General features: G+C 47.5%; 54 protein-coding genes and 2 pseudogenes. 14 read left to right on the forward strand and 42 right to left on the reverse strand.

Translation table 11 applies throughout. The features are described from left to right. Window positions 1–246 precede the first annotated feature (246 nt). The 8 genes from ACIFQN_RS02670 to ACIFQN_RS02705 form a co-directional block, all read right to left on the reverse strand. On the reverse strand, window positions 247–1,032 hold the full coding sequence (locus tag ACIFQN_RS02670; protein ID WP_429831483.1) for a 3-hydroxybutyrate dehydrogenase: 786 nt from the start codon (window positions 1,030–1,032) through the stop codon (window positions 247–249). A 46-nt stretch (window positions 1,033–1,078) separates the two neighbouring features. Continuing rightward, window positions 1,079–2,464: a GntP family permease gene (locus ACIFQN_RS02675; RefSeq protein WP_429831484.1), complete on the reverse strand. Its 1,386-nt coding sequence runs from the start codon at window positions 2,462–2,464 to the stop codon at window positions 1,079–1,081. Window positions 2,465–2,802: 338 nt separating this feature from the next. Then, window positions 2,803–4,179, reverse strand: coding sequence for a sigma-54 interaction domain-containing protein (locus tag ACIFQN_RS02680; RefSeq protein ID WP_429831485.1), 1,377 nt, complete (start codon window positions 4,177–4,179; stop codon window positions 2,803–2,805). Between the two features lie 81 nt (window positions 4,180–4,260). Next, complete coding sequence (locus ACIFQN_RS02685) at window positions 4,261–4,641, reverse strand: MmcQ/YjbR family DNA-binding protein (protein WP_429831486.1); 381 nt, start codon at window positions 4,639–4,641, stop codon at window positions 4,261–4,263. A 36-nt stretch (window positions 4,642–4,677) separates the two neighbouring features. Beyond that, window positions 4,678–5,904, reverse strand: coding sequence for an MFS transporter (locus tag ACIFQN_RS02690; RefSeq protein ID WP_429831487.1), 1,227 nt, complete (start codon window positions 5,902–5,904; stop codon window positions 4,678–4,680). Window positions 5,905–6,316: 412 nt separating this feature from the next. Then, window positions 6,317–6,835: a DinB family protein gene (locus tag ACIFQN_RS02695; protein WP_429831488.1), complete on the reverse strand. Its 519-nt coding sequence runs from the start codon at window positions 6,833–6,835 to the stop codon at window positions 6,317–6,319. Window positions 6,836–6,909: 74 nt separating this feature from the next. Then, a complete protein-coding gene (locus ACIFQN_RS02700; RefSeq protein WP_429831489.1) occupies window positions 6,910–7,875 on the reverse strand; it encodes a helix-turn-helix transcriptional regulator in 966 nt (321 codons plus the stop codon). Between the two features lie 89 nt (window positions 7,876–7,964). Next, window positions 7,965–8,624 carry a polysaccharide deacetylase family protein gene (locus tag ACIFQN_RS02705; protein ID WP_429831491.1) on the reverse strand — a complete coding sequence of 220 codons (660 nt, stop codon included), beginning with the start codon at window positions 8,622–8,624 and terminating at the stop codon, window positions 7,965–7,967. A 297-nt stretch (window positions 8,625–8,921) separates the two neighbouring features. Here ACIFQN_RS02705 and ACIFQN_RS02710 point away from each other — a divergent pair, with 297 nt between their 5' ends. After that, window positions 8,922–10,925, forward strand: coding sequence for a dipeptide ABC transporter ATP-binding protein (locus ACIFQN_RS02710; RefSeq protein WP_429831493.1), 2,004 nt, complete (start codon window positions 8,922–8,924; stop codon window positions 10,923–10,925). 68 nt (window positions 10,926–10,993) lie between these two features. Here the strand turns inward: ACIFQN_RS02710 and ACIFQN_RS02715 are convergent, their stop codons facing one another. Both ACIFQN_RS02715 and ACIFQN_RS02720 read right to left on the reverse strand, forming a co-directional pair. Beyond that, the gene (locus ACIFQN_RS02715; RefSeq protein ID WP_429831494.1) at window positions 10,994–13,225 is read right to left on the reverse strand and encodes a heavy metal translocating P-type ATPase; all 2,232 of its coding nucleotides are present in this window, start codon (window positions 13,223–13,225) and stop codon (window positions 10,994–10,996) included. A 422-nt stretch (window positions 13,226–13,647) separates the two neighbouring features. Next, a complete protein-coding gene (locus ACIFQN_RS02720; protein ID WP_429831495.1) occupies window positions 13,648–13,935 on the reverse strand; it encodes a hypothetical protein in 288 nt (95 codons plus the stop codon). A gap of 171 nt (window positions 13,936–14,106) precedes the next feature. Here ACIFQN_RS02720 and ACIFQN_RS02725 point away from each other — a divergent pair, with 171 nt between their 5' ends. Further along, window positions 14,107–14,487: an ArsR/SmtB family transcription factor gene (locus ACIFQN_RS02725; RefSeq protein ID WP_429831496.1), complete on the forward strand. Its 381-nt coding sequence runs from the start codon at window positions 14,107–14,109 to the stop codon at window positions 14,485–14,487. Window positions 14,488–14,504: 17 nt separating this feature from the next. Here the strand turns inward: ACIFQN_RS02725 and ACIFQN_RS02730 are convergent, their stop codons facing one another. Beyond that, window positions 14,505–16,688 carry a heavy metal translocating P-type ATPase gene (locus ACIFQN_RS02730; RefSeq protein ID WP_429831497.1) on the reverse strand — a complete coding sequence of 728 codons (2,184 nt, stop codon included), beginning with the start codon at window positions 16,686–16,688 and terminating at the stop codon, window positions 14,505–14,507. Between the two features lie 151 nt (window positions 16,689–16,839). Here ACIFQN_RS02730 and ACIFQN_RS02735 point away from each other — a divergent pair, with 151 nt between their 5' ends. Continuing rightward, on the forward strand, window positions 16,840–17,313 hold the full coding sequence (locus ACIFQN_RS02735) for a FixH family protein (protein ID WP_429831498.1): 474 nt from the start codon (window positions 16,840–16,842) through the stop codon (window positions 17,311–17,313). 5 nt (window positions 17,314–17,318) lie between these two features. On the opposite strand, the gene ACIFQN_RS02740 is transcribed toward ACIFQN_RS02735, so the two are convergent. From ACIFQN_RS02740 to ACIFQN_RS02765, 6 genes are all read right to left on the reverse strand, one after another. Next, entirely contained in the window at window positions 17,319–18,005 is a 687-nt protein-coding gene (locus ACIFQN_RS02740; protein ID WP_429831499.1) for a sulfite exporter TauE/SafE family protein, read from the reverse strand. 114 nt (window positions 18,006–18,119) lie between these two features. Beyond that, on the reverse strand, window positions 18,120–19,508 hold the full coding sequence (locus ACIFQN_RS02745; protein ID WP_429831500.1) for a sensor histidine kinase: 1,389 nt from the start codon (window positions 19,506–19,508) through the stop codon (window positions 18,120–18,122). After that, window positions 19,505–20,185 carry a response regulator transcription factor gene (locus tag ACIFQN_RS02750; RefSeq protein WP_429831501.1) on the reverse strand — a complete coding sequence of 227 codons (681 nt, stop codon included), beginning with the start codon at window positions 20,183–20,185 and terminating at the stop codon, window positions 19,505–19,507. Before ACIFQN_RS02750 ends, ACIFQN_RS02745 begins: the two co-directional genes overlap by 4 nt. 322 nt (window positions 20,186–20,507) lie before the next feature. Next, entirely contained in the window at window positions 20,508–21,119 is a 612-nt protein-coding gene (locus ACIFQN_RS02755) for an alpha/beta hydrolase (RefSeq protein ID WP_429831502.1), read from the reverse strand. After that, the gene (locus ACIFQN_RS02760) at window positions 21,116–22,066 is read right to left on the reverse strand and encodes a ring-cleaving dioxygenase (protein WP_429831503.1); all 951 of its coding nucleotides are present in this window, start codon (window positions 22,064–22,066) and stop codon (window positions 21,116–21,118) included. The genes ACIFQN_RS02755 and ACIFQN_RS02760 overlap by 4 nt, the downstream gene beginning before the upstream one ends. A 49-nt stretch (window positions 22,067–22,115) precedes the next feature. Then, on the reverse strand, window positions 22,116–22,727 hold the full coding sequence (locus ACIFQN_RS02765; RefSeq protein WP_429831555.1) for a nitroreductase family protein: 612 nt from the start codon (window positions 22,725–22,727) through the stop codon (window positions 22,116–22,118). A 340-nt stretch (window positions 22,728–23,067) separates the two neighbouring features. On the opposite strand from ACIFQN_RS02765, the gene ACIFQN_RS02770 reads away from it, so the two are divergent. The 5 genes from ACIFQN_RS02770 to ACIFQN_RS02790 are packed head-to-tail and all read left to right on the forward strand — an operon-like array spanning window position 23,068 to window position 28,399. Continuing rightward, window positions 23,068–24,201: an aminotransferase class V-fold PLP-dependent enzyme gene (locus tag ACIFQN_RS02770; protein WP_429831504.1), complete on the forward strand. Its 1,134-nt coding sequence runs from the start codon at window positions 23,068–23,070 to the stop codon at window positions 24,199–24,201. Window positions 24,202–24,244: 43 nt separating this feature from the next. Beyond that, the gene (locus ACIFQN_RS02775; RefSeq protein WP_429831505.1) at window positions 24,245–25,486 is read left to right on the forward strand and encodes an amidohydrolase family protein; all 1,242 of its coding nucleotides are present in this window, start codon (window positions 24,245–24,247) and stop codon (window positions 25,484–25,486) included. Between the two features lie 36 nt (window positions 25,487–25,522). Next, window positions 25,523–25,735 carry a DUF3311 domain-containing protein gene (locus tag ACIFQN_RS02780; protein ID WP_429831507.1) on the forward strand — a complete coding sequence of 71 codons (213 nt, stop codon included), beginning with the start codon at window positions 25,523–25,525 and terminating at the stop codon, window positions 25,733–25,735. Next, a complete protein-coding gene (locus ACIFQN_RS02785) occupies window positions 25,732–27,213 on the forward strand; it encodes a sodium:solute symporter family protein (protein ID WP_429831509.1) in 1,482 nt (493 codons plus the stop codon). The genes ACIFQN_RS02780 and ACIFQN_RS02785 overlap by 4 nt, the downstream gene beginning before the upstream one ends. Before the next feature lies 1 nt (window position 27,214). Then, window positions 27,215–28,399, forward strand: a complete 1,185-nt coding sequence (locus ACIFQN_RS02790) for an amidohydrolase family protein (RefSeq protein ID WP_429831510.1) — start codon at window positions 27,215–27,217, stop codon at window positions 28,397–28,399. Between the two features lie 76 nt (window positions 28,400–28,475). On the opposite strand, the gene ACIFQN_RS02795 is transcribed toward ACIFQN_RS02790, so the two are convergent. The 9 genes from ACIFQN_RS02795 to ACIFQN_RS02835 are packed head-to-tail and all read right to left on the reverse strand — an operon-like array spanning window position 28,476 to window position 34,597. Further along, entirely contained in the window at window positions 28,476–28,979 is a 504-nt protein-coding gene (locus ACIFQN_RS02795; protein ID WP_429831556.1) for a DinB family protein, read from the reverse strand. 53 nt (window positions 28,980–29,032) lie between these two features. Next, window positions 29,033–30,118, reverse strand: a complete 1,086-nt coding sequence (locus ACIFQN_RS02800) for a saccharopine dehydrogenase family protein (RefSeq protein WP_429831511.1) — start codon at window positions 30,116–30,118, stop codon at window positions 29,033–29,035. 24 nt (window positions 30,119–30,142) lie between these two features. Beyond that, window positions 30,143–31,546 (reverse strand): MFS transporter, encoded by a 1,404-nt coding sequence (locus ACIFQN_RS02805; RefSeq protein WP_429831512.1) that lies wholly within the window; start codon window positions 31,544–31,546, stop codon window positions 30,143–30,145. Between the two features lie 12 nt (window positions 31,547–31,558). After that, window positions 31,559–32,272: a class I SAM-dependent methyltransferase gene (locus tag ACIFQN_RS02810; RefSeq protein WP_429831513.1), complete on the reverse strand. Its 714-nt coding sequence runs from the start codon at window positions 32,270–32,272 to the stop codon at window positions 31,559–31,561. After that, a complete protein-coding gene (locus ACIFQN_RS02815; protein ID WP_429831514.1) occupies window positions 32,269–33,462 on the reverse strand; it encodes an ATP-binding cassette domain-containing protein in 1,194 nt (397 codons plus the stop codon). Before ACIFQN_RS02815 ends, ACIFQN_RS02810 begins: the two co-directional genes overlap by 4 nt. A gap of 12 nt (window positions 33,463–33,474) precedes the next feature. After that, window positions 33,475–33,627 carry a hypothetical protein gene (locus tag ACIFQN_RS02820; RefSeq protein WP_429831515.1) on the reverse strand — a complete coding sequence of 51 codons (153 nt, stop codon included), beginning with the start codon at window positions 33,625–33,627 and terminating at the stop codon, window positions 33,475–33,477. Beyond that, window positions 33,602–33,733: a hypothetical protein gene (locus tag ACIFQN_RS02825; RefSeq protein WP_429831516.1), complete on the reverse strand. Its 132-nt coding sequence runs from the start codon at window positions 33,731–33,733 to the stop codon at window positions 33,602–33,604. The genes ACIFQN_RS02820 and ACIFQN_RS02825 overlap by 26 nt, the downstream gene beginning before the upstream one ends. Window positions 33,734–33,750: 17 nt before the next feature. Continuing rightward, the gene (locus ACIFQN_RS02830) at window positions 33,751–34,062 is read right to left on the reverse strand and encodes a hypothetical protein (RefSeq protein WP_429831517.1); all 312 of its coding nucleotides are present in this window, start codon (window positions 34,060–34,062) and stop codon (window positions 33,751–33,753) included. Beyond that, on the reverse strand, window positions 34,013–34,597 hold the full coding sequence (locus ACIFQN_RS02835) for a hypothetical protein (protein ID WP_429831518.1): 585 nt from the start codon (window positions 34,595–34,597) through the stop codon (window positions 34,013–34,015). The genes ACIFQN_RS02830 and ACIFQN_RS02835 overlap by 50 nt, the downstream gene beginning before the upstream one ends. 142 nt (window positions 34,598–34,739) lie before the next feature. Here ACIFQN_RS02835 and ACIFQN_RS02840 point away from each other — a divergent pair, with 142 nt between their 5' ends. Together ACIFQN_RS02840 and ACIFQN_RS02845 are read left to right on the forward strand one after the other, a co-directional pair. Next, on the forward strand, window positions 34,740–35,825 hold the full coding sequence (locus ACIFQN_RS02840; protein WP_429831519.1) for a LuxR C-terminal-related transcriptional regulator: 1,086 nt from the start codon (window positions 34,740–34,742) through the stop codon (window positions 35,823–35,825). Between the two features lie 146 nt (window positions 35,826–35,971). After that, a complete protein-coding gene (locus tag ACIFQN_RS02845; protein ID WP_429831520.1) occupies window positions 35,972–36,259 on the forward strand; it encodes an SDR family NAD(P)-dependent oxidoreductase in 288 nt (95 codons plus the stop codon). Window positions 36,260–36,547: 288 nt separating this feature from the next. On the opposite strand, the gene ACIFQN_RS02850 is transcribed toward ACIFQN_RS02845, so the two are convergent. The 3 genes from ACIFQN_RS02850 to ACIFQN_RS02860 all read right to left on the reverse strand — a co-directional run bounded on the left by ACIFQN_RS02850 (window position 36,548) and on the right by ACIFQN_RS02860 (window position 39,617). After that, entirely contained in the window at window positions 36,548–36,931 is a 384-nt protein-coding gene (locus ACIFQN_RS02850) for a VOC family protein (protein ID WP_429831521.1), read from the reverse strand. Window positions 36,932–37,093: 162 nt separating this feature from the next. Next, window positions 37,094–38,314, reverse strand: a complete 1,221-nt coding sequence (locus tag ACIFQN_RS02855; protein WP_429831522.1) for an amidohydrolase family protein — start codon at window positions 38,312–38,314, stop codon at window positions 37,094–37,096. Window positions 38,315–38,393: 79 nt separating this feature from the next. Further along, window positions 38,394–39,617, reverse strand: a complete 1,224-nt coding sequence (locus ACIFQN_RS02860) for an amidohydrolase (protein ID WP_429831523.1) — start codon at window positions 39,615–39,617, stop codon at window positions 38,394–38,396. Between the two features lie 296 nt (window positions 39,618–39,913). Between ACIFQN_RS02860 and ACIFQN_RS02865 the strand changes: the two genes are divergently transcribed. Further along, the gene (locus ACIFQN_RS02865; RefSeq protein WP_429831524.1) at window positions 39,914–40,687 is read left to right on the forward strand and encodes a DeoR/GlpR family DNA-binding transcription regulator; all 774 of its coding nucleotides are present in this window, start codon (window positions 39,914–39,916) and stop codon (window positions 40,685–40,687) included. Between the two features lie 78 nt (window positions 40,688–40,765). Here ACIFQN_RS02865 and ACIFQN_RS02870 read toward each other — a convergent pair. From ACIFQN_RS02870 to ACIFQN_RS02910, 9 genes and pseudogenes are all read right to left on the reverse strand, one after another. Further along, window positions 40,766–40,912 (reverse strand): annotated as a pseudogene (locus tag ACIFQN_RS02870) (TetR/AcrR family transcriptional regulator); the annotation flags it as partial. A 257-nt stretch (window positions 40,913–41,169) separates the two neighbouring features. Beyond that, window positions 41,170–42,396, reverse strand: a complete 1,227-nt coding sequence (locus ACIFQN_RS02875; RefSeq protein WP_429831525.1) for an ATP-binding protein — start codon at window positions 42,394–42,396, stop codon at window positions 41,170–41,172. 182 nt (window positions 42,397–42,578) lie between these two features. Then, complete coding sequence (locus ACIFQN_RS02880; RefSeq protein ID WP_429831526.1) at window positions 42,579–43,325, reverse strand: SDR family NAD(P)-dependent oxidoreductase; 747 nt, start codon at window positions 43,323–43,325, stop codon at window positions 42,579–42,581. A 65-nt stretch (window positions 43,326–43,390) separates the two neighbouring features. Beyond that, window positions 43,391–44,140, reverse strand: coding sequence for an acetoacetate decarboxylase family protein (locus tag ACIFQN_RS02885; protein WP_429831527.1), 750 nt, complete (start codon window positions 44,138–44,140; stop codon window positions 43,391–43,393). Window positions 44,141–44,153: 13 nt separating this feature from the next. Beyond that, window positions 44,154–45,599 (reverse strand): sodium/proline symporter, encoded by a 1,446-nt coding sequence (locus ACIFQN_RS02890; protein ID WP_429831528.1) that lies wholly within the window; start codon window positions 45,597–45,599, stop codon window positions 44,154–44,156. Further along, a complete protein-coding gene (locus tag ACIFQN_RS02895) occupies window positions 45,596–45,817 on the reverse strand; it encodes a hypothetical protein (RefSeq protein WP_429831530.1) in 222 nt (73 codons plus the stop codon). Before ACIFQN_RS02895 ends, ACIFQN_RS02890 begins: the two co-directional genes overlap by 4 nt. Before the next feature lie 88 nt (window positions 45,818–45,905). Next, the gene (locus tag ACIFQN_RS02900) at window positions 45,906–47,354 is read right to left on the reverse strand and encodes a sigma-54 interaction domain-containing protein (RefSeq protein ID WP_429831531.1); all 1,449 of its coding nucleotides are present in this window, start codon (window positions 47,352–47,354) and stop codon (window positions 45,906–45,908) included. A gap of 342 nt (window positions 47,355–47,696) precedes the next feature. Next, entirely contained in the window at window positions 47,697–48,422 is a 726-nt protein-coding gene (locus ACIFQN_RS02905) for an acetoacetate decarboxylase family protein (RefSeq protein WP_429831532.1), read from the reverse strand. Window positions 48,423–48,610: 188 nt separating this feature from the next. Further along, entirely contained in the window at window positions 48,611–49,429 is an 819-nt protein-coding gene (locus ACIFQN_RS02910) for a MerR family transcriptional regulator (RefSeq protein WP_429831533.1), read from the reverse strand. Between the two features lie 151 nt (window positions 49,430–49,580). Here ACIFQN_RS02910 and ACIFQN_RS02915 point away from each other — a divergent pair, with 151 nt between their 5' ends. Beyond that, entirely contained in the window at window positions 49,581–50,603 is a 1,023-nt protein-coding gene (locus ACIFQN_RS02915; protein WP_429831534.1) for an alpha/beta fold hydrolase, read from the forward strand. Between the two features lie 98 nt (window positions 50,604–50,701). On the opposite strand, the gene ACIFQN_RS02920 is transcribed toward ACIFQN_RS02915, so the two are convergent. After that, window positions 50,702–51,727, reverse strand: coding sequence for a LacI family DNA-binding transcriptional regulator (locus ACIFQN_RS02920; protein ID WP_429831535.1), 1,026 nt, complete (start codon window positions 51,725–51,727; stop codon window positions 50,702–50,704). Window positions 51,728–52,053: 326 nt separating this feature from the next. Between ACIFQN_RS02920 and ACIFQN_RS02925 the strand changes: the two genes are divergently transcribed. Further along, window positions 52,054–53,106 carry a 2,3-butanediol dehydrogenase gene (locus ACIFQN_RS02925; protein ID WP_429831536.1) on the forward strand — a complete coding sequence of 351 codons (1,053 nt, stop codon included), beginning with the start codon at window positions 52,054–52,056 and terminating at the stop codon, window positions 53,104–53,106. A gap of 447 nt (window positions 53,107–53,553) precedes the next feature. Here ACIFQN_RS02925 and ACIFQN_RS02930 read toward each other — a convergent pair whose 3' ends face one another. From ACIFQN_RS02930 to ACIFQN_RS02940, 3 genes are all read right to left on the reverse strand, one after another. Further along, window positions 53,554–54,315: an exodeoxyribonuclease III gene (locus tag ACIFQN_RS02930; protein WP_429831537.1), complete on the reverse strand. Its 762-nt coding sequence runs from the start codon at window positions 54,313–54,315 to the stop codon at window positions 53,554–53,556. A 143-nt stretch (window positions 54,316–54,458) separates the two neighbouring features. Then, on the reverse strand, window positions 54,459–54,983 hold the full coding sequence (locus ACIFQN_RS02935; protein WP_429831538.1) for a DUF420 domain-containing protein: 525 nt from the start codon (window positions 54,981–54,983) through the stop codon (window positions 54,459–54,461). A 165-nt stretch (window positions 54,984–55,148) separates the two neighbouring features. Then, window positions 55,149–56,537 (reverse strand): amino acid permease, encoded by a 1,389-nt coding sequence (locus ACIFQN_RS02940; RefSeq protein WP_429831539.1) that lies wholly within the window; start codon window positions 56,535–56,537, stop codon window positions 55,149–55,151. Window positions 56,538–57,215: 678 nt separating this feature from the next. Here ACIFQN_RS02940 and ACIFQN_RS02945 point away from each other — a divergent pair. Continuing rightward, a pseudogene (locus ACIFQN_RS02945) lies at window positions 57,216–57,524 on the forward strand (SDR family oxidoreductase); the annotation flags it as partial. Between the last annotated feature and the right edge of the window lie 147 nt (window positions 57,525–57,671).

Genomic DNA, 57,671 nt, shown 5'->3' on the forward strand with positions numbered 1-57,671 from the left:
TTTTCAAAGAGCATTTTTTGTCGAACGTTTTACATCTTATCACGTTCGTTATCTACGAGTCAAGAGTTTTTTTCAGTGAATCTTGTTTTCTTTTCTCGTATTTTGTCGTCGCTTGTTGGCGACAAGGAATAATCTATCACATCTAAAATAGAAATACAAGAGCTTTTTACTAGTTTTTTTAAAGATAATAGATTTAATAAAAAAAGAGCCCTTGATCAAGGAGCTCTCTACCTGTAACGATCCTCATTATTGCGCTGTGTAACCACCGTCAATGACGATGGCTTGGCCTGTAACGCCTTGCGCTTTTTTGCTTGCTAAAAACACGGCATAGTCTGCTACTTCCTGTACATTCAACAGGCGCTTTTGTGGAACCAGTGGATAAATGACCTCCTCCATTACCTTTTCCAGCGGGACATTTCTCGTCTTGGCCAAATCAGCCAATTGATTTTGGACAAGAGGCGTATCTACATATCCCGGGCAAATCGCATTGACCGTAATTCCGTGCGCCGCTCCCTCTAAAGCAGTTACCTTGGTCAGACCGATTACACCATGCTTGGCACTGTTGTAAGCAGCCTTGCCAGCAAACCCGATCAAACCGTTGATCGATGCCATATTTAAAATCCGGCCATGACCCTGCTGTTTCATAATCGGGAAGGCATGCTTGATCGCCACAAACGGAGCGGTAAGCATGATACTGATCATCTGCTCAAATTTTGCCGTAGGAAAATCTTCAATTGGTGAAACGTACTGCAGCCCTGCATTGTTCACCAGGATATCGAGTCTTCCAAAAATCTTGACAGCTTGCTCCACGCTTTCTTTGACTTGTTCTTCGTTTGTTACGTCGCATCCAAAGCTCACAACCTCATGTCCCTCGTTTTGCAGGCGCGTGGCCGCAGCATGAGCAGTATCCCGGTTGAGGTCCAGTATCATGACCTTGGCGCCTTCCTCAGCAAACGTCCGGGCAATTTCGAGCCCGATTCCACTAGCTGCTCCAGTAACTAACGCCACTTGTTGTTCCAGTAATCTCTTCATATTCCGATCTCCTCTCCTGCTGTCTACTCTCTATCTATTGAGCGGGTTATACAAAAATGGACACGGCAAAAGCCAAAATGAATACAGCCAACGTTTTTACAACGGTAATGGCAAAAATGTCTTTATACGACTGGCGATGCGTCAAGCCTGTGATGGCAAGGAGCGTGATGACCGCCCCGTTATGAGGAAGAGTATCCATTCCACCGGAAGCCATGGACGCGATCCGGTGCAAAAGCTCTGGGCTGATTCCAACAGCGCTAGCCATTTCGAGGTATTGTTTCCCCATTACCTCCAATGCTATAGAAAGACCTCCAGAAGCAGATCCCGTCACACCAGCCAATACGTTTACAGCAAGCGCCTCAGAAACAAGCGGATGATCACTTGCACCCAAAATCCATCCCTGAATCAATTTGAATCCTGGCAGCGTTTTGACAACGTTTCCAAAACCAACCTCAGAAGCCGTATTGAAGATGGCTAACAAAGCACCCATCGCTGCCGCGGTCAATCCGCTTGCCAGCTTTGTTTTTACTTGGCGAACATTAATGAGCAGAGCTGCAATGATCCCCAAACTCAATGAGATAATGAGTGCCCACGATGAAACGACGTTCTTTACTTTTTCGATCTTAAAGGATTCTTTGAGCATCGACGGATCGTACCAGGTTTCCACTGTCCAAATCCCTCGGCTAAATAAATAGTTGCCCAACAGCACGAGTGCCAATGGCAAAATGGCTACCCAGATATTCATATATGACTGGTTTTGCGCCAGCTCGGGCTCGTTCGTATGGCCTTCTCCGTAGCCTTCGCCGGCTGCCGCTGCTTGCTTACGCCTGCGTTCCAGCCAAAACATCCCGCCAATAAAGACCATGATGGCACCTATCATCCCCACTACCGGAGCAGCGTAAGCGTCTGTACCGAAATACGTAGTCGGAATGATGTTTTGAATCTGCGGAGTACCTGGAAGTGCATCCATCGTAAAAGTAAACGCACCAAGTGCAATGGTACCGGGAATCAAGCGTTTGGGAATGTTCGCTTCTCGAAAAATTGCGGCTGCAAACGGATAAACCGCAAATGCTACAACGAACAAAGATACGCCGCCATACGTCAAGATGGCACAAGCCAATACGACGGCCAGAATCGCGCGGTTGGAGCCCAGTGCTCTGACGATCGCATGGGCAATCGACGCGGCTGCTCCACTCAACTCCATGACTTTTCCGAAAATCGCACCCAATAAGAAGATAGGGAAAAATGATTTCACGTAATTGGCTGCATTGGTCATGAAAGTTTCCGTATAGCTCGGCAGTAAGGCAAGACCAGAGAGAACAACGGCCAGCAATGTGAAAATGGGAGCAAAAACGATAACAGGATAACCTCGGTAAGCAAAGAACATCAAAAGTCCAAGGGAAAGAATAATGGATAACACTTCAATGATCATTGGATTCTCCTTTCAATTTGCCCTCTGGATTCGAGAAAGGCATCATCGGTGTTTTTGATCGGCCCAAAAGGAAACCGCTTACATTTTCCTTAATAGCAGGTTCCGTGCCAAAGCCTTACCTTCTGCGGGAAACTCTGTCACCGCCTGGGTTTAGCTAGCGCTTCTCATATTGCCCTTCCTTCCACCCCATCTAAAATTCCAGAAATCCGGAAAAACAAGTCCATGGTTGTGGAATTCCGCTGTCGTATGTTCCATTCCATGCGCGAAGCCATTTCCAGAAGTGCGGAATCTAGCAAAAAATCCGAATGTTTGGCTTAACTACCAAGCATCCGGATTCGTCATTCCCTGTTATCCAGCTGGTACTTTTCCCATTTCTCATAGAAGCTTGATTTACTGATTCTAAGCAGCTTGGCCGCTTCCTGCTTGTTCCCCCCGGCTTCTCGCATCGCTTGCAGAATCGCTTCCCTTTCCGTATCCTCCAGCATTTCCTTCAATGAACGAACTGGGACGGCAGCAGTAGGGGCTAGAGTACCTTCTCGTGCCGGCAGCCAAATGTGCTCCTTTTTCAATACGTCGACTTCGATCAAATGAAGCGCGCGCTCCAGCACATTCCGAAGCTCACGTACATTGCCAGGCCAAGAGTAGCTTTTCAGCACGCCCCACACCTCATCGTCGATCGCCCTGACTGTTACTCCCGTAGACTCGACGAGCTGCCCCAGCAGATTGGAAACCAGTTCTGGTAAATCCTCCAGCCGCTCCCGCAACGGCGGAATCGACAGAGAGACTACGTTCAAGCGGTAGTAGAGGTCTGCACGGAACTTTCCTTCCTTGATGCTTGCGAGCATGTCCTGATTGGTCGAGGCAATGACACGTACGTCGATGGGTGTCGTTCGAACCGCGCCGACACGCTCCACTTCTTTTTCCTGGAGAACACGTAGCAGCTTGGCTTGCAGAGGAAGAGGCATGTCTCCAATTTCGTCTAACAAAATCGTTCCGTGATTCGCCAGTTCAAATTTACCCTTTTTCCCGCGACGAACCGCTCCCGTAAAAGCACCTTCTTCATATCCGAACAGCTCCGACTCCAAGAGCGAATCGGGGATTGCCGCACAGTTCACACGAATAAAGGGGCCCATTTTCCGCTTACTTTCGGCGTGAATAGCATGAGCGAACAGCTCCTTGCCTGTCCCGCTCTCACCTGTGATCAGTACGGTCGAATCACTCTTCGCTACTTTATGAGAAAAATACTTCAGCTCCTGCAGCTTTTGGCTATAGCCGACAATCTGGTCAAAATGGTAGGTCGCCCCCAGCCTTCGCCGCAATTCCTTTTTATAATACGACAATTCGTCCTTTAACTGATCGACCATAGCAGCCAAAGAAGCCAGCTCCTGAACGTCCTGAAACAGCACCGTCCCCAAAACGGCTATCACTTTCCCCTCGTCCATGATGGGGATGCGGTGGGCGATCATGCTTTGCCCTTTGATCCGCTGAATGTCGGCGATCTCTGCTACCCCGGCCTTTCCGACGATATGCATCCGCGTATTTTCAATAACGTCAGTCACTGGTTGCCCGATAACATCCCGTACATTGAGAAATTCGCGGTAGCTCCTGTTCAAGAGCAGAATTTTCCCGTCCGGGTCCGTTACAATCATCGGTTCGTGGGCATTTTCAAAGACGCCTTCGAGCAGCTTGCTAATCTGCTGGATATTCCAATCCAAAACGGCTCCCCCTCTTAGATTAACGTGGTTCCGCCAAGCACTACACTGGGGCTGTATTTGACTTGAACAGTGGATGCTTTCTCAGATAGGGCTAACGAGTTTTGCCAGTCGCTTCGGTGCTGTTCGCAAGTACCCTTCCAGCAAATAATCCTCGATTTCTCGCCAATCCGTAATATGTTTCGCGAGGATGGAGGTCCAGCCGTGTTGCCCGATATACGGCGTTTTGTAAAATCGTTCCTGCTGCAAAAGAGCTTCTTGTGTGAGTTTAAGCGTTTTGATGGACAGAGAGGGGCCCTCTGGCCCGCCCTCTCCCAACATCACGAATGGCTTGTCGTTGACCCGAAAAGACGTGTGACCAAAAGCATCTACCTGCTCTGTCACCTCTGGCAGAAGCATCGCAATTTTTCTCACAGAATCCTCCAGTGCAAGCCCTTCCTTTGATGAAATCCTATCGTGCCCCATCTAGCCGTTCCTCCTTTTTCCTACCCGAAATGATGATTATGATCCTACTTGTTCACTAGCTTGCGTTCTCTTTCCTTCTTGCATCCGATAGAGAGGCATAATGAAAAGAATACCGATGATAAACAAGGCAGCTGCAACCTCATAGATGGTCACCAGCGATAGATACTTTTTCAGTACCCCTGACACGCTCATCATAATTACCATGGAACCAGTGAATAGCGGCGTCAAGATTCCGTTTACGCGTCCAAGAAACGAGCTTTCTGTATGCTTGAGCAGCATCGTATTGATCCCGATCTGAATACAGGGCAATAGCAATCCCGCAATGAGTTGGGCCACAAGCGTCAACCAAAGATGCGTGGAGATTCCCAAAATGGCAAATGCGATAGCATTCCCAAGCAGCCCTGCTGCCAGCAGACTTTGAGGGGGCACCTTTTTAGCAAACCCCATGGTAACCCCTCCTCCTACAATCATTCCCACACCTTGAACCATCAGTAACCATTGTAGACTTTCTTTTGGCAATTCCAGACGTTCCGTGACAAGGAAAATACCGAGTGGCTGTATCAAGCCTAGTGCCAGACCCGCGACCATGAAACAAAAGCCAAGGAACGTAAGGACCCGGTTAGATAAGACATAGCGGACACCACTAGCCATCTCATCCAATAGGGCAGTTTCTTTCTTTTCCGTTTCCTCGACACGATCCGGTGGCAAAAGGAACAGGATACCTGCCGCTAGCAAGAACGCTACGGCCGTAATTACCATGGCGACCTCCATGCCCCATTGTTGAAACACAAACGTACCCATAATCGGACCTAGAACCATAAATACAGCGAATAACGTTTGATAAGCAGACATCCCTGCCTGAATTTGATCTGTAGGCACATGCAGTTTGAACAGTTTCATACCAGACGGCTGAGAAAACTGCGACAGAATAGCAGAAATCAGTGTTGCAAAAAAGATGGCTTTCCACGTTCCAAACACAAACGTCGCCAAGACAGCTACAACCGATAATGCACTTAATAGCTCACACCATACCATGGTCCGTTTCGGTCGCCAGCGATCCGCAAACGTACCCGCTAAAAATGAGAAGAGAAAAATCGGAGCATACTCCGCCACCGATATCATGGAAATAGCGAAGGGATCGCCGCCTGTGTGCTCCATTACGTAGAGCAAGATGGCAAAATTGCGTACCCATATCCCGATCTGTAACAGCAATCCTGAAAGCAGAATCGCCCGTACATACCGATTTTGAAAAACGTTAGACATATAAAAAGCCTCCTTATCCATTATTTTCTGGACAGGAGGCATCGCATACGAACACAAAAGATATAGAACCCTTACGCACGCGTGGGTACTACCATCTGTTTGCCAATATGCACATACTAATCCTATCCAGAAAAATGCATCGTCTTATCCGATTGCTTTTTAGGAAATAGGAATTAGTAGATCATTGGCTTGATGGTCACCCTTCCGTGTTAGAATGTTCCAAGAATACCATAAAGAGTCGCCCGCCACAAGAAAAAATCGTTGCAGCTTATCCATTACAACAGAGCGAGATGACAAGCCAAACATTTCCCAATTTTGGAATGGAATCAAAAACCGGGTAGATGCGTTGTTCGGCCCTACTTCCTAATGCAAATGGAAAAAGCTCTGCCTACGCACAGGCAAAATCTTTGCCTTATTTCTCTGATGGAAGAACTTCAAACAGATAGTACACGTAATCGGAAGAAACGCCCGCGTGCCCCAACTGCCTCAGCATAGCGGAGATATTCCCGCGATGGTAAGTGCCATGATTGATGACATGCTGTACGATATCGCTGTAACGAGCATGAATAGTCCCCATCTCAGGATGAGAGTAGGCCGAAGTCGCGTCCAAATCGATCTGCCGAAAAAAGTCTCTGAACTTCTTAGCTAACTCGCTGAACTTTTCCCTGAGCTCTTCCACATCTTTCCCTGCGGTCTCCCCTGAAAATTGTCCCACCACTTGTCCTACTTTTTCGTAGCTCTCGCCTTGCATCGCCAAAAGCCAGACATAGTCTGTCAATAACATATGGTGAAGTGTCTTGGTGATCGTAGGAAAAACACTAGGTACCTCCTGTTCGCATACCTCTTTCGGTACTTCCTGCAAACGCTGGAATACCTTTTCATTTGCCCAGAGGTGATAATCGTACAGGCGCAGTGCTTCATGTTTCATCATCGCTTCCTCCATTCCGGTTTGCCTGTGCTAACTACAGCATAATCCCGATTCCCTGACAAAATCGGTCAGTGAAGTCAGGACGACTGATAATAATGGAGCAAGTCTTTTGCAATCGCAGCTAATCGCTCTTTTACAAATACAGGCTCGATGACGGCAATGGATTTTCCAAAGGGCAGCAGAAAATGAGGAAGATGCGTGTGCGCAAGCTCCTCTTGTAGCCGGAAGTGAGCCTGATCAGCAGAACGCTCAACTAGTGCATGTCCAAGAAGCCAATGACCACAGAGGTCGTTAATAGCTTGCTGTTTCCCTTTGATAAAAATAGAAATAAGCTTTTCGTGCTTGTCTGTTTCAGGAAGGAGATTGGTCAGAAAAAATTGGCGGGCAGAAAATCCGGCAGGCCGTTGAAAGGTCGATTCTGTTCGACTGATGGATTGGATGCGGTCCGCACGGAAACTGCGAATCTCCCTGCGCAAATGGCAATATGCGATGACATACCATTTTACCCTCCAATGAACTAGGCCGTACGGATCGATATGGCGAGGCTGTACATCATTCTCATATTTTTTTCGGTATTCCATGGAAAGCGTATGTTCATTGGCAACAGATAGCTCCAATTCCTGCAGCACAGACTCCAATGCCGGGTCTGCAGGAGGCAGGATGACTTCGAATCCGATGCTGTGACGGTCAATTCTCTGCCGCTGCTCTTCGTTTGTATAGCGCTTTAGCTTGGAAATGGCTCTGGTCAAATCTGTTCCAAATGGATAGCCTGCTTCTTGGGCAAATGCGGCGGCATGAACAAGAGCTTTTTGTTCGCCCAGATCAAAAAATAAAGGGGCTTCATTAAAATGCTGAAGCAAGCTGTATCCACCGTTGTGTCCTGCATCCGAAATGATGGGGACTCCACTCGCACACAAGGCATCAATATAACGGTACACGGTACGGATGTTCATTTCCAATGCCTCTGCCAATTGCTTGGCGGTCATCTTTTTTCCGGTTTTTAACAACCATAAAATGGAGAGCATGTTATCAGCTTTGGACATCGTTCTTCCTTGCGCCCCTCGTCGTTTATTTTCTTTCTATTGTAACAATCTCCTATTCATTCTAACAATGGACTTCCTATGCATTTTCGCTACCGATAGGCAGGTAAATGGAACATCTCCGAAATCGTGGAAAAGGTGTATTTTTTCTCACTTAACACTTCAATTACATATGGCAATGCCTCCACACTGCCTTTGAGCGTCTCACCGGAACTTCCGGCACAATGCTGCAAAACCACAGAGCCTGGACTGACATGGCCAAGTATATTTCTCGCTACCTGCGGGCCACTCAGCCCCCTCCAGTCCCAACTATCCACATCCCACAGGACAATTTCGTAGCCCGCAGCACCCAACGTTCGAATTACATCCTCATTAACCGCTCCATAGGGGGGCCGTACCAGACGCGGTTTCAAACCGACAACGGCTTCTATCTGTTTGGTGGTTCGCTCCACTTGCTCCTGAACAGCCGACAGTGGGATTTTGGTAAAATACGGATGATCCCAGCTGTGATTGCCAATAATATGCCCTTCCTCTACCATTCTTACCAGCATGTTAGGGTTGTATTTCACCATCTGTCCCACGCACATAAAGGTAGCCTTAATCTGATAGTGGGCTAATACATCCAATACTCGTGGGGTCCACAAAAGATCCGGTCCATCGTCAAACGTGAGTGCCACTTCCTTCGGCTTTCGCCGGATAGGAGCTGCCGTATTCACGTAACTATATGTCTGTCTTTGCTCTTCCCGTTTCATTCAGTCGCCCCCTGATTTTTAATTCTCAGCGTTTTCTCACCCTCCGCTACATTATTCACACCCCAGTTGTATGCTCCAATGCTTTGAGAATATCTCCGTTACATTCATATATATCGATCACCAACTGCTATCGAACTCCCGAGGCATTCCAATAAAAAAAATTTTAGCAATTTCCTTTATGAATATAGTATAATAGTGATAATGATTTTCATTTTCGAACAATTTCCTGTTTGAGAAATTCTTGGATATATGCCGAAGGGAACTTTCACATAAAGACTTTGGAACGGGGAGGATTTCATGGACAAAGTATTGGAAGTCAAAGACCTGCACGTCTCCTTTGATACGTACGCAGGCGAAGTAAAAGCTGTACGCGGCGTCTCCTTTGATCTATATAAAGGAGAAACATTGGCAATCGTTGGGGAATCCGGCTCTGGCAAATCGGTTACCTCTCAATCACTCATGCGTCTCATTCCTTCCCCACCTGGACGAATCCCAAAAGGGCAAGTTCTATTCGAAGGAAGAGATTTGGTTACCTTGTCGGAAAAAGAGATGCAAGATGTCCGAGGTCGCGATATCTCCATGATCTTTCAGGATCCGATGACATCGCTCAACCCGACAATGACGATCGGCAACCAAATTATGGAGAGTTATATCAAACACCAAAAGCTGAATCGTTCTGAGGCTAGAACCAGAGCAATCGAACTGCTTGAAATGGTAGGAATTCCGTTTGCAAAAGAACGGATTGACCAATACCCGCACCAGTTTTCCGGTGGGATGCGTCAACGGATTGTCATTGCCATCGCACTGGCTTGCAATCCCAAAATCATCATTGCAGACGAACCGACCACTGCTTTGGATGTGTCGATTCAGGCTCAGATTTTGGAGCTGCTCAAGGAACTGCAAAAGAAAATGGGAACTTCCATCATCTTTATTACGCACGATTTGGGTGTCGTAGCCAATATGGCGGATCGTGTCGCTGTCATGTACGCGGGCAAGATTGTGGAGATCGGAAAAGTCGATGAAATCTTCTACGATCCGAAGCACCCGTATACATGGGGTTTACTCGGTTCGATGCCGAATTTGGATACCAGCGAGGAAGAACTCATGTCCATCCCTGGCTCTCCACCCGATATGTTCCGTCCGCCTGTCGGCGATGCCTTCGCTGCTCGTAATCCCTATGCGCTCAAAGTCGATTTGGAATATGAACCGCCGATGTTCAAAATCTCTGATACGCACTACGCCGCTACTTGGCTGCTGCATGAAATGGCGCCAGAAATCAAGCCTCCTGCATCCGCTATCAGAAAGAAGATTGCTTCATCTGAAGAGCATAAAGAAAAACTCGATGTACCTGCTGCCGACACGGCACTGGAGAATCGGGAAAAGCTTCTTGAAATCAAAGATTTGAAGCAGCATTTCGATCTAGGAAACGGACATACGTTAAAAGCAGTGGATGGCATCAGCTTTGATATCTATAAAGGTGAGATTTTTGGTCTTGTCGGTGAATCCGGTTGCGGGAAATCGACGACGGGCCGCACGATCCTCCGTCTGTATGAGGCAACTGGTGGAGAAGTGCTGTTTCACGGAAAAAGCGTGCATGGAAAAAAATCGCACGATGAAAAGAAATGGCTAAATCGCAAAATCCAGATGATTTTCCAAGACCCGTACTCCTCTCTGAATCCCCGGTTGACGGTAGCTGATATTATTGCCGAAGGATTGGATATCCACCGCCTCCATTCAAAGGAAGAACGGACGAACAAGGTGTACGAATTGCTCGAAACGGTCGGACTTAACCGTGAGCATGCCAGCCGTTACCCGCATGAATTCAGTGGCGGACAGCGTCAGCGTATCGGGATTGCGCGAGCTTTGGCAGTTGATCCCGAATTTATCATTGCCGACGAGCCCATTTCTGCGTTGGACGTGTCGATTCAGGCGCAAGTGATCAATTTGCTCAAGCGCCTGCAAAAAGAAAAAGGACTTACCTATTTGTTCATCGCCCATGATCTGTCGATGGTCAAGTACATTAGTGACCGCATCGGTGTTATGTATCGCGGACGTATTGTTGAACTGGCGGAAAGCAACCGCCTTTACCAAAATCCGATTCATCCGTACACCAAATCGCTCCTCTCCGCTATTCCCCTGCCAGACCCGGATTATGAACGCAACCGTAAACGCATCCTTTTCGACGGCCAGGATTATCTGCAAAACCAGGGCGAAGTACGCGTTCTGCGTGAGATTGAGCGCGGTCATTGGGTAGCGTGCACGCAAAAAGAATACGAAATGTATGGTGGAGTGTTGGTGTAAGTCTTCTCTTCACAGAAAAAGAGCCGGAGGAAATTTCCCCCTGGCTCTTTTTTCTTTTGCCTTTTCCTTCATGCTTTCATGCGCAAGAGGCGCATACTGTTTAAAATAACGATTAGGGCCGCTCCCGTGTCACTCAACACCGCAAGCCACAGTGTGAGCCAGCCCGGAAAAATCAGGACAAGCGCCACCAGCTTGATGATGATGGAGAACCAGATGTTTTGCTTAATGATTTGCAGTGCCCTGCGACTGATGGCAACCGTGTGCGGAAGCTTCTCCAGATTATCAGCCATCAGTACGATATCTGCTGTTTCCATCGCCGTATCCGTTCCTGCTCCCCCCATGGCTATCCCTAAGTCTGCGGTTGCCAATGCAGGCGCATCATTGATTCCGTCCCCGACCATCGCAACCACTTGGCCCTCCTGTTGGAGCGCCTTGATTGCTTCTACCTTGTCTTGTGGCATGAGTTCAGCAAAAAATCGGCTGACCCCGGCCTGTTTCGCTACTTTTTGGGCGGTACCGCTATTATCACCAGTCAGCATCACAATATCATTGATACCTGCCGCTTTGATCCTGCTGATGGCGCTTACGGTTATCTCCCTGATCGTATCTGCTACAGCGATTATGCCGATAATCATCCGGGATGTTCCCACGATGACCAGCGTGTTTCCCTCATTTTGCAGCGTTTGGATTTGCTCTTGATAATCCGCAAGGTCAAGGCCCAGCTCTACAAACAAAGCAGGCTTTCCAGCGTAGTACCTCTCACCGTTGATCGTAGCCTCTGCCCCTTTTCCTACGATGGCCTGAAAGTCTTCTCCAACCAGGGAAGCTACCTTTTTTGAATCGGCGTATTTGATAATCGCCTGCGCAATCGGATGACTGGAGCGATCCTCGATGGTTTTGGCAATCGCCAGCACCTCTGCCTCACTCCCTCGCACCTCAATCACATGCGCTACCTGCGGTTTGCCCTCGGTTAACGTGCCAGTTTTGTCAAAAGCAATCGCGCTAATGGCTCCTGCTCTCTCCAAAAAAGTACCGCCCTTGATGAGCACGCCATTTCTGGCCGCATTCCCAATCGCTGACACAATCGCGACCGGAGTAGAAATAACCAAAGCGCACGGGCAAGCAACCACTAAAAGCTCCAGCCCTTTGTAGAACCATTCACCCCATGTCCCCCAGGCAAAAAGCGGTGGAAAGACGATCACCAACAAGGCAAGTATCAGTACGATGGGCGTATAGATTGCTGCAAATTTATCAACAAAAGCTTGTGTAGGCGCTTTTTTCTCCTGCGCTTCCTCCACCAAATGAATGATCCTGGCAATCGCCGTATCCGGGGCGAGCTTGGTGACCTTGATTTCGAGCGACCCGTTTTCATTGACGCTTCCGGCAAAGACAGCATCTCCGGCAAGCTTATCCACAGGAATCGACTCACCTGTAATCGGGGCCTGATTGACACTGCCAGCACCATGGAGAATAGTCCCGTCCAACGGAATTTTTTCTCCTGGTTTGACCACGATCACTTCGCCGAGACCGATGTCCTCTACTGGCTTTCTTACAAACGTCTCTCCTTGCTTCACCCAAGCCTCGGGCGGTGCCAGGTCCATCAGGTTACGAATCGAATCCCGCGTCTTCTCGATTGATTTGGTTTGCAACAGATTGCCGATTGAAAACAGGAAAACAACCGTAGCTCCTTCCAGCCATTCGCCAATCAATGCCGCACCAATAGCAGCAACAGACATCAACACATTCATGTCGAGTGATCTGCTTTTTATCGCGTAAAAGGCACTGCGCGCCGGTTTGTAGCCCCCACAGATGATCGACAGTGCATACAGAATCGTAATCAGCAAAGAAGAAACGCTCACAACAGCAGAGCCGATCAATCCCAAGACCAAAAGCACACCTGAAATGATGGTGAGCCTCGCTGATACAAGGTCCGTCTGCGCTGCTTGTTTCTTCGTTCTTCTGGTCAGCGGCATAGCACTATAGCCTGCCTTGGCCACTTCGTTTACGATGGCCTCGTCCCCTAATCCCTCTTGTACGAGTTGCATTTTGCCGGTTGAGAAATTGACATTTACTTCTTTTACAGCAGGCAGTGATTTCATGTGCTTTTCCAATGATTTCGCACAAGAACTGCAGTCCATTCCATGAACCCTGTATACAACGGCCTTTGAGGAAAGCAGACTGACGCTATCCCCTGAGACGGCGACATTATCTAAAACAGGCTTGATTTTTCCCGAGTGCTCATGCCCTGTGCTACAATGATGATCACCGCAGCATCCATCGTTCTTCCGTTCATCTGACATCTGCAATCACCTATTTTCCAAGCTTCTATTTTACCCAGCTTTTGTTCATTCTATAACATTCAAACAAGTATTTAATTATTATATTATCCTACGCCTCTTGTTTGTTCAAGGACCGTTTGGAGTTTTTTACCTATTTCTTTTGAATGCTCTTAAGAAAACCTCTATCGAAGCCTGCTCATGGATGAGCGACCGCGTTTAGTGGAAGGTTATTCTTGCTGAATCAGGAAGCGGATGCGCGAGGTTTATACTTTCTGTTTCAGTAAGAAAACCTCTATCGAAGCCTGCTCATGGATGAGCGACCGCGTTTTAGCGGAATGTTTTCATGCGCTCCAGAATTCATAAGCGTAGCGCTTATAAATTCTTACACGTTGAAAAAAAAGAGACCCTCACTAAATGAGAGTCTCCATTCGAGATCATGCCTATTATTTTGCTAATGCGCTCGGACTGGTTTCCCAGCTCTGGCCACAATCCAAACAGACGCATTTGACCACTTTTCGCTTTTCTAGATACAAGCGGAAGGCGAACAAAACGCATGCACCTGTAAGTCCGAGGAACAGAAAGATTACGGGAGTTCCTTTCAGTGAAATGCCGATTACGGCAAGTACCGCGAGAACAAACACGTACACGATCGTATATAAACGGCGATTGATCATTTCGGTGAAATCAATTTTTGTAGAGCGGCACTTGGCGCATTTCTGCTGTACATTCATCGCTTTCTCTCCCTATTTGTTACTCTCGTGAAGCCGGGTCTAATCAAGTCCATCTTACACGAAAAGAGAAAGAGACACTACAACGTCATCAAAATGTCTTTTTTCCTTTCCACTTTTATTGGGAATGACTATAATAGTAGGACATTGTGCGTAAGCAAGAGGTGATTTCTGGTGTCTCCGAAACAGCGGGATGACGTCTGTGAAATTCAGTGTTTTGATGATGAAAAAGTAAACCGGTTAAAGCCGTACGCAACCGAGTCAGAAGGTGTGGCCAAAATCTTCAAGGCGCTGGCTGACGACACCCGTGCCAAAATTATTCACATCTTGTCTATGGAAGATGAGCTGTGTGTTTGCGACATAGCCGCCGTCATCGGCAGCTCGATCGCCAATACTTCCCACCATTTGCGATTGCTGCGCAATATGGGTCTCGCCAAGTTCCGTAAAGAGGGGAAGCTCGTATTCTACTCGCTGGATGATGACCACGTGCGCCATCTTATTTCTGCCGGGGTTGAGCACGCAAAGGAACAACGAACACCGATCCGAGCTACCTGATAGCTCGGTTTTTTCTTTCATCCCATTTTGCTGCTTCGCAGGCGAAGTGAATTCAACACCACCGAGACAGAGCTGAATGCCATAGCTACCCCTGCTAGCCACGGTTCCAAAAAGCCGAGCATGGTGGCTGGAATCGCAATCGTGTTATAGAAAAGAGCCCAAAACAGATTTTGTTTGATATTCTTCATCGCTTGTTGGCTTAATGTAAAAGCGTGCACGACTCCTTTTACATCTCCGTGCATGATTAAAATGTCAGCGGAATCCTTGGAGATATCTGCCCCTGTACCCAGTGCGATGCCGATATTGGAGGCCATCAGCGCGGGCGCATCGTTTACCCCATCACCGACCATCGCTACTTTTTTCCCTTTTTCTTGCAAGCCTCTGATCAATTCCGCTTTCTGTGACGGCAAAATCCCGGCATATACGCGCTCGATTCCTGCTTGTCTGGCAATACTCCGGGCAGTAAAAGGGTTGTCTCCGGTAATCATGAGGATTTCCTTGCCCAGTCTTTTCAGCCGCTGAACGGATGGCAGCGCATCCACTTTTACTATGTCGGACAAAACCAGATAGCCTGCCAACTTCGTGTCAATCGAAACAAGCGTGACCATCTTCCCTGAGGCCGCGTGTGCTTCTACTTTTCCCATGATGAAGGAGACGTCTATGTGATTGCCAACCAAAAACTTGGGAGAACCGATCAGGACGGAATGTCTCTCTACCGTTGCCTGAATTCCATATCCGGGATAGGACTGGAAAGCTGAAGCAGTCGGGATGCTGATTCCCTGATTTTTGACGTAGGCAACGACTGCCGCAGCCAACGGGTGCTCAGAAGTCATCTCTGCTCCCGCAACGAGCTGCAAGAATCTCTCTTTTCCCCAGCCCCGCGCTTCGACCTCCACAACCTCATGCTTACCTAGCGTCAACGTGCCTGTCTTGTCGAATATGACCGTATCTACCTTTTGCAGTGTCTCCAAATACTTACCCTGCTTGAATAAAATGCCAAGCTGCGCTGCACGTCCTGATACTACCAAAATAGACATGGGCGTGGCGAGTCCGAGTGCACATGGGCACGCAATGATGAGAACCGCAATCGCTTTTTCGAGTGATTCGCCAAATGCTTGCGCGGTAAAAAAATAATACCAGGCTGCAAAGGTAATCAAGGCTATCGTAATAATGATCGGGACAAAAACATCGGTAATTTCATCGGCCAGCCTTTGAATGGGCGCTTTTGAGAGCTGAGCTTCCTCCACCGTTTTAATCACTTGTGTCAATGCCGTATCGTTACCGACTTTCGTTGTCTGCACCTTTAGCCAACCGCTTTGATTTACCGTCGCTCCAATGACAGTGTGGCCGCTCCATTTTTCTACCGGAAGGCTTTCGCCTGTAAAAATCGATTGATCAATGCTTGCATGCCCTTCCAGGACGAGACCATCCGTCGGAATCCGTTCACCCGGTTTCACAATAAAAATATCCCCTACAACCAGCTCTTCCACGGGAACTTCGTATAAATCCTGATTGCGCAGGATGTTGGCTACCTTGGGCTGGAGCTGGTGGAGCTGCCTGATGGCATTTCTCGTCCGATCCTTGGCCATCGCCTCCAAATATTTGCCCAACAGTAAAAAGGTAAAAATGACCGCACACGATTCGTAGTAGAGGGTCAGACCGTGAAAAGGAAGTCCGATTGACGTGAAGGTCAGGTAATGGCTGTACAAAAAAGCAGCCGAGGTACTGAGTACGACGAGTACATCCATGTTGGCGGTCTTGCTGCGAAGTGCATTCCAGGCGCCTATATAAAAGGATTGTCCGATGAAAAGTTGGATGGGCAATGCGAGTCCAAACTGGAAAAAGGGGTTCAAAAACATTTCAGGTACCCAGATAAACTGTGTAAAAGAAAAGTGGGAAGCCATCGCCCAGAGCAGAGGCAGCGTGAGGATAGCAGATAGGATAAAGCGTTGCAGCAATATTGTTTTTTCCGAATGCGGTTCTTCGAGATTCAATGTAGCTTGGAAGCCCAATCTTTCAATCTTCTCTATGATTTCCTGATCATTGATTTGTGCACCGTCATAGGCAACGCGCGCTTTGTTCGTAGTCAAATTGACCTGAACCTCAATTACGCCGTCTGTCTTCTTCAATCGCTTCTCTATACGGTTGGCACAAGCAGCGCAGGTCATTCCCTTTACTTGATAAATTTGCACTGTCGTCATATATGAACGCCCCTTTATTTCCAAAACATGTCCCCCTTTAATCGTATGCGTGGCGACAAATTTATAGAAGAGGACGTATGAAATGCCGAATGCGTGAATACGATAAGGTGCTTGCAATCATGGAAGTAATGAAAAGATCCTAATATGTATCGTGAAAGTGGTGAGTGTCCTGAGAAAATCGGCTTCGGCGTTCGTGTTCGCAGTCTCGCTCTTTCCTCTCTTGCTGCTTCCTGCCTGCTCTGCGCAAGACCAACAAGCGCATTCTCACCACGAAGCATCTGCTCCCGCTGCTTCGATAGCCCCTACTCTCGTATTACAGGAACAATCTATTCTTCTCCAAGTCGAGCTTGAGCCTGCTCCCGCCAAGATTTTAAAAGAAAATCAACTGCGCATTATCGTACCAGCCGAATACGTCGACAAGCTGAAACAGGCAAACGTATCCATTGCCCTAACCATGCTAGATATGGACCATGGCGCTGTCTCCTTCCAGGCTGAAGAGTCCGAGGCTGGCCAGTATATCGCAAATGTCGTCCCGACCATGGTCGGAAATTGGCTGGCCACGATTACTTTTGAAATAGACGGGAAACCGGTGACGGCTACCTACGCCTTTGAAGCGGTTCCGTAAGCTTTTTACCATATCCACGGATTTACATGCGGGATCCAGCCATTGATGACCATTCCTCTCAGAATAGAGATTACACCAATAACGAGGGCGAGCGTATTGCCGATCAGCATTACTTTGGACCGCAGCGCTTTGGACAGGACAAACGAAAATACTCCAACCAAAACAAGCGCAGGAAGTGTACCCAATCCAAAAAACAGCAAGGTGCTCGCCCCTTGTAAGACACTTCCCGAGGCTGCTGCCCTCATGTGCATCGTATAAGTTAAGCCACAAGGCAAAAAGCCCAATAATAAACCGCTGACAAAGACTGGGATTACACCCGAACGCGTTTTCAAGAGTTGAAGCAGCTTTTGAATCGAGGGTAGCTCCAATGGGCTCCATTTGTCCAGCGGCAATGCGACCTTTTTTGCGATCCACAAAATAATAAACAGACCTCCGAGAATATTCGCGATGCCTTGTAAACCTACGATCGTCCCGGCCGCATTGACAAATGACCCGATAAATCCCATGAATGCACCGACTACCATGTAAGTCATGATTCTGCCCAAATTGTACGCCATGATCGTTTGCGCAAGCGACGCCCTAGACTGAAAGGTCATTGCCGACATGATTCCCCCACACATTCCCATGCAGTGAGGAGCGCTGAACAGCCCTGTCAAAAGGATCAGCAGGTAATCTTGGAGACTGGCACTCATCGAATTTGTCCCTCTTTCGTATGTCGAATCATCCCTTCTCCTAAGGTAATGGAGTCAGCGCGCTTTTATGACCTGGATCTGCATACGCAAAAGAACCCCCGAAGCCCGTCCTGCTCAGGGGGTACTCTCATGAATGGGAAGACTTACGGTTATCGTCGTTCCCTCTTTTTCTTTGCTTTGGAACTGGATGGTTCCACCAGCTACCTGTACAATTTTCCGCACGATGGACAGTCCCAATCCACTCCCCGTCGCTTCCCGGTTGCGAGACTTGTCTCCTTTGTAAAAACGGTCAAAAATATGCTGCAGCTCATCTTCGGATATCCCGATACCATTGTCCTGAATCGTCACCGCGATTTGCGTATCGACTTGGATCCCGATCGAAATCACTCCAGAGGGATGCGTAAACTTGATGCTGTTGGATATCAGGTTGATCCATACTTGATTCAGCAACTGTTTGTCACTAAAAATCAACGTTTCCGGCAAATCCAGCTCTACGGTTAGCCCCTTGCTTTGCCACTGATGCTCCAACATGAGCAGCACTTGCCGGATTTGCTCATCGAGACGATAGACCGTCGGTTCATACTGGCTCGTTTCTTTATCCAGGGAGGCGAGGGTAAGCAATTGCTTGCTCAATGAGGATAGGCGACGGCTCTCCTCCTCGATAATGGCTAAATATGCTTCCTGCTGCTCCCGAGTCGCACCCCCGCTTCTGATCGCTTGAGAAAACCCTTGGATCGAAGTAAGGGGAGATTGGATTTCGTGGGATACATTGGAGACGAATTCCTGACGCATCTGATCCAACTGCTTGAGCGATTGCGTCATTTGAGTGAAATTTACCGCCAAATCCCCGATTTCGTCACGCCGCAAAATGTCCAGCCTAATATCATAATCGCCCTCTGCGAGCTTTTTCGTAGCTTTTGTTAAGATCTGTATTGGTTTCACCAAATAGCGAGTAAAAACTAGGATCAATATCATGCTTAGTAAAAACATCGCCGCTAGCAGAAAGGCAAATAGAATATGAACCTCGCCAAACTGCTGCTCAATGTTCGGACGTACAAACAGCGCGTATCGCTTGCCATTTGCCGTGAGTGGCAGACCGATACTATTTTTAAGCGTATTCTCAAAAAATCCGGTCACGAACAAGCCGTGCTTTTCTTCTGTAATTCCTCGATAAATCTCACCGGACAACACCTTCTGTACAACTTCAGGCGCGACCTCAAGCTCACGAAATGGCGCCCCGAATTCGCTTTTCACTCCCTTTTCATCCACGAGATAGAGCTGGAAGTTCAGATTCGCGATGCGCATCATAAACCCTTGTATATCGAGCTGGGAATTATGCTCGTACAAGTCGATGATCTGCTGTCCGATCCGGGTAATTTTTTCTTCATTATACGCACGTAGATTGCGCTGATAATACTCATTCGCCAGCAAAAAACCGAGTGTCCCGCTGATGATGACGATGGCAATAAACGTGAGGACAAGTCGCACGTAAAGGGATTTCAAGAGCTTGTTACCTCCAGTTTGTAGCCCAAACCACGGACGGTAGAAATCACAAAGTCGTCCGTTTTGTCCGTAAATTTTTCCCGCAGTCGCTTGATGTGCACATCAATGGTCCGGCTCTCGCTCTCGTTATTGCTTCCCCACACCAGCTCAAGCAATTCGTCTCTTGTAAAGGTCCGGTCCGGAAAGCTGGCTAGCTGGACGAGCAGTTCAAACTCCTTGAGCGGAAGATGAATGACCTCGTCTCCGATCTTCACCACATGGCTCAGCCGATCAATTACGGTTTTGTTCATGACAATGACTTGTTTACTGACCATTTGGTAACGACGCAGCAAAGCCTTGATGCGATAGAGCAATTCCGTCGGTTCAAACGGCTTGGTGAGGTAATCATCTGTTCCCGCCCGAAATCCCTTTTCCTTGTCTCTCACCTCGCCTTTGGCGGTTAGCATGATGACAGGAATATCGTACGTCTCTCGTATTTGACGGCATAGCTCCAAACCGTTTTTTCCGGGCATCATGATATCTATGATCGCTAGATGAATGACTTCCTCTTCTAAAAGGAGGGCAGCCTTCTCTCCGTCAGAAGCCGCCACGATGTGATATCCCTCTTTGGTCAAATAAAATCGCAACAACTCGCGAATGTGCGGATCGTCATCCGCAATCAGCACGGTTACTCTCATTCGGATTCCTCCTTGTTACGCCAGTCTCAGGCTATATGTGTAACATACATTCCTGCATACATGATCATTCTCCTTTTTCATCCCGCGTACTGGCGGATTCGGTTATGAGATCAATATAGAGAGCCAATATGAACGGATGATGAACAAACCTTAACAAAATAAAGAGGGCGACGACAAAAAGCCACCGTCACATCACGTAACGATGGCTAAGCATACGATTTCTATCTATGGCAAGTTTGGTTTACACAATTGATTAAATGAGCATATTCGTTCCTTTTTCCGGGTCATAGACTATTCTGCTGCTCTCTAACCTTTTATTCGCTTACTCGCAAAACGTTTCCGTAAACCACTTGGCGGATGCATCGACTTCCATTCCGGTAAGCTGATGTCCGTATGATTCCCAGTGCAATGTAACCGAAGCGCCAGCCTCTGTCAGCAGTTGCTGCAATTCTTTCGATTCTTGCGGTGAGCAGATCGGGTCGTTCGTCCCCGCGCCGATAAATACGGGAACCTGCGACATGTCCGGCAACGGAATTCCCCGCCGTGGAACCATCGGGTGATACAAAATCGCTCCCCGTAATACATCGGGATAATGGAACAGGAGGCTGCCCGCAATATTAGCGCCATTGGAATAGCCGACAGCAATGATGTTGTCCCGCTCCAACTTGTATTCGACGGATGCCTGGTCCAAAAACTCGTTCAGCTCCTGTGTACGGATTACCAGATCTTCTTCGTCAAAAACACCTTCGGCCAGACGCCGAAAGAATCTTGGCATGCCATTTTCCAATACATTCCCCCGCACACTCAGGACAGAGGCACCCGGGTGGATGCGTGAAGCGAGTGGCAGCAAATCGTGCTCGTTTCCTCCTGTTCCATGAAGAAGCAGCAAGGTTGGTGCACCAGGATCGGTTCCTTTACGAAAAATGTGTTTCATTCCTTATCGCCCTCCAGCACACGTACGGTAATCGGCGTCAAGCCTTGTTCAATTTCGGCACGATGTGGCTCATACCACTCTGGCAGCATCAATTTTTCACCCAACGACTCGAATGGTTCATCCCGCTCAAAGCCTGGAGGATCAGTCGCAATTTCAAAGAGAATTTCGCCCGGCTCGCGGAAATAGATCGCGTGAAAATACTGCCGATCAATGATGTCGGTTGGCTGTAATCCCGACTGCGCCACGCGTTCCTGCCACTCGCGATGATCCTGATCGTCTTTGGCTCGCCATGCGATATGATGGACAGTACCCGCTCCACCTGCACCTCTGGCCATTGGGGCTGCATTGATGTCAATGACATTCCCCAAATCTCCGCTTGCTCGGAAGCGCACAAGCCCGTTTTCCTCGCCTACTTTTTGCAGTCCCATCAGCTTTTCTAGCACAGCCATCGTATGGTCTGGAACAACACTGTACAGAATGGCCCCTCCAAATCCTTTGATTGCTTTATCTGCTGGAACGCCGCCAAAAGTCCAATTGCTTGCAGGGCCACCCTCACGCTCTACGATCTCCAGCTGCAAACCGTCTTTGTCAGCAAACTGCAGATAGGTCTCATTGAAACGCTCCACCCGACGGTACGCTACGCCGAATTTATTCAACCGCTCTTCCCAAAATGGCATAGACCCGACCGGAACGAGGAAGGTCGTATAGCCCACCTGTCCACCACCCACACGTCCAGAACGAGCTGTCTCCCATGGAAAAAAGGTTATCGTAGTACCTGGACTGCCTACTTCATTGCCAAAATACAGATGATATACTTCTGGAGCGTCAAAGTTAATCGTCTTTTTAATGAGTCTGAGTCCCAGGATACCTGCATAGAAATCGACGTTATCCTGCGCACTTTTTACAAACGCCGTAATATGGTGAATGCCAGCTGTATGTTGTGTCATTTGAGTAACCTCCTGTTTAATTGATTCATTTGTTCTAAACCTGTTTTTTTCAAGCCTGGAACTTGTTGTAGCTGACAAATTCGCCGACCGGTTTGCGGTAGCCTCTCACTCGCTGACTGGACACGTCTTCTTTTCCGATGGCAATCATCATTACCGGCACATATTGATCAGGTATGTTCAGAATTTGGCGGATCGCTTCCGGATCAAATCCAATCATCGGACATGTATCCCACCCCTTTTCCTTGGCGGTAAGCATGAAGAGCATGGCGGACAAGCTCGCATTGCGGATTGCCTCGTCCCGTTTGAATGAATCTCCGCCTTCCTCGTAAAAGGCTTGCACAGAAGAAACCGTATGATCAAATTCCCGCTGATCCATCACACCTAAATGAAGCAGTCCCTCATGAATCGGTCCCACATTTTGATGAGCTTCTTTGTCACCCAAAACCAGAATGACCGCCGAGGCTGTTTTTACCTTATATTGTCTCTGTGCCGCTTCATATACTCGCTCTTTCGTTTCAGGATCTGTGACCACAACGTAGTGGGTATGCTGCAAATTAAATGCGGATGGCGCAAACTTGACGAGATTCAAGATCTCTTCCATTTCTGTGCGGGAAATCGGAACGTTCTCTACAAATTTATATATCTCAAATTTAAGATATATAAGAGAAAGACTATCTTAATGCCCATCTCCATTTGCGTTTGAAAAAACAACGGAACTTGGGGAAGGAAGATGGAAAGGCACAAGACTTTTTTGATTAATATCTCTAATTTAAGATAATTATAGGACTGATTTTTCCTTTTGTCAACCAAGCGAGCTAACTTTCTTCCTCATCGTCTTGTACTGATTTCTTTCGCATCCTGTAAAGTAGTTTACATATTTTTAACTTCAATTCACGTTATAGTATATCCATCAAATAGTCTAAATTTAATCACTTATCAATCTTTTATTCCGATTAATCAAACTTCCGTTACTATTTCATCCAAAAAAGGAGCATACGTACATGACATTTCCCAAACATCGTGAGTATTTTCCCATTCTAAAAGAACATATCCAGCTGTCCAGCTGCTCACAGAGTGCCATCAGTATTCAGGTCAAAGCTGCCATCGAGGAATACGTTACGGGCTGGCAGACGGAAGGCATGAATTGGGACAAATGGATGGAGCGAGTCGCGCTAGCCAAGGATTCCTTCGCCAAATTGATCAACGCTTCCCCTGATGAAATCGCCATTCTTTCATCGGTCTCGGATGCCACCTCTACAGTTGCCACGGCCCTCGATTTCTCTACCGAACGAAACAAGGTCGTCACAACAGAGCTAGACTTTCCCAGTATCGGTCATGTCTGGCTCGCCCAAAGAAAACGCGGGGCAAAAGTCTCATTCATTTCCGCTGTAGACCATGAGATTCCGCTTGAGGCGTACGAACAAAATGTTGATCAGCAAACTTTAGTGACGTCTATTGCTCCTGTCTCTTTTTACAACGGCTTCAAGCAGGACGTAAAGAAAATCGCTTCCATCGTGCATTCCCGCGGCTCCTATCTGTTTGTCGATGCTTACCAGGCAGCCGGAAGCATCCAGATCGACGTGAAGGACATGGACATCGATTTTCTTTCCACAGGGTCGCAAAAATTTATGCTGGGGACTCCTGGAATCGCTTTCTTGTACGTCCGAAAAGAGCTGACCGAGCAGCTTCAGCCTATTACTACCGGCTGGTTTGGACGTATCAATCCGTTTGCTTTTGACGGGCAAACACTCGATTTTGCCGAAGGGGCAAGAAGATTTGATACAGGTACCCCACCCATGATTAATGCTTATGTCGCCCACGCAGGCCTAGTGATGCTGAACGATTTGGGAGTAGACAAAATCGAGAGCTACCTTGAGCATCTGTCGTCTGTTGCTATTGAATACGCCCAGGAAAAGGAACTTCGCGTAGCCAGCCCACTGGACCTCAGCAAAAAAGCGGCCAATACCGCGATCCACATCGAGAATGCGTCCCATATGGAGCTGTTGCTGCGAGCTGAAGGTGTGATCGTATCCGCTCGTAATGATGTGATTCGCATCGCCCCTCACTTTTACAATACGGAGGCGGATATCCGGACGGCCTTGGATAAGATCGCCCACCTGCTCGTCACACGGTAAAAGGCGACAGGAAATTACTGCCCAGAAAAGGGAGGCATTCACTATGGCACACGTACTCATTTTCAAGAATGCTACACTCATTGACGGCATCGGCAGCACAGCCCAAAAAGATGCTTTGGTCATCGTAGAAAACGAGAGAATCACGTATGCGGGAATGTATGACGAAACACTCATACAGCAAGCGCGTGAGGCAGAAATCGTCGACCTCCATGGGATGACGCTGATGCCGGGCATGATTGATACGCACGTTCACCTGTGCATGGCAGGAGAAGCAAGCACCTTTACTGCGATGGTCATGGATACACCGGCATTTGCCGCCATCAAGGGCGTGGAACGAGCAAAGCGCTCACTTGCGGCTGGCTTCACCACTCTACGGACCATGGGTGAAAAAGGACATATTGATATCGCGATTAAAAAGGCAGTCGAAGAAGGCATCATTGTTGGGCCCAGAATTTTTGCCAGCGGAAAGGCATTGACGATTACGGGCGGTCATGGAGATATGTTTCCTCCGGGCGTGAATGTGGATGGCATCGGAGTCGTCCTAGACGGTGTCGACGAAGCCAGAAGAGCTGCCCGAGAGCAATTGAAGCTGGGAGCAGACAACATCAAGATGATGGCAACTGGCGGCGGAATGTCTCCCGGCCCAGGCACGGTAGCCCAATTGACGATCGACGAAATGAAAGCTGCCGTAGAAGAAGCAGTCAAATTCGAGAAAGTAACTGCCGCACACGCGATTGGCGTAGATGGGATTCACAATGCACTGAATGCTGGCGTCAGAACGATCGAGCACGGAACCTTCCTCGACGAAGCTGGAATTGAGCTTTTCCTCGAAAAAAAGGCGTATCTCGTTCCTACCCTAGCAGCCTTCAAGACGATCAAATACGGTAGAGCCGGCGGTGTCCCGGAGCATCACATCAAAAAAGTGGAGTACTATCAGACTGCGCACGAAGCCAATTTGCAAAAAGCGATTGCCGCAGGTGTGAAGATCGTTGCGGGTACAGATGCGGGAACTCCTTTTAATTACCACGGGGAAAATGCTTACGAGCTCGAGTGTCTGGTGAGAAATGGCTTGTCCGAAATGGATGCGATTAAAAGCGCCACCCAACTAGCAGCAGAAGCCCTGCAGCTAAGCGATTTGGGAGTGATTGCAGCCGGAAAAATAGCGGACCTCGTCGTCGTTGACGGGAATCCTCTCCACGATATTAGGCTGCTCCAGGAAAAGAGAAGAATCAAACAAGTCTATAAAGGAGGCCAGCTCGTTCACAACTCCCCTGTGACAGGCTGATTCTTTGAACATGAAAGCGACAGGAGGTTCATGGAAATGAGGATGTATTATTGGCTCGTATTGATCCCCTTCGTCGGGATGCTTGGCGGTGCTGTAGTTTTCAATCAGGTGACTCCGTATGTATTCGGCTTGCCTTTCCTGCTGTTCTGGATTCTTTTGTGGATTGTTCTCTCATCGCTAACCATGCTGGCCATCTATCAACTGGATAAGGGAAACGGACTGCTCGATAAGGAGGAAGATGCATCATGAATACCGCCCTTTTGATTATGCTTGGATTTCTCTTGTTGTGTCTCTATCTCGGGTTAATGGCAAGACGCGGAAAAGATATGAACATGGAACAGTGGGCCGTTGGCGGTCGGGGATTTGGCACCATCTTTGTCTTTCTCTTGCTCGCTGGCGAAATTTATACGACATCCACATTCCTCGGCACTAGCGGTTGGTCCTATTCCAAAGGCGGTCCGGCATTCTATATATTATGTACCTCTTCCTTAAGCTATTTGATTGGCTATTGGCTTCTTCCTCCGATTTGGAAGTATGCCAAGGAACACAAGCTCGTTTCCCAGTCTGACTTTTTTGCCACTAAATACAACAGCAAAGGCCTGGGTGTTCTCGTTGCGGTTGTCGGCGTGCTCGCTCTCATTCCATACCTGATTCTACAATTCAAAGGCTTAGGGATCATTGTCTCTGCAGCCTCGTATGGTTCTATCTCTCCATCGCTTGCGATTGTGTTCTCCGTGGTTGCCATAACGATCTATGTCAGCGTTTCCGGGATTCACGGCTCTGCCTGGACTGCTGTCATCAAAGACATTTTAATTTTTGGAATCGTTGTCTTCTTAGGGATTTATCTTCCTTATCATTATTATGGCGGAATTCAATCGATGTTTGAGGCAGTCAACGAAGCGAAGCCCAACTTTTTGCTCGTTCCTGAAACGGGGCTATCCTTCTCCTGGTTCATTTCCACAACCTTGTTGACTGTCATCGGCTTTAGCATGTGGCCCCATACCTTCGCCGCTTATTTTTCAGCGAAAAGCACCAACGTCTTCAAGAAAAATACGATCATCATGCCACTGTATACACTGATGCTGCCCTTTGTCCTTATCGTGGGATTCACAGCGATCCTGCAGGTGCCCGGACTCACCGGTTCTAATGGGGATTTGGCGCTACTCAAAATTTCAATCCAGACGTTTGATCCTTGGCTCGTTGGTCTGATCGGCGCTGCCGGATTGCTGACGGGCATTGTACCTGGCTCCCTGCTACTCATGGCCGCATCGACGGCTATCGCCAAAAACATTTACAAAGTAGCGTTTCCTGCCACCACAGATGTGCAGCTGAGCCGCGTGGCCAAAATGATCGTGCCGATTCTGGCACTCGTCTGCATGTTTTATGCGATCTTCAATAGCAGTACGATCATGACACTTCTTCTGATGGGCTATAACTTCGTGACCCAATTATTCCCGGCCTTGCTCGTAAGTCTTTTCAACAACAGATTCTTCACTAAGCAAGGTGCTGCAGCCGGAATGATTATCGGTGTAGCCACGGTCGTCTATATTACGCTGACAGGTCTGACTGTCGCTGAGCTGTTCCCTGGTCTTCCCCAAGCAATCCAGGAATTGAATATCGGCTTTATCGCCGTCTTCCTGAATACAGCAGCCTTGATCCTTGTGAGTATGCTAACACGCAAACAAGCAGTGAGTGCGACCAAGGTGGGATGGGAGAAAGGGGCTTAACATGAAAACGTACATTCAATCGGTCACACTGTATGACGGACGTGGCAACAAACAAGAGAGCATCAACCTTCTTTTCGACGAAACCGGCATTCTGGAAATCGGAACAGCGGATTACAGCAGTCATGCTGATCGAATCATCGATGGGAGAAGTCTCACAGCACTGCCTGGTTTGATTGACCTGCATGTTCATCTGACGATGGATGGCACCGCCGATTCCATGAGTAAAACCGTTGCCGACTCTGTAGGTGTAGCCGCCTATCGGGCACTAGTTCATGCCGAAAAACAGATTCAGGCGGGTGTCGTCACCGTAAGAAACTGCGGTTCCAAATACAATATTGATATCGAGCTGCGAAAAGCAATCTCTGAAGGCATCGTGAAAGGTCCGCGTATTTTCGCTTGCGGCCAGCCGATTACGATGACAGGCGGTCACTGCCACATGTTTGGAACGGAAGTCGACGGCGTAGAGGAAGTGCGGAAAGCGGCACGCTTGAAAATCAAGGAAGGCGCTGACTTTCTCAAACTGATGGCGACAGGCGGCGGACTAACGCCAGGAGTAAAAGCAGGTGCGTCACAACTGACAGAAGAAGAAATGGCGATCGCCTGCCAAGTAGCCAACGAAGCTGGCAAACGAACAGCCGCCCATGCCCAAGGCTGCGAGGGCATTAAAAATGCGATACGAGCAGGTGTCACCACAATTGAGCATGGTGTCGAACTGGATGATGAAGCCATCCAATTGATGAAAGAGAAAAGTACCTATCTCGTACCTACCCTGGCCGCTCCCTACCAAATTGTAAAAAACGGAACGGCCGCAGGCATTCCTGAATTTGCCGTCAGAAAAAACGAGGAAGCGATGGTGCCTCATCGGGCCAGCTTCCGCAAAGCGCATCAGGAAAACATCAAGATAGCCGCTGGCACTGACGCCGGGACACCCTTTAACCTGCACGGCGATTTTGCCACGGAGCTGGAACTCATGAAAGAAGAGGGAATGTCTGTGCTGGAAGTGATTCACGCCGCTACCTATATGGCTGCGGAAGCGCTTGGCATCGAAGACAAAACAGGCAGTTTAGAAGTAGGCAAGTGGGCCGACGTCGTCCTCATCGATGGCGACCCCCAAACCGACTTCTCTGCTTTCCGCCGTGTGATGCACGTATTTAAAAATGGAGAGAACCTCTTTAGCAAAGTGTAATACCCGTTAGAAGCACCGGTTGCCGGGAAGACTCCGGCAGCCTTTTTTCATTCAGAGCGCGCTACTCACCAATGATTTAGCGCCAATACCAATAAGCGGCGTATTCGGTCATGACTGAAGCATGGCCCATTTGCCTGAGCATAGCGGTCACATTGCCGCGATGGTACGTTCCGTGATTAACCACTTGCAATACCATTTCTGCGAGGCTGGTCTCCCGTACTCCCGCGTATGGATTATCGAGAACGATCCGCTTTTCCAAATCTTCTTCGTGGTCGAGAAAAGCTTGGAACCGTTCTGCCAGCTCGGTATACAGGCTCTCTATTTCTTCCACGGTTTTCGTCTCCAACTGTTTTTCCATTTCCCCCACATTGCTCACTGCCTCGCGCATATCCATGCCAGACATTATGCGAAGCCAGGCCTGATCTACGATATAAATATGAGCCATCACTTTTGCCACTGTCGGAAAAACACTCTGCACTTCCTGTGAGTAGACCTCTTGTGGAAGTTCCTTCAATCGTTTCAGCATCGTTTGATTGGCCCACGTATGGAAGTCGTACATCGTTTTTACATGGTTTGTCATCATAATAGCCCCCTTTTTCTTCCCCTAGTCAGTATAGGAAGTCATCGTTAGCTTTATGATAAGTCAGCTCCCCTGACAGTTACGGTCAGGGAAGCTTCTTTTTCCAGCCAATTTCTCATTTGCTCCAATTTAAACAACTGTTCAATATGGTACACGCCAGGCGAAAATCCTGTGCTGTAAAGCGATTTAGCTACCTCGGCAGCCACCTTAGCGGTCATTTTCGACTGATCTTTGCCATGCAGCAGACACTCCACCGTTGCCTCGTTATTTCCCGCTCTTCCCCGAGTCTCTATCTTGATGGCAAACCGGTCGTCACCTAGCTTCCACTTTTCAAACGCTTCGATGGCAGCCCGCCGAACGCCTGACTGCTTGAGCAAACCGCAAATTCCAATGGTACGAAGACCCGCGACCACCCGGGACATCCAATCCTGGTCAAAACACAGACGTGTGGATACCGTGGGCACACCAAGTGTACGCGCCAGCGTCTGCTGATCGGAAAACGGGAAACGATACGCTTTTTTACGCCCCAGCTCCGTGCCGAGATCGACGAGCTTGCCATCTGTAAAGCTCGCTGCGGTCTCGCGACGATGATTCTTTGTAACCTCAAAGCGGGTGCAGAGATTATCGACCGTCCACTCGATGGCTGCCCTGCCGTGCTTGTCTCCCAATCCCAGCATAATGGTTATCCCTATGTCGGTTACGTCGTCCAATAACTGCTGGGCTTCGCTCGCCAGCAGGTTCGTTAATCCGGGCGCCAGTCCAATGCTGAGCACCCCTGTCCCGACGCTCTCTCCACTCTCTCCCCACAGTTCTAATCGAGAAAGAAAGGCACCGTTCGCTGACACATCCATGTAATGCGTTCCGCTGCGAAGACATGCCTCCGCAAATGCCGTATCTGTTTGATCTAGGCACATCACCACCAGCTTGACACTCTCTAATAATAGATTGGCTTCGATTGGTTTGCTGATATCTAGCTGCAGTGGCAAGACATTCCCGTCTGTTTCCCGGCAAAAAGCTTCCGCCCGCATCCGATTTCGTCCCGCTGCATAAACCTTGCCTGGATAAGCTTCACCCAGTTCCTTGCAAATCGTAGCCCCTACATGACCGTATCCGCCAACAACAATGATTGTATCCTTCATGAAGATCCCTCGTCCTTTTCACTCTTAATGTAAACTCTGTCTTTTCGTTCGATTATGGTTTCTTTTCCACTCCACTCGTACGCTATACCCCCAGATCAACACGCTGGCCAGACAAACCCAGGCCCCAATTTCAAACACGGCTCGATAAGCTGCTGCTGTCGCCTCAAGTCCTCTGCTCGTACCGCCATTTATGACTCCCAGACCCAAGGCTGCGCCTACTACCATCCCTGCATTGCGTGTCAAAGCGATCATTCCCCCGATCGTTCCAGCATGCTCTGCTGGAACGTGCCGCATGACGTAGCTATTGTTTGGCGAAGCAATCAGTCCCATCCCTGCTCCCATCACAGCCAACACAGAAACGATTTCCATTAGCGACAACGATTCCAGATAGAGCGCTAGAATGAGTGAGCCAGTGCCCATGGCAAACAGTCCTGTAAGCATAATCGGTCTGGCCCGAAAACGATCAGATGCCCAGCCAGCAAGCGGGCCGGCAAACGCCAATAATAGCGGATAAGCGGTCATCATATACCCAACTGTCAGCGGCGATACACTTGCCATTCCTAGTAAGTAGAAAGGCAGGACAACCAAAACAAGATTGGCAAGCAGGAAGGCTGATAAGCTGATAAACAGCCCAGATGATACGGCCAGATTACGGAAGACAGCCAGTGGCAAAAACGGCTTAGCCTGCCCTGCTTCCCAGCTCACAAGCATCCATATGCTGACAGCTCCAATCCCATAGAATATGAGCATCCCTGCAGAACCCCATCCCCACTCGTTTCCATTAGAGATCGCAAAGATAACTGCGCTCACAACTACCATGAATAGCGCTGCACCAACGATATCAAGCGAGCCTGCCTGTTTCTTGTGACTGCGGGCAGGGATATAGCGAAATGCCAGCCCAGTCGCAACGATTGATACGGGAACGTGAATCAAAAACAGCCATTCCCAGCTAAACCAGACCGCAATAAAGCCTCCAGCAATCGGCCCAGTCATCCCGCCGAGCGCTACCGCCGTGCTCATAATTCCCATCGCTCTCCCTCGCATTTCCTTGGGGATATGAATCGTAATGAGCGCAATATTGGTCGCTTGGAACATGGCTGCTCCGACTGCTTGCACAATCCGCAGCGCCAACAGCATGGATATCGACGTGGAGCAAGCTACCAACATGGAGCTCACGGTAAAGAGTAAAAAACCAAAATTATGGAGCAAGCGATGACCATAGCGATCCCCCAGCTTACCCATGACAGGAAGCAAAGAAGCTATCACGAGCAAATAACCCGTCGTAATCCATTGCGCCATTTCTAGATCTGTTTGAAAAATTCGTGTCAATTGCGGCAAGGAGACATTCACAATCCCAGCTGTAAAGTGAGAAAGGAATGCGCCCAGACAGATCGCCGTCATCATGAAAAAGCGTTGTCGTTTCATCATGTCATCCACCTGCTACTCTCTGATGGCAAACCAAGCATCAACCAGGTAGGAACCAAAATAACGGGTGGGTTCCCTGAATCCTGCTTCTTCTAAAAGCGCCTGTACCACCGTTGCTGATACGGGATCAGACTCGTTGCCAATCGATGCCGCAAATCGCTCCCACTCCGGAATCCCGATGCCATTGTCTTGCATATGGCGTTTCCATGCGCTCATTTGCACAGAGAATGCCGCTGTATGTGGATCACCGCTGATGGCAGCCAGACAAAAAGGCGCTCCGGGCTTCAATCGTTTGGCGATCTCCTGAAGCAAGTCTTTTTTTAGTTGCAATCCTTTTAGAAAATGAAGAACAAGCAGGCAAGTGGCGGCATCGTAATTGTGCTCTTGTTCTTCGGGAAGGTCTTCGATCGTTCCTTCCACAAAAAAGCTCCGCTCAGTCAAATCGGCCGCTGCTGTCCGCCGCTTTGCCAATTCCAGCATCTGTGCAGAAGGATCAACACCCGTAAACCCCCAATTCGCATGTCTAGATCCCAGTGTAACGATCTCCTGACCGCCTCCTGCTCCGATTACCAAAATGCGTTTTGGAGCGTCTACTGTTAGCTGTGTGGCTATCAAGCGATCTGTCATCTCGTACAAATGAGTGTAGCCAGGAATTTTCAATGGAATCGTTTTCTCATATCGGATCACAATAGGGTCATTCCAGCTCAACGGGTATATCGTGTCTCTCATCCATATCTCTCCTCATCCTGAATAAGTTTTGTATCGACCGTCATCTGCTTCAGCCGAGCCTTCGCTGCTTCGGAAAAACGCGGCCTGCCTGTGTGATCTGTAGCCGTCGCAGACACTTCACCCATGATTTTCGCGGGTGACCCACCCAGAACAATGATGCGCGTACCTAACGCCAGCGCTTCTTCGCGATCGTGTGTGACACGCATGACGGTCGGTCTTTCTTTTTGCCATAGCCACAGAAAAAGCCGATGCATCTCATCGCGTGTCGCAGCATCCAGACTTTGAAACGGCTCATCCATAAAGAGCAGTTCCGGAAGAGAGACAAAGGCGCGAACAACGGCTACACGCTGTCTCATCCCGCCGCTGAGTTGATCAGGATAATCATGAAGGGACGAAGACAGCTCGGCTTCTTTTAATAGATGCAGCGCTCGGCGATGGACTGCTTCATCGTGTTTCTCCTCGATTACCCACTTCACGTTTTCAAGCACGGTTTTGGCAGGCAGCAATCTCGGTTCTTGAAAGACAAAGCCTATACGCCCTTCCTCGCTGCGGTGAATGGTCCCTGCTGTCGGCTTCCCCAAACCTGCAGCCATTCGAAGCAAGGTTGTTTTCCCGATACCCGAAGCAGTGTATTTCCGTACCACCCCTTCTAGACCCATGCCCAAAAGAGCAACGAGTAGCGTCCAGGCCATGACTTCCTCGGTTTTCAAATAGATTCTGGCCGTATTCATCGCAGCACCTATCCCCGTTTGTCCGCTAATTAATTCGGACATGACAATCGTCTTCCAGCCAGTCCCTATGTTGACTGTCAAAGCCGCAGACCAAAACGGGGCTAGGGCAGGCAGCACGATATCTCTCACTTGCTTGCTGCGGCTGACCCGAAAGACCTGCGCCATCTCCAACAGCTCATGAGGAACCTGCCTAATCCCCTGGATGGAGGTAAAGAAGAAGACCGGAAACAGGGCAACGGCCACGACAAATGTTTGTGCGCCTCCGTCTACGCCGAGCCACAGGATCGCAAGCAGCATCCAGGAAACCGGGGGTATCGCTTGCAGCAAAGCGACAACAGGTCTGACAAACAGGTAAACTCGTTCCTGAACTCCGGCCCACAGCCGAGCCCCGTTCCGAATAAAAAGGACAGTCCGAATCCGACAAACAGGCGTACAAAGGAAAGCCAGAGCGGCTCCCATAAAACTCCCTTTTCACCTAGCACGAGCAATGTCTGCCACAGTTTCCCGCGGTCCCGGCAAAATCACGGGAGGATAGAGTTGAGCCAGCCCTTCCCACAATGCAAGCAGAATGAGATAAGTGGAAGCCTTGTGCCAGTTGTTACGAACCGTAGTAAAAACCTGCATCCGGCAATGCTCCTCCAATAGAATCAGGCGAGAAATTCAGGAGGATTATGAAATAACGCTCCACTTCCAGCCTTGCTTCCTGCGCGTCTTTAAAAATCAGACCCATGTGCGGCATCGCCTGAGTCAGTGCAGCCTCGGCATACCGAAGGGCAAAGCTGCCAGTTTGACTGCTTCCTGTGGATTTCCGATCGTCTGTTGCAGTGCCAGGCGATAGTTGTTCTGAAAAACCGCCACCTCTTTTGGATGCGCTTTTGCCCATTCCCGATTGACGAACATACCCGTCTGCGGTAAATCCTCCCCGAACGTGTCTCGCCACGTTTTCTGATAATCAATGTCTTCGTTCACTTTTCCATTCAGCTTTACCCGCAACCCACTCAGTACAGGCTCAGGGAGAACAGCATGCTTGATCGTTCCCGCAGCCAATTGCTGCATCATATCGGGTAGCACTCCGTAAGATAGCTTGATCTTTCCTTCCAACCCTTCCTTGCAGCAAATAACGGGTCAAAATATCCGGTGGTCCGCTCTGTCCCAGAATATAGACGGTCTCATTTTCCAGCTTGGAAAGGTCACTCACGGCAGGATCAATCGAGATCAAATACATCGATCCCCAAGTATTGACGTTGAGCAGCTGCAGGGCAAGACCCTTGGCATACATGTTCGCCCCTACATTGATCGGTGCCGAAAAAAATGGGGCATCGTTCTTTTGAACACGTGCCAGCCATTGCTCAATCGTATCCCACGTCTCCACCTTGGTTAGTCCTGCTGCTGCTTCCTTTTGTTCCATGACCAGAGCGGGTATCAGCGAAGGGGCTTTTGGGCTGAGGATCGTAATCGTCTGAGCGACGCTGCCTGGTTGGTCTGTTGAATTCGTCTTCGTTTCCGCATTGTTTGTCGAGCAGCCCGTCAATACCGTAATAGCAAGAAGACTGCAGATGATTGTGCGAATGACATAGCGTCGTAGCGATAGCATTTTCTCTTTCCAACTCCTCACGTATCCTGTAAATTAAGAATAAGAATTATTCTCAATTATAGAGTTGAAGAACAAATGCGCCATCCCATAATTGTGGGATTCTTAGCTAACCACGAGCCTATTTAGGCATAGGAGATTACCAATGAATTCACAAATAGAAGCTGTCAAACGAAAAGTAATTACACTCGCTGAACGCTTTCCCTCGTCTCAGGAATATCGAGTCGCCCTTCTCGAGCAATTGCGTGGATTTGTCACCATTGATGCCGCCTGTTGTACGGCTGTGGACCCGCAGACCCTTTTGTCTACTGGGGCAGTTACGGAAGATGGCGTGGAGGTGATTCATCACCGTCTGTTCGAGAATGAATACTTGAGCGAGGATTTTAACCACTATAATCAATTAGCCAAATCGTCAAAGCCGATCGCTATTTTGAGTCAAGCAACCAATGGTGTGCTCGAACAAAGTGCACGCTATCGTAATGTCCTGCTCCCTGCCGGGTTTAAAGATGAGCTGCGCGCTGCCCTCAAATACGACGGAGCTTGCTGGGGGTATTTGACCCTGTTTCGAAAACAGGACCGTCCTTTTTTTAGTGAAGAAGAACGGGAATTAATCGCTGCTCTGGCTCCGCTGATTGCTTATCAGCTACGGAAAAACAGCCTGTCCTTGCCCGCAGATGACCATGCTTGGATGAAGGATGGCCCGGGGATCGTCGTTCTTTCCAATCAGCTCGAAATGATTTCTGCTAATGCCGTAGCACAGAAGTGGCTTGCCTTATTGCGCAAATGGGAGTCGATTGATAACAAGACACTGCCGAGGCCGATCCGAGCTGTCTGTTCCCGAGCGCTTTTCGAGCATGCCTCACCACTCCAGCAACCATCCATGGCAAAAGTATGTATCCGGATGCCCGACGGCCCTTATCTCACCATCCAAGCCAGTCCTATGCAGGGGGTAAGCGATACGCTCCATCTAGCCGTCTGGTTTGAACCTGCCAAGCCATCTGACATGCTCCCCCTCATATCCGAGGCCTACGGATTGTCTGAGCGTGAAAAGCAAATTTTGGAGGGAATTGTCAGAGGCTTCTCCACCAAAGAATTGGCAACCACGTATCACATTTCCGCCTATACGGTCCAAGATCATCTGAAATCCATTTTTGTAAAAACCGGGGTAACCAGTCGCCGAGAGCTGCTTTGGCAGTTGTTTTCTCGCTTTGGTGTACAGGTAGACGGCTAGCGGGGAAGATCGTTCACCATATCGTGTAAACCTCTTTCGCCACATCAGCTTTTCTCGTATATAATTGGTTATTGATATCCAGTGATTACCCCTACTGCCTGAAAAGCACACCTATAACGAATGAAGTACGGAGCTGGTTAAACAAAATGAATATCCTTGTAACAGGAGCAACAGGTTTTCTCGGAAAAAAACTATCACAAGATCTAGTAAACGAAGGTCATACACTATTCTTAGTCGTACGGAACGAAAAAAAGGCAAGCCAATTGTTGCATAGCTTTGCGGATATACATCGATCACGGGTACATGTCCTACTGGGCGACGTATCCAAAAAAAGCTTGGGCATTACTGGACACGCTGCGCAACAAATCCGCCAGAAAATAGATGCGATTTACCATATGGCCGCATACCTTTCTTTTGATCCCGATCCCATTTGATTCAAACGAGAGCTTGATCGAAGAGGAAAAAACCTTTAATGAATCTATGAGCGTATTTAAGGAATATTGGAGTCGAAACATCCATTTACCGACCGACAATACCCGGAAACTGCTACAAACAGTAAATAAAGACGAATTACATATGGACAAAGCCCTGCTCACCTCCATTATGAGGGGGTTTCAAAAGCCGCCTGTCCTCACTTAGCCTTAATGAAGGAACCAAAAAGCCTGATCACACAAAACGTCTGTGCGGTCAGGCTTTAGCTGTATTATTTTCTTGCGAAGCAGTTAGACCTGATAAATCTGGATCAGGTTCCCGCATGTATCATGAAATACAGCTTGTGTTACCTCTCCCATTTTAGTTGGCTCCATCGTAAAAACGACACCCAGCTTCGTCATTCTTTCATACTCTTTTTGGATGTCATCCACAGCAAAGGCTGTCGCGGGGATTCCTTGTTCAAAAATCGCTTTTTGATAGGCTGTGGAAGCCGGGTTTCCGTTTGGTTCTAGAAGCAGCTCGACCCCGTCTGGCTCTTCGGGAGAAACCACCGTCAGCCATTTGGCTCCTCCTATAGGCATGTCCATTTTGGTCACAAAGCCAAGGACTTCGGTATAAAACTTTTGCGCCTTGTCCTGGTCGTCTACAAACACACTCGTTAATTTAATTCTCATTCGATGCACCTTCCTTTCCGGTAAGTAAGCTGTTCTGGCGGTAAAAGTAAGGTCCGCACCATCCCGCCTCATGTGTCATCAGCGTCGCTTTCTCTTAAGCACTCCTTTTTATTATAACGAAATAGGTGCCATAGAAATAGTTATAGACTACGGAAAGCTCTACTAATCCAATTGGCCAGAAACAACATTCCCGCGGAACATGACTGCCTGACGCTTCGCACGCCGCGCTACCGCTTCTGCCGCCGAAGAGGCATGGACGAACACCATATCTGCTTCATCCCCGACATTCGGCCACATGCGGTTCCCCTCTTTATCTAGGGGTGTCTTGCCTCCGGTGATAAAGCCCAAGGCCTGTGACAGGGAGTACTCATCCTGCATGCGGAAGCGCTCTGCCAAGCACCCTGCCTTTTCCAGACTGTCCCCCCGACCAAATGGAGACCAGTGATCCGTGATACTATCGTCACCTAGAGATACCGAGACACCTTTGTCACGCAAAAGCGGAATTGGAATCGTCGCTCTGTTTACAGGTACAGTAGAGGTGATGGAAATGCCTAGTCCAGCCAGCATTTCAGCTACGTCTCCTGCCTCTTGCGTGCTGATGTCAGCCAATGCAAGCGCGTGGCTGATCGTTACACGTCCTTGCCAGCCTGCTTCCTCTGTCATTTTCGCCAAACGTTTGAAGGTGAAAATGCCCAAATGATCGGGGTCATGCAAATGAACGTCGATAGGTGCATCTGCTTCTACTGCCAGTTCAAATATCGTCGCAAGCGATTTTTCAATGTTTTGATCTACGGTTGCCGGATCCACACCGCCTACAAAAGTCGCCCCCATTTTCAGCGCTTGGCGGATATTTTCCACCTGATTGCTGCGCAGAAGACCTTGCTGCGGGAATGCGACTACTTCACATTGCAGCTTCCCTTTAAAGGTTTCCATCGCAGCCAGTGTGGCCTCCAGATTTTTCAATCCGATATAGGGATCGATGTTGCAATGCGTGCGAATTTGCGTCGAGCCTGCTGACAAGAGCAAATCCAGCATCTTTTCCGCACGTTCCTTCGCCGTTGGCAGCAGCTTCGGCATAAGCTGGCTTTCTTCTTCCAATCGTCCCAACAAATTTTTAACCGGCGTGACCGCTTTCCATGGCCCACCGTAGTAGGTTTTGTCGATGTGGATGTGCATATCACGAAAAGACGGCAATGCCAACAGACTACGAGCATCTCGTACAGGAAGCTCTGTCTGCGGTGCATCTCCGTAAGCAATTTGGGCAATACGCCCATCCTCTATGAATAAATGGGCAACCTCGGTATCAGTAGCGACCACTTTGTCATTTTCGGTGCGATAGCCGTTCTCCAGGCGGACATTCGTAATCCAATAGGTTGTAGACATTTATTTAGAACATCCTTTCTATCTGAAAATAAAATGTCGTTCGTGACATTTCCGTACCTAACCCTTTAACAGCCGTTCCTTATTCCACATGACCTGACGCCAACGTGCCTTTGAAGAAAACGGCATTCCGTTTTGCACGGCGCGCAACTGCTTCCGCTGTGCAGGTAGCATCCACGAGAATCAGGCTGGCCTCGTCGCCCGGTGCTGGCCACAATTGTGTGCCATTGGCATCCAGCGTCGTTTTGCCGCCTGTAACAAATCGCAAAGATTGGGACAAGGAGAGCTCGTCCAGCCAGCGTGAGCGCTCTGCCAGGCCCCACAAGCGTTCCAGCACATCTCCGTTTCCATAAGGCTGCCAAGAGTCAAATACACAATCGCAGCCAACAGCTACATTGACACCATTTTGATGCAAGAGCGGAACGGGCGGTATCACTCTGAAGTAGGGAACGCTTGTAATGATGGTAATACCCGCTTCACGCAGGATCGTCGCCATCTCTTCCGCCTCTGATACAGGAATATCCCCTAGGGCAAAGGCATGACTGATTGCCACTCGCCCCTGCAAGCCAGCATCAACGGTCATAGCCGCCAGCCGCTTCATCGTAAAAGTACCGAGGTGCCCTTGATCATGCAGATGCAGGTCAATACCGGCACTTGCCTCCACAGCCATGTCGACCATCTGATACAGCGATTCTTCGATATTCTCATCCACAGTCGCCGGGTCAACGCCGCCTACATGCGTAGCACCCTGACGCAATGCCTCGCGCACCAGCTCTTTGGAATTTGTACGCAGCAGACCGTGCTGTGGAAACGCAACGATTTCGTGGGTCAGTCTGTTTTCAAAGGTAGCGAGGGCTTGCTTTACCCCATCCAGAGTCGAAATGCCTACCTCCGGATAAATGTCTACGTGTGTCCGGATATGTGTGGAGCCATATGAAAGCAGAATCGCAAGGAAATTCTCCGCTCGTTCCTTTGTCGACAGGGTCAATCCGGGCAAGATGCGCTTTTCAATTTCACAACGCTCAATCACGTTAGCTGCCGGAATGACCGCTCGCCATTCTTCTCCCAGCAACGTTTTGTCCAGATGGACATGCTTCTCGACCAATGAAGGCACGGCGAGCAGCCCTTTTGCATCCTTCTGTTCAAGACCATCTGTTAAAGTTTCGCTCGCAGGGACAATCGACGCAAATGCTCCATCCTTGAGCAAAATATGAAACAAGGATGCCTCCGTTCCCGTAACGACACCGTTTTCCCTGCGATAGCCCGTCTCCAAACGAACATTGGTTAACCAAAAACCACCGCTCATCCATCATCCGTCCTCTCTTTGTCTCTCTTCCGACTCTATCTTATCTATTATCGAGGATATTCCCGCCATGCGTTTGCACAATCTTTACGACTATTTTCAGCATTTTGACTATTTGTCCAAATTGATTTTATTCATTACATTTTTCGGATAATTACTTGGTTGTTCATTCATCTACGAAGAACATGAAAAAAAGAATAAAACAGATAAAAACCGAATTATATCTTTGACAAAACCGAATAAAACGGAATAAAATGGAACTATCACCGGTGATAAATGTGAAAAGGAGGCGATTCTCATTGTTTTCTGATGAACGGCGGGACAAAATTTTAGATCTTCTCCAAAAAGACGGACGTGTACTGGCAAGAGATTTGGCTGATTTGTTTGATATGTCAATTGATTCCATTCGTCGAGATTTGACCATCATGGAGGAAAAAGGATTGCTAAAGCGCACCCATGGAGGTGCAATCCCTGTATCAAAGGTCAGAACCTCTCCCCTTCCTCCTGCATTACGCTATCAAGTGTCTTCACCACATCAACAGGCAATCGCCAAAATCGCTGCATCGTTCATTCAAGAAAAGGATACTGTTTTTATCGGAAGTGCAGGAATTCACTACTGTATGCTTCCGTTTCTACCAGACCTGCCCATTACCGTTGTCACCAACTCCATAAAAGTAGCCGATGCCCTAAAAGATCGAGAAACAATCGATGTGTATCTTGTCGGTGGCAAAGTAAAAAACTCCGGAAGCATCACAGATGCACTGGCAAACGAATTCCTCAGACAGTTCACATTAGACATCTGCTTTGTTACCGGAGGCGGAATCTCGAAAAATGGAGTAAGCACCTCTACACCCGAAGTCGCTTCACTCGGGCGAGTTGTAGCGGAAATCTCCAGAAGAACGATTTGTCTTGCTCCACATGAAAAGCTAGGAACGGATTTCTTTGTCAAAGAAGTGCCGATCACAGATATCGATCTACTGATTACAGACGATGAGGCGAGCATGGAGGCTATTGAGGAAATAGAGAGCAATGGCGTCCAAGTCGTCATCGCCAAAACAGAGGAAAATGAATAAGGAATAGATCCCTCCATTGCGCCGGATGATCTATTCCCTCTTTTTCTATCCCGTTGTTTTTCTCATGACCCATTCGATCGAATCAAAGTAATAATAGATAGAAGGCTTCGCTATCCCCACCTCCTTGGCAATCATTGTATAGGTAGTTTTGGCGATTCCATGTTTTGCAAACAAGGAATAACTCACATTTATAATGGAAGCAAGCGTTTCGTTACTTTTACTCACATTCCGACTTCCTTTCGCTTGGGATAAAGAAAGCGTAGCATTGCTCAATATGGTTTTCTACCTAACGTTAGGTGCAGAATTTATTAACTTTCTTGTACCAGACCAATGATTACATGCAAGGGCTTTTTTCCGGGAAGTGGACACCTGCTTTGTCGTCATTGGCGTCGGGATCTTGTCACCAAGAATATGGTGCTCGATCAAAAGAAGGCTGTCCCTCGTAAATGGAGGCAGCCTTTTGTACGCTTTCCGTTTCTCTCTCATTTTTTCCACACAGGGTCAGGAATCATAATGGACAATCGCGTTCCTTCCCCTTTTTTGCTCATGATCTCTAAATCCCCGTTTAGCTCTTTAATAATACTGTAAGCAACCATCGAGCCAAGCCCGGTTCCCTTCTCTTTTGTGGAATAGAAGGGATAGCCATATCGCTTGATCTCTTCCATGGTCATTCCCACTCCGGAATCAATGATGTCAATCACGACGTCTTTGCGTTCTCTTTTTAATGAGATGAGCAGCTCTCCTCCACCGGGCATCGCCTCTATACCGTTTTCCATAATATTGATCAAACAATCCTTGATCTTCTGTGGATCCGCTTCGATAGAGACGTATTGCTGCAAGTCGCACCGAATTTGAACGTGATTGTCCCTGGCTATCGGCGTCACGGCTTCGATCGCTTCGTCGATGAGGCTGTTTAGATCGATAGGCTCTTTTGATTTCACTTGTGATTTTGTAAGTTTTGCGTATTCGATTAATATGGACTCCGCATGCTGAAGCTGATTCATCATGATTTGTAGGTAATCTTTTCGTTTCTCTTCGGTTATCGGATGATCCATGAGGACCTGCGTAAACCCACGAACGGCCGTTAACGGATTTCGCATTTCATGAGCAAAGGAAGCCGATAATTCTCCGAGGATGAGCATCTTTTCTGTCCTGCGAACCTTCTCTTTTAATCTTCGTTTTTCCAACATTCCATCAATTAAATACAGAGAGAGGGCCATCGTAACGATATTCATGAAAAAATGAGTGGGGAAGAAATCAATGAACCTCGTATTCATTGACTGAGCAATGGTTTGTTCGTGCAAAGTTACAGCGATAAACAAAAAGAGGCTATAGATGATCATCAGGCCAATGCCTAGGATCTTCTTTTTGGTTTTAAACAAGGTAGGGGTAAAAAAGTACAAGGACCCTACGATCAAGCATAAAAGCAAATAGATCACGAGGGAGGAAATAAAACCGTCGCCTCCTAAAAAATAACGATAAGATAAGTACACCAAGCCCGTGAAAGCGATGCTTCGAATTCCGCCAAAGAGAAAACAAAGAAGGATCGGCACAAGTCGCAAATCGTAAATAAAACCGGAGTGAAGCTTGAAAGGAAATGTCATGCACAGTACAACCGCAGTGGTGGCAAGCAGAGCGATCAGCATTTCGTTCATGACTTCTTTATCCTCTCGCTCCAGCCAAAAAACCTGATAACTAAGAATGCACATCAAAATAAGGAGTGTATTTAGTAGCAGTGTCCCGACCCCATCAGCATTCCCCCATTTCTTTTTCTCTATTAATTACTCATTGTACGGCTGAATGAATTAAAAAAGAAAGAGATGGTAAGACTTTTTTTTGCTGGAAATGATCAGGATTAGCCCCTTTTTTAGTATAGGATACACTACCTCTATTATTGTGCTGTATAACCGCCATCTGTAAATAAGTTGATTCCTGTTACAAAAGAGGCTTCCTCACTCGCTAAGAAGAGACACGCATGGGCTACTTCCACTGGACGACCCATGCGTCCCATCGGGTGCTTGCTTACGCGCAGGAGCACCATCTCGTCAGACAAATCCCGAAGCAGAGGGGTTTCGATATAGCCGGGACATACCGCATTCACTCGAATACCCTGATTCGCATACGTGACGGCAATACTTCGAGTCAGATTAGATACCCCGCCTTTTGCTGCTGCATACGCTGTAATGTCCGGTTGTCCAACTTGTCCCAATATAGAGGAAATGTTGACAATCGCCCCAGATTGACGGGTCAGCATGTGCATGATTGCGTATTTATTCGATAAAAAAACCCCTGTTAAGTTAATATCGATCATTTTTTGCCAATCAGCCAGACTCGTTTCATGTGCGGGTGAAATCTGATCAATACCAGCATTTGCGATGAGAACATCTATTTTTCCAAAGCGTGTAACGGCTTCGTTCATCAAGTGTTTGACATCGTCTTCCTTAGCGACATCCGTATTTACATAGATCGCTTCTCCTCCCTGCCTTTCGATTTCGCAAACAACGTCTTTGGCCTCGTCTGAACAATCTCCAATGGCAATCATCGCCCCTTCTGAAGCAAACAGGAGAGCAACGGCCTTTCCAATTCCAGAAGCTCCGCCTGTAACTACAGCGACACGATCTTGTAAGCGTCCCACCATGTACACCTCTTTTGGACCAAGGTCTCTTTTTCATCGAGATAGGTTCTAAGCCCGTCCTCGCCTGGTTAAATCAATGTTTCTATCACGTGTCCCCAACCATTTTCTTCTGTCGCATAAAAATCCCCAATAATCAGGCCCCCGCCCAGTACCTCCACTGGTTGAAGCTCATCTAGCGGATCTGTCGGGAGCCCTTGTAAGCGAACAGTCGTCTTCCCAAGCTTCTCACTGATTAAATGAAAATCAGGTGATGTATCTCTGGAAATGACCTTCATGGAAGCGATCCCTCTGCCATCTGGCTTCGGCACGACATGCAAATTCAAATGCGGATACGTTTGCGGTTGGAAGAGATCTTGTATGGTGGTATGGAGATCACACTCGATATCAACAATGACCTTTCCTTTTCGAATGGCTTGCCCTCTCACTTTTCCATTCTCTTCTCGCAAGGAGATATCGGCATACTTCTTCGGATACCCCCACAAATCTCTACCGGCTGCAATGGCTGAATCATCGTTTTCATATTCGAACAGGTAGTACCCGCCATAGCGATCTTTATATTTCACGGGAATCACGATCGCACAATCCATAAAGGAAACTTTGTTGCAATTGCTAAAATCGCTCACGCTAACGATCAGTTTGTTGTCTACATACTCAAAGGGAGTGGGCTCTAAATATTTGCGAATGACAGATTCTTCTGCGCGACATAAAGCAAAAACGGAACGATATCCTTTGCACTCATACGGAACAAAAGGATCTGGAATCAACGGAGCTTGAATCGGAATATTGTTTCCATGCATTTTTCCATAGTGACTCATCATCTCAGGTCCTTTCCTATTTATTCATAATGCGGGTATTTGCATTGTCTGGGATCGCCTCACGTTTAGTAGCCGCCGTCCATTTGCTGACAACGAGGATCACAACCGTAGAGACAATCATGCCAGGTATGATTTCATAGAGATAAGCCGAATAAGGCGTGCTTTTCCAAATGACAACGGTTACAGTTCCGGAAATCATACCCCAGAACGCTCCCCACTTGGTAACCGCATTGGAGTAGAGCGCTAAAATCATCAGCGGTCCAAAACTAGCACCCAATCCAGCCCATGCGTATAACACTAGGGTAAATACTGCTTGTATATCTAAAAGAGCAAGTCCGGTAGCGAGGATGGATAAAATGATCATGGTCAATCGACTGATTGTAATAAGCTGTTTATTGGTATACTCGCGCTTTGATACACTTCGCAAAAGATCACTTGCAAGCGACTGCGTAGCCACCATCAGTTGGGAGGAAAACGTCGATTGAATCGCCGCAAATATGGCGCCCAAGACAACCCCGATGATAATTGGACTCATCGTCCCCATGACGAGCTGCGGGAAAACATACTCCGGATCCGTCAGGTTTGGAATCAGAATGCGTCCGATAAGACCGAGCAGATTGGAACCCATCATCACAATGATGACCCATATCATGGCAATAAAGGTGCCTTCGCGGATGCTCTTGTCATCTTTGGCAGAGAGAAACCGTTGAATAATATGCGGCTGACCCGGTTCGCCTAACCCAAACCCAACAAGGCCAATGATTATCCCGATCGCTGCAGCGCCAATTGATCCTCCAGCAGGTGTTAATAAGATCGGATCAATCTGCCCTAGCTGGGCAAAAAAGGATTCCCATCCCCCTAATTTGATAATCATATAGATGGGAAACGTGACCAGAACCATGATCATAATGAACCCTTGAATCACATCCGTCCAAACCACCGCACGATACCCGCCAAAGACGGTATACGCCAGAACAAAAAATGCACTAAATATCAGGCCCAGCTTATAATCAATTTCGATGATCGTGTGAAAAGCCTTTCCGGCTGCTGTCAATTGCGAGCCCATATAGGCGATAAAAAAAACGGCAATGATGACACTTGACGTAATTTTCAATAAATTAGAGCCGTAACGTTTTTCGAAAAAGTCCGGTATACTCAGGCAATTGTATTCCGTCCCCATTCTTCTCAGGCGCGGCGCTACGACAAACCAGTTAATAAAATAACCGACGACAAATCCAGGCAACATCCACATTGTCGAGATGCCGGCAACATACGAGTATCCGGCCGCCCCGATAAATATCCAGCCGCTCGTATCCGTCGCCCCTGCACTGATTGCAGTTGCTACCGGTCCGAAGCTGCGATCGCCCAAGTAATAGCCCTCTTCGCTTTTGGAAATATACCGTTCCGCGAACAAGCCAATGAGGAAAACGAGAACGAGATAAACAATAAATGTAGCGATCATTTCTCCAACTCCTCCCTCTTTTTAATCATGAGTAAAATCACCGCTGTGATGATTAAGGTAGAGACTGGAACAATCACATACAGAAACCAACCGACAAAAGGAAGAGAACTATTCATTCCTACACCCCCGCATCCTTCTTCATGAGTCACCATTCGTTTGACAGGTAGACCGTTCCCTTCAGCTCCTCCCTTCTTACTGGAGAAATAAGCAACAGTCATGCCAACACACAACCCTTGATTTCACAAAATGCAAAGGGAGATTATCACCACGATCACCCATTCATCTAGCAAAACATTTGGTAGTTACTCATTTTTGGGTAGAGTTTAATTTAATCTGGTAGATAAAAGGACGAAGGGTGTATTTGTCTATTTTATGGTTCATCGTCTGCTGCGGGATATCCAACTTCCGTGCAGCTCTTGATACATTTCCGTTAGCCTCCAGAAGTGCCTGTTTGATCATATCCACTTCTACTTCCTTCAGGGCGTCCTTTAGTGAGCCTTTGTGCTTGCAGCTATCAGCGGGAAAGGTGGAAGCCGTTATGGAGGAAACACCGAATAGTGCTCCCAGATTCATATCCTCTAATTGAATGATTTCTCCCTCCTGCATATTCATTGCCCTTTCAATCATATTTCGCAATTCACGGATGTTCCCGGGCCACGTGTACTCCATAAAAAAATTCATCGTATCCTGATTCACACCTAAAACCTTTTTATGAAAATGCTGGTTGTAGTACGCGATATAGTGATCCATAAGCAGAGGGATATCTTCCCGCCTGTTTCGCAAGGGAGGAAGCTCCAGATAGATGACATTGAGACGGTAGAATAAATCGGAGCGCATTTCGCCCGTTTGCAAAATCAACTTAGGATTCACATTGGTTGCCGCTACAATCCGAAAGTCGATATTAATCTCTTTTTGCCCCCCGACACGTCTCACTTTCTTTTCCTGAATCACCCGCAGCAGTTTGGCTTGCAGAGAAAGCGGCATCGAATTGATCTCATCCAAAAATAAAATCCCGCCATTGGCTAGCTCGAAAAGTCCGGGTCTGTTATCCGCTCCTGTGAATCCTCCTTTTTCAGTACCGAATAGTATGCCTTCTAATAACGTTTCTGGGATTGCCGCGCAGTTTTGGGCGATAAAAGGGGCGTTTTTCTTTGCAGAGGCGGTGTGGATGGATTGAGCAATCAGTTCTTTACCGGTTCCTGTTTCTCCATAAATCAAAACAGGCGAGAAGCTATCCGCAATCAAGGAAATTTTGTCCTTTAGCGCCTCAATTGCCCTGCTTTTCCCGATGATAGAATCAACTGTATACATGGAACTCGTCGTATCCTGCTTATTTTGGGGATCAATAGGGCGACCTTTGTTTTGATAAAACACGATTTTTTTCGAGAGTTCATCTATCGCTGAAATGTCCTCGAATACTTCAAAGGCTCCGGTCAATACACCATTTTCATAGAGAGGAAAAGTGGAGGTGAGCGTCGTTTTTCTTTCCCCGCGGTAGGTAACAAAGGTAAGGACCTTATTTCGAATGGGCTGACCTGTTGACAATACTTTCACAAAGAGACTATGCTCCTGCTTCAGATTCGGAAAGACTTGAAAAATGTTTTCGCCAATCACATTCTCGGGGTATATCCCAATGTTTTGAACGGCCTCATTCACATAGGTGACACGCAAATTCAAATCGACAACCAACACACCTTCGCGGATAACAGAAAAAATTTGCTCCCATTTTTTTGATTGCTCTCTCAAATCTTCCATGCTGTCTACCACCTCGTCTGTTGGCATGTGATCGATTCATAACCACATAATTATTAACATTATAAACATTTCATTACCACTATAAATAGGAGATGTACGGGACTATGGTCAGAGCCCACCAAAAATATCGGGCGAAAATAAACAAAGGCCCGTTCCGATAAGTAAAGATTACTTACGGAAGAGCCCCAAGCCTTTTCTTTATCTTTTATCTCGCTAATCTGCCGCCATCTACGCCATACGCACTTCCTGTGACAAAGGATGCCTGATCTGACGCCAGAAAGGAAACGACTTCAAAATGATAGCCACTTTATTTCGCAATTCCATGGTGGCTCACCCTATCCACTATTTTGCGACTGCTTGCACCTTGTCTTCGATGATTTTTCCATACGTCAGCGTAAAGTCACCTACGACGAAAACACCGCCGATTACTTCTACAGGCCCTAGCTCAGCGATAGGGTCAAAACTGGAATACTCCCAATTCACTTTGGCCGTACCCGTCTGGCGCGTATGGATGAGGGAATCCACAAACTCATTTAGAATGACCTGGTCCATATCCATTCCATACTTGTCCGCTCGCGGCATCCGTTTTACCTGCAGTCGCGGAAACAGATTCGGAGGATTTACTTCAACGTCCTCAAACGTTAGCGCAATATCGATGATGGTTTTTCCTTTGCGCGTAATTTTCCCCTGCGCAAATCCTTGCTCACGTTGGAATTCAACCTCTGCCAGTTTTTTGGGATATCCCCAAATCTCTCTACCTGCACAAAGAGCCTCGTCGGTATCGACATACTCATAGGCCATATATGCTCCAACAATGTCTTTATATTTACAAGGGATCACGATTCCGCCCTCTGAATAAGGATCGAGTCCCTCAATCACTTCGTTTTTCAGAACAAATATTTCGAAAATATCCGATACAAATTCAAAGTCCTTCGGCAAGAACCGCTCGATCGCCTCTCGGTTTCCCCTGCAGTAAACACTGATTTTCTCGTAATTCTTATAGTGATACGGAACCTGCGGATACAATGGCGCATAATCGGGTAGAATCGTATATTCTGGTTTTAGCATTCGAATGTCTCCTTTAACATGGATTTGCTTGTCATGAATTAAACTTTGCAAATCACATGCCAAAGGATTCATTCTACGTTTGACCGATTCATCTGTTGTAAGCGATAAAAATCACAAAAAGTAACAGTAATAGAATCGGTAGTTACTCATTTTCGGGAAATCTTTCCTCAGGAATATAGCCACCCGCCTCATAGGCGTTTTGATTCAACCGGAATTTGCACTTCTACATAGGTATCGCCAGCATGCTCGGGTGATTGAAGGTATATCTCCCTTCCAGGCTGATCCTTTTTTATTCGATATTGATTTCGTTCCAACCACATTGCCAAGTCAATGCAGGCCGTAGAAGGAACCGATGGCTCTACGCGATATAGCAGTGTTGCCATCATCGGCTCCTCAGGCAACATACGCACATTCAGCATGTCGGAAGAGAAGGTAACGTCCTGCTTAAGAGAATAGGCCACCTCCAAATCGAATTTTTCCTCATCTGCCGCAGACTCCTTCCACAAAACCATTTGAGGGAGCAGTCGTCTATTTTGTTTGCCAACGTATTGGCTCAAGGCATCGAACAGCTTCGGAATCTCTTCCACAAAACCATGAGCACAAAACGAGATGATTTTTTGTGCTTCCACACTTTTTATGACGACTTCCTGTTCCTTTTCTACCCTGCCTTCCCTTTCGATCAATAATAGTCGTTCTTTAATCCGCTTTAATCGTGTTTGCTCTACTTCAAGCAACTGCGTAATTTCCCTTTCTTTTAACCGAAACATTCCCTGGACTTGCTCAGTCGAAATATCTTCACGAAGTAACTGCTGAATTTGTTGCAGGGTAAATCCTAAGTCTTTATACATGAGGATTCGATTGAGAGTAAGCAATTGCTCCGCCGAATAAAAACGATAGCCCGTCTCTTTATCTGTATGTGCTGGCTTCAAAATGCCTATATGGTCATAAAATCGCAGTGTTTTTAAAGATACTCTGCTTAGCCGAGAAAAGTCACTGATTTTAAACATACGATAACCTCGCTCTGCGTTTTCTTGATTATAAACGATTGGAGCCACCGAAAGAGTCGTGCTCCTTTTTCAAAGCGTGCATCTTGACCCTCCCCTGTACTGGAGGGTTTATAGTTGGAAAAACACATGAAATACAAAGGGGAACTGCCATATGGATTATGAGATTTTTGAATTAGGAGATGTATTATTACAGTCTGGAGCGATACTCCCACAAGCATTTTTAGCTTATAAAACGTATGGAACACTCAATGCGAACAAGGATAATGTCATTATTTTTCCTACATCTTTCGGCGACCAGCATTACCAAAATGAATGGCTGATCGGGGCAAATAAGGCACTGAACCCGGAGAAATATTTCATCATCATCCCCAATATGCTGGGAAATGGACTATCTTCATCCCCTAGCAACACAGCAAGCCCATTTGAGAAAGCCAATTTTCCGAATGTCACGATCTTTGATAATGTTGCTCTTCAGCATCGGCTGATTACGGAGAGGTTTGGAATCAATCAAATTGCACTGGCAACGGGATGGTCTATGGGCGCTATCCAAGCGTTTCAATGGGGAGCGAGTTATCCAGACATGGTGGAACGTTTGGCCCCATTTGCAGGAACCGCGAAGACCTGGCCACATAACGCTGTCTTAATCGAAGGCATTAGAGCAGCATTGCAGGCTGATGCTGCGTGGAATAAAGGGGTGTATACAGCACCTCCCGAAGTAGGCCTTCGCACTTTGGGCCGGGTCTATGCGAGCTGGGGATTTTCACAAGCCTTTTACCGTGAAGAGCGCTTCAAAGAACTGGGGTATTCCTCCCTTTCTGATTTTATCTCACAGTTTTGGGAGGGGAGCTTCATTCATTCGGATGCCAACGATTTGCTGGCTATGATGTGGACATGGCAGCATTCCGACATTAGTAAGAATCCCATTTACGGGGGAGACTTTACCCTCGCTCTACATAGCATCAAAGCACGAACCGTTGTGATGCCAGTACGGACAGATTTGTATTTCACACCCGAAGACAGCGAATATGAGACGAAGCACATACCTAACGCCACTTTCCGCCCGATTGAATCTATTTGGGGGCACTTGGCTGGTTTTGGACTGAACCCTGCAGATACTGATTTTATTGATTGCACGCTGAAGGAGCTGTTGGAGAAGAACGAAACTCGTACGTAACGATTCCAGCAAAACTTGGTGCCGTCCCGGAAAACACCGGTTGAGGGGTAGCTCGGCAGCCTGCTTGCAGCATTGGGGAAAGAACATTCGCTTCCGTATTATTCCAAAGGAGATTTGCGGATGACCGCTACACTTGACTCTCTTACAATCAGCCTCGGCTCGAACTGCACGCGCTCATACGCCCCTGCCCCCTGCTCGCGAATTCGCTTCAGCAAAAGCTCAGTAGCCAGGCGCGCCACTTCATCCCCCATGATGGAAACCGAGCTGATTTGCGGCGTCGTGATCGTCGTCCATAAATTGTTGTCAATCCCCACGACTGCTACATCCTCCGGCACACGGACACCTAGCTCTTTGAACCGATTCACAATCCCGATCGCTACCATGTCATTAACTGCATAGATGGCGTCCGGCATATGCTTTAGACTGAAAAAATAATCAGCCGCACGCAAACCGGTTTCAAACGAAAAATCCTCACCAAAATAGACCAGAGACGGATCGACATGCGCTAGTGACCCTTCATAGGCAAAGTACCGCTCCTCAATCTTGTCCTTGGGCGCACCTGCGTAAGCGATCCGCGTGCGGCCGATTTTGATCAAATGCTCCATGACGAGACGGCCTTCCTGACGGGCCAGACTGACGACATCCGCTTTCACATGCTCCTCCATCTTTTTTCCATAGTTGATAATGGAGACCGGAACGCTTGCTTTATTAATCAAATCAACCAGTGTTTTCGGATAAGCGAGCGGCATGATAATCAGGCCGTCTACATGCAGCTTTTTGACATCCCGTACGGTCTCAAGCTCTGTTCGAGCATTGCCTGCGGTGTTGATTTGGACGACACGATAGCCATGCTGCTTGGCCGCTTGCTCCACTGACCAAGCGATTTCGGGAATAATGGCGTTGCGAATGTCCGGTACGGCCAGTGCGATTTGATACGTTTGGCGTACTTTCAAGCTTTGTGCAGAAGTATTCGGTGTAAAGCCCAGTTCCTCGATTACCTGCAAAATCAACGCTTTCGTCTTGGGACTGATTCCCGCGCTATCGTTAATGGCCCGCGATACCGTAGCGATTCCTACGCCCGCCCTCTTTGCTACATCTTCAATCGTTACTTTTTTCGTGACCATTGCAGAGCTGTCCTTTCTATAATCGGAATCGTTTTCTGTTTTTCCGAACTAAAATCCGTTTTCTCCTGTTATTATAACATACCTCCATACAGTGGAAACGAACAGAACAGCAAGCACAGCAGCTACTGTACAAATGCTGTAAGACCTCTGAATAGCTTGTATGACTGCACGAGAATGACTTCGCATCTCCTGTTTTTCTACTCTTCTCACTCATAAATCAATTTGACAATATGTCAAACTTATGACATATTAATAATCGGAAACGTTTCCTATTTTTCTTGCTGAATTCACTATATAATCTCAAGCCTAACAAGGAGATGGCAGATATGAAAGCATTGCGTTGGCATGGTTTGAAGGACCTCCGTTTGGAAACGATTACGGAACCTCAAGCGCTCAAAGGAAAAGTAAAAATCAGAGTCGAATGGTGCGGTATTTGCGGCAGTGACTTGCACGAATATGTAGCCGGCCCGATTTTCATCCCGGAGGGTACCGCTCATCCGCTTACAGGCGAAAAAGCTCCTATCGTGATGGGGCATGAATTTTCCGGACAAGTTGTGGAAATCGGTGAAGGTGTGACATCGATCAAGGTTGGCGATCGTGTTGTCGTAGAACCGGTTTTCGCATGCGGAACATGCGCTGCGTGCAAACAGGGCAAATACAATCTTTGTGAAAAAATGGGCTTCCTCGGTCTCGCAGGCGGTGGCGGTGGCTTCTCTGAATACGTGGCTGCTGATGAGCATATGGTCCATAAAATCCCGGACAGCATCTCTTATGAGCAAGGGGCTCTCGTTGAACCTTCCGCAGTAGCGCTTTATGCTGTTCGTTCGAGCCAGTTGAAAGTCGGCGACAAAGCAGTCGTATTCGGTGCCGGCCCAATCGGTTTGCTCGTCATCGAAGCATTGAAAGCTTCCGGTGCAGCTGAGATTTATGCGGTCGAGTTGTCGCCAGAACGCAAGCGTAAAGCCGAGGAGCTGGGCGCCATCGTCATCGATCCGAAAGAATATGATGTGGTTTCTGAAATTCACAAGCGGACAAACGGCGGTGCCGATATCGCCTTTGAAGTGACCGGTGTCCCACCTGTCCTCACCCAAGCGATCGAATCAACCAAAATCGCCGGACAAATCATGATCGTCAGCATCTTCGAAAGAGAAGCGCCGATCAGACCGAACCATATCGTCATGAAGGAACGCACCATGACAGGCATCATTGGGTACCGCGATGTGTTCCCTGCTGTCATCAGTCTGATGGAAAAAGGATTCTTCCCTGCCGACAAGCTGGTGACCCAACGAATCAAACTCGACGAAATCGTAGAGCGAGGATTTGAAGCATTGCTGAAAGAGAAAAATCAGGTAAAAATTCTCGTTAGTCCAAAACAATAAGCGAACAAGAATTTCCTCAAACTTCTTCGTACGAAGCGCATCAGCTTTCTACCATAGCATGAGCTGATGCGTTTTTTCATGGCCTTATACAATTGTTCTAAAACTAGCCATCTATTTTCGCTCCTCATTTCCGAAAGCATGATCGCAATAAAAAAAGGTGCGACTTGACACAATAGAGTTCATAGAGACATTATAGACCTATTAAGTCTTTGACGAAGTAAGGGTCCTCAAAATCAATGTAGATGAACAGACTGATGTCGCCAACCATTTTGGAATCATGAGCCTTCCAAACGATTTTATTTAAAAATGGGGAACCGATCGACAAACTCATTGGCGCTGTCAGTATCGCTGAGTTGAAACGCTTCGTATCCGATAAAACGGCTTAACGAGCAGAAAAGCCGCCAGGTACCTCGGACCAGGCGGCTTCATTTGATCGGGCTTTCCCACCTACCTCATGTCTCCAAGCTCCAACACAATTGGACAGTGATCACTCCCCAGCACATGCGCATCAATCCCCGCTCCAAGCAGCGATGAAGCAAGCCTTTCAGAAGCCAGGAAATAATCAATTCGCCAACCAATATTGCGCTCTCTCACTTTCGGCATATACGACCACCACGTATAAGCATCTGTCTGATCCGGATAAAAATGCCGATACGTATCAACAAACCCCGCTGAAAGCAGCCGTGTCATCTTCTCACGCTCTTCTGGAGTAAAGCCAGAATTGTTGCGGTTGGACTTGGCATTTTTTAGATCAATCTCTTGATGAGCGACATTCATATCCCCACAAACAATCACTGGCTTTTGTGCATCTAGCTGCTCCAAAAACGTACGAAACCGCTCTTCCCATTCCAGCCGATAATCCAATCGCGATAAATCACGCTTGGCATTTGGCGTGTATACCGTTACCAAATAGAAATCATGAAACTCCAAGGTGATGACCCGACCTTCAGGCTCATGATCTTCTTCCAACCCATAACGTACAGATAACGGTTCCATTTTTGTAAATACAGCGGTTCCGGAATAGCCCTTTTTCTCTGCGTAGTTCCAATATTGATAGTAATCCTCGCCGATCCCTACCTGAATTTGCCCTTCTTGCAGCTTTGTCTCTTGCATACAGAAAATATCTGCATTCGTCTTTGTGAAGTATTCGTAAAAGCCTTTATTCACGCAAGCGCGGAGTCCATTTACATTCCAAGAAATTATCTTCATTTTCACAAGTCTCCTTGTAACCATTCGTTCCATCATACGTAAAATCATATCATAAGAAAAACCACCGTCCCCAATCTTTTTCATCATGATTGAGGACGGTGGTTTCATTGCTTCTAGTATAAGCTTGCCGCAGATATTGCTTTTCAATAATACGGAGAAATCATGATGTAAACAATCACACCTGTAGCGCTGACATACAGCCACATTGGCATCGTCCAGCGGGCAATCTTTTTGTGTTTTTCCACTTGCATGTTTAACCCACGGGCAGTCGTGATCAGGGCAAACGGAACGATAATCGCTGACAGCAGAATATGTGTAAGCAAGATAAAGTAATAGATGGGCCGCAGTATCCCCTCTCCGCCGTAGGAGGTGCTCGGTGCCAGAGAATGATAGATGACATAGGAAATCAAAAAGACAGCAGTTGTTGAGAAGGCTGCAAAAATATATCTGCGATGAAACTGAATATTTTTATACTTGATGATCGAGACAAGCGCGGCAACCAGAAACACAAATGTAAAACTGTTCATCACAGCGTTCAAAAACGGCAAAAATGTAAGATCGAGATGACTGAAATCGTTATTCTTCGGCATAAAGTACATGATCGCAATGAGCGTGTTGATCGCTATGCTTAAAATGACGATAACAGGCGTATAGTTTCGTTGTCTCATGCAGGCTACTCCTCTTTTCCTCAGTTCATTAATGAGTATACCCGTGATCCCTACAAACCAGCAAGACCGATAGCATATCCGTCACACAATGATTGCATTTGCTTTAACAGCCATTTCGTATGAACTTAGACTACAAAAAAGACCAACAGATGTTGGTCTTAGTCATTACTTGTTTTCATCATTAGTATGAGCAGAGTCCACTGGAACAGCTTTGCTCACGCCAAAAGCGTAGAAACTAATCACAACAATACCCAGAAAAACAATTCCTGCAATCAAAGAGATGCGTGTGTCATCATTAAGCCACATACCGACTAACACCATCAGTAAAAAGGCAATCGTTACATAGTTTGTCACTGGTGCAAAAGGCATTTTGAATGGATGCTTGTCCATTTCGGCCCCTTTTGCTTTTCTGAATTTGATTTGGCTAATCAGAATCACAAACCACGGCACCATTCCTGGAAGGACGCTTGCACTGTACACATACACAAAGAGATTTTCTGGAGCAATGTAGCTTAAGATAACGCCAATGCCCAGACCCACAAGCACGCCAATTGTCCCCAGCAGCGGCACACCATTATGAGACAGCTTCGTGAATATTTTAGGTGCTTGTCCATTCACGCCCAACGTATAAAGCATACGTCCCGCACTATAAATCCCGCTATTACACCCAGACATTGCAGCGGTAATGACGACAAAGTTAATGAGCCCTGCTGCTGCTGTAATACCAATTTTCGCAAAAGTGGCAACAAACGGGCTACCGATTGCTTGTAATTGATCCCATGGGTAAACGGTTACAATAACAAAAATCGCGCCAATATAGAAAATCAAAATACGCCAAATAATACTTTGAATGGCATTCGTTAATGTTTTTTTAGGATCCTTTGCCTCACCTGCTGTGATCCCAATAAGCTCGACACCTTGATAAGCCCCGATGACTAATGATAGAGCAAAGAAAAATCCTGTCCAGCCACCGGTAAAGAATCCCCCATGCTCCCAAAGGTTAGATAATCCAATTGCATTTCCTCCGTTGCCAAATCCAAAGAAAATCAGACCCAAACCTGCAATAATCATCAATACAATGGTTACGATTTTTATCATGGCAAACCAAAACTCAAATTCACCAAATGATTTCACAGAAAATAAGTTCGCTGCACCGAGAATCACCATCGCAATAATACCTGGTATCCAGGCTGGTAAATCCGGAAACCAATACTTCATATACGTCCCAACGGCAATAATTTCTGACATCCCCACGACGACCCACTGGAACCAGTTGCTCCAAGCGGTCATATAACCGGCTAAGGGATGAATGTACTTATGGCCAAAGGTCGCAAATGAGCCTGTACTTGGTTCTACGTACAACATTTCGCCCATGGCACGCATGATAAAAAATATAAAAATTCCTACAATTGCATAGGCAAGCATGACGGAAGGACCTGTCCATTTAATCGTGCTCGCTGATCCCATAAATAACCCTACGCCAATAGTACCGCCCAAAGCAATCATCTGAATATGACGCGCTTTTAGGCCCCTCTTCAATTCTGTGCTTGCCACTGTCGCTTCCTCTTCCTCTCTGCTGCTGGCGGTAATTTTAGGAAAGCTGTCAAAGTGATCTTTACCCCTTTAACAAAGGAAGCAAATCCGCATTTTTATTTACAAAAAAATGTTTTGCTCCCATACAAGATGTACTTCTTAGTAAGCATTCCTAATCATTTGTAAGAGTATTCATCTTCTCACGATAGACTTCACTCTTGAATCACTTGATTATTGTAGTATGTTTTTCTGATAATAACAATTATATTCACTAGAAAAATAGTTGGTAAATCAATATATTCAGATTAAAAGAAATATAAAATATATATTATAAATAAATTATTTTTTCCTTCTGCTGTTGATTGACAAAAAGGCACCAGACCGGCCGGAAATAAAAAGACAGCGGCAATCACAGACTCCAAATGAAGTCTTAGACTGCCGCGTTCAATCCGCACCATGGCGGATCTGGATGGCCGCAATTTTTTGAAACGTGGGTACCCCCGCATGCTTGCACTGTCACTGGTGAATTTTTCAATAACCATGTGGATTTGCGAATGGGAGAGCAACAATTCAGACTTTCACCTGTGATATAACTAACATGAATTTCAATCAAGGGAGATGAGAGCATGGGTAAATTAACAGGTAAAATCGCTTTAGTAACCGGTGCGAGCCGTGGGATCGGGCGAGGCATTGCATTGCGCCTCCCCTAGTGTTTTTTCCTACAGTATTTCGAAGGGAGCCATTAACACACTTACACTCGCTCTGGCTCGGCAGCTTGGAAGCCGTCAGATTACGGTGAACGCGGTTCTGCCTGGGATAATTAATACGGAAATGAATGCTGGTACGTTGCAAGATCCCAATGGACAAAAGTATGCCGCTGGTCTTTCAACCTTCAACCGATGGGGAGAGCCTGAAGATGTGGCGGATATTGCTGCTTTTCTGGCCTCATCGGACAGCCGTTGGGTAACCGGTCAGCTCATTGATGCAAGCGGCGGATCTCATCTGTAATTTTCCGGGTTCAGAAATCTAGCGAGCGAGCTGGGTTTTTGAACCTGCCATCCTTTACATACAAGTAGCCCGCTGATGGTACTTCTTAATTCGCCCAAATGGATTTGTGTCATACCCTCTTATTTTGTTAAGCTGGTCAGCTTCTGA

Source organism: Brevibacillus sp. NRS-1366, from assembly GCF_050467985.1.

Excerpts from the sequence above, each read along its gene's own strand:
- ACIFQN_RS02770 (WP_429831504.1), top strand. The coding sequence starts at position 23,068 with ATGACATTTCCCAAACATCGTGAGTATTTTCCCATTCTAAAAGAACAT.
- ACIFQN_RS02835 (WP_429831518.1), bottom strand. The coding sequence starts at position 34,597 with ATGCTATCGCTACGACGCTATGTCATTCGCACAATCATCTGCAGTCTT.
- ACIFQN_RS02775 (WP_429831505.1), top strand. The coding sequence starts at position 24,245 with ATGGCACACGTACTCATTTTCAAGAATGCTACACTCATTGACGGCATC.
- ACIFQN_RS02880 (WP_429831526.1), bottom strand. The coding sequence starts at position 43,325 with ATGGTGGGACGCTTACAAGATCGTGTCGCTGTAGTTACAGGCGGAGCT.
- ACIFQN_RS02700 (WP_429831489.1), bottom strand. The coding sequence starts at position 7,875 with ATGTCCAAAGCTGATAACATGCTCTCCATTTTATGGTTGTTAAAAACC.
- ACIFQN_RS02890 (WP_429831528.1), bottom strand. The coding sequence starts at position 45,599 with ATGATCGCTACATTTATTGTTTATCTCGTTCTCGTTTTCCTCATTGGC.
- ACIFQN_RS02810 (WP_429831513.1), bottom strand. The coding sequence starts at position 32,272 with ATGAGAGACACGATATACCCGTTGAGCTGGAATGACCCTATTGTGATC.
- ACIFQN_RS02825 (WP_429831516.1), bottom strand. The coding sequence starts at position 33,733 with ATGGGTCTGATTTTTAAAGACGCGCAGGAAGCAAGGCTGGAAGTGGAG.
- ACIFQN_RS02915 (WP_429831534.1), top strand. The coding sequence starts at position 49,581 with ATGGATTATGAGATTTTTGAATTAGGAGATGTATTATTACAGTCTGGA.
- ACIFQN_RS02820 (WP_429831515.1), bottom strand. The coding sequence starts at position 33,627 with ATGCAGGTTTTTACTACGGTTCGTAACAACTGGCACAAGGCTTCCACT.
- ACIFQN_RS02930 (WP_429831537.1), bottom strand. The coding sequence starts at position 54,315 with ATGAAGATAATTTCTTGGAATGTAAATGGACTCCGCGCTTGCGTGAAT.
- ACIFQN_RS02815 (WP_429831514.1), bottom strand. The coding sequence starts at position 33,462 with ATGGGAGCCGCTCTGGCTTTCCTTTGTACGCCTGTTTGTCGGATTCGG.
- ACIFQN_RS02875 (WP_429831525.1), bottom strand. The coding sequence starts at position 42,396 with ATGTGCATTCTTAGTTATCAGGTTTTTTGGCTGGAGCGAGAGGATAAA.
- ACIFQN_RS02860 (WP_429831523.1), bottom strand. The coding sequence starts at position 39,617 with ATGAGCGGTGGTTTTTGGTTAACCAATGTTCGTTTGGAGACGGGCTAT.
- ACIFQN_RS02925 (WP_429831536.1), top strand. The coding sequence starts at position 52,054 with ATGAAAGCATTGCGTTGGCATGGTTTGAAGGACCTCCGTTTGGAAACG.
- ACIFQN_RS02740 (WP_429831499.1), bottom strand. The coding sequence starts at position 18,005 with ATGAGTGCCAGTCTCCAAGATTACCTGCTGATCCTTTTGACAGGGCTG.
- ACIFQN_RS02845 (WP_429831520.1), top strand. The coding sequence starts at position 35,972 with ATGAATATCCTTGTAACAGGAGCAACAGGTTTTCTCGGAAAAAAACTA.
- ACIFQN_RS02780 (WP_429831507.1), top strand. The coding sequence starts at position 25,523 with ATGAGGATGTATTATTGGCTCGTATTGATCCCCTTCGTCGGGATGCTT.
- ACIFQN_RS02850 (WP_429831521.1), bottom strand. The coding sequence starts at position 36,931 with ATGAGAATTAAATTAACGAGTGTGTTTGTAGACGACCAGGACAAGGCG.
- ACIFQN_RS02855 (WP_429831522.1), bottom strand. The coding sequence starts at position 38,314 with ATGTCTACAACCTATTGGATTACGAATGTCCGCCTGGAGAACGGCTAT.
- ACIFQN_RS02935 (WP_429831538.1), bottom strand. The coding sequence starts at position 54,983 with ATGAGACAACGAAACTATACGCCTGTTATCGTCATTTTAAGCATAGCG.
- ACIFQN_RS02720 (WP_429831495.1), bottom strand. The coding sequence starts at position 13,935 with ATGAATGTACAGCAGAAATGCGCCAAGTGCCGCTCTACAAAAATTGAT.
- ACIFQN_RS02895 (WP_429831530.1), bottom strand. The coding sequence starts at position 45,817 with ATGACTGTTGCTTATTTCTCCAGTAAGAAGGGAGGAGCTGAAGGGAAC.
- ACIFQN_RS02760 (WP_429831503.1), bottom strand. The coding sequence starts at position 22,066 with ATGACACAACATACAGCTGGCATTCACCATATTACGGCGTTTGTAAAA.
- ACIFQN_RS02785 (WP_429831509.1), top strand. The coding sequence starts at position 25,732 with ATGAATACCGCCCTTTTGATTATGCTTGGATTTCTCTTGTTGTGTCTC.
- ACIFQN_RS02795 (WP_429831556.1), bottom strand. The coding sequence starts at position 28,979 with ATGACAAACCATGTAAAAACGATGTACGACTTCCATACGTGGGCCAAT.
- ACIFQN_RS02800 (WP_429831511.1), bottom strand. The coding sequence starts at position 30,118 with ATGAAGGATACAATCATTGTTGTTGGCGGATACGGTCATGTAGGGGCT.
- ACIFQN_RS02690 (WP_429831487.1), bottom strand. The coding sequence starts at position 5,904 with ATGTCTAACGTTTTTCAAAATCGGTATGTACGGGCGATTCTGCTTTCA.
- ACIFQN_RS02715 (WP_429831494.1), bottom strand. The coding sequence starts at position 13,225 with ATGTCAGATGAACGGAAGAACGATGGATGCTGCGGTGATCATCATTGT.
- ACIFQN_RS02905 (WP_429831532.1), bottom strand. The coding sequence starts at position 48,422 with ATGCTAAAACCAGAATATACGATTCTACCCGATTATGCGCCATTGTAT.
- ACIFQN_RS02885 (WP_429831527.1), bottom strand. The coding sequence starts at position 44,140 with ATGATGAGTCACTATGGAAAAATGCATGGAAACAATATTCCGATTCAA.
- ACIFQN_RS02750 (WP_429831501.1), bottom strand. The coding sequence starts at position 20,185 with ATGAGAGTAACCGTGCTGATTGCGGATGACGATCCGCACATTCGCGAG.
- ACIFQN_RS02670 (WP_429831483.1), bottom strand. The coding sequence starts at position 1,032 with ATGAAGAGATTACTGGAACAACAAGTGGCGTTAGTTACTGGAGCAGCT.
- ACIFQN_RS02920 (WP_429831535.1), bottom strand. The coding sequence starts at position 51,727 with ATGGTCACGAAAAAAGTAACGATTGAAGATGTAGCAAAGAGGGCGGGC.
- ACIFQN_RS02900 (WP_429831531.1), bottom strand. The coding sequence starts at position 47,354 with ATGGAAGATTTGAGAGAGCAATCAAAAAAATGGGAGCAAATTTTTTCT.
- ACIFQN_RS02910 (WP_429831533.1), bottom strand. The coding sequence starts at position 49,429 with ATGTTTAAAATCAGTGACTTTTCTCGGCTAAGCAGAGTATCTTTAAAA.
- ACIFQN_RS02805 (WP_429831512.1), bottom strand. The coding sequence starts at position 31,546 with ATGATGAAACGACAACGCTTTTTCATGATGACGGCGATCTGTCTGGGC.
- ACIFQN_RS02705 (WP_429831491.1), bottom strand. The coding sequence starts at position 8,624 with ATGAAACGGGAAGAGCAAAGACAGACATATAGTTACGTGAATACGGCA.
- ACIFQN_RS02710 (WP_429831493.1), top strand. The coding sequence starts at position 8,922 with ATGGACAAAGTATTGGAAGTCAAAGACCTGCACGTCTCCTTTGATACG.
- ACIFQN_RS02675 (WP_429831484.1), bottom strand. The coding sequence starts at position 2,464 with ATGATCATTGAAGTGTTATCCATTATTCTTTCCCTTGGACTTTTGATG.
- ACIFQN_RS02695 (WP_429831488.1), bottom strand. The coding sequence starts at position 6,835 with ATGATGAAACATGAAGCACTGCGCCTGTACGATTATCACCTCTGGGCA.
- ACIFQN_RS02685 (WP_429831486.1), bottom strand. The coding sequence starts at position 4,641 with ATGGGGCACGATAGGATTTCATCAAAGGAAGGGCTTGCACTGGAGGAT.
- ACIFQN_RS02755 (WP_429831502.1), bottom strand. The coding sequence starts at position 21,119 with ATGAAACACATTTTTCGTAAAGGAACCGATCCTGGTGCACCAACCTTG.
- ACIFQN_RS02790 (WP_429831510.1), top strand. The coding sequence starts at position 27,215 with ATGAAAACGTACATTCAATCGGTCACACTGTATGACGGACGTGGCAAC.
- ACIFQN_RS02840 (WP_429831519.1), top strand. The coding sequence starts at position 34,740 with ATGAATTCACAAATAGAAGCTGTCAAACGAAAAGTAATTACACTCGCT.
- ACIFQN_RS02730 (WP_429831497.1), bottom strand. The coding sequence starts at position 16,688 with ATGACGACAGTGCAAATTTATCAAGTAAAGGGAATGACCTGCGCTGCT.
- ACIFQN_RS02830 (WP_429831517.1), bottom strand. The coding sequence starts at position 34,062 with ATGATGCAGCAATTGGCTGCGGGAACGATCAAGCATGCTGTTCTCCCT.